The sequence below is a fragment of the Alkalihalobacillus pseudalcaliphilus genome, assembly GCF_028610675.1.
Classification (GTDB): domain Bacteria; phylum Bacillota; class Bacilli; order Bacillales; family Bacillaceae_D; genus Alkalihalobacillus; species Alkalihalobacillus pseudalcaliphilus.
On record NZ_JAQQWS010000004.1, the window covers coordinates 115,343 to 173,013 of the forward strand.

General features: G+C 38.9%; 50 protein-coding genes, 1 riboswitch and 2 other annotated features (2 of these 53 running past the window's edge). Of the genes, 43 read left to right on the plus strand and 7 right to left on the minus strand.

The window, feature by feature from the left end; all coding sequences use genetic code 11:
- The 22 genes from ilvD to ysxE all read left to right on the plus strand — a co-directional run.
- On the plus strand, positions 1-667 hold the final stretch of the coding sequence (gene ilvD / locus PQ479_RS10645) for a dihydroxy-acid dehydratase (protein WP_047990312.1). 1,001 nt of this gene lie to the left of the window's left edge; the window shows 667 of its 1,668 coding nt (coding positions 1,002-1,668); its start codon lies off the left edge, out of view; the stop codon is at positions 665-667.
- Positions 668-672: 5 nt separating this feature from the next.
- Positions 673-935, plus strand: a binding site (T-box leader).
- Between the two features lie 485 nt (positions 936-1,420).
- Positions 1,421-3,145, plus strand: coding sequence for an acetolactate synthase large subunit (gene ilvB / locus PQ479_RS10650; RefSeq protein ID WP_047990313.1), 1,725 nt, complete (start codon positions 1,421-1,423; stop codon positions 3,143-3,145).
- Positions 3,142-3,663, plus strand: a complete 522-nt coding sequence (gene ilvN / locus PQ479_RS10655; protein WP_047990314.1) for an acetolactate synthase small subunit — start codon at positions 3,142-3,144, stop codon at positions 3,661-3,663. Before ilvB ends, ilvN begins: the two co-directional genes overlap by 4 nt.
- A 623-nt stretch (positions 3,664-4,286) precedes the next feature.
- Entirely contained in the window at positions 4,287-5,300 is a 1,014-nt protein-coding gene (gene ilvC / locus PQ479_RS10660) for a ketol-acid reductoisomerase (protein WP_047990315.1), read from the plus strand.
- Positions 5,301-5,408: 108 nt separating this feature from the next.
- Positions 5,409-6,494 (plus strand): 3-isopropylmalate dehydrogenase, encoded by a 1,086-nt coding sequence (leuB, locus tag PQ479_RS10665; protein ID WP_047990316.1) that lies wholly within the window; start codon positions 5,409-5,411, stop codon positions 6,492-6,494.
- 33 nt (positions 6,495-6,527) lie between these two features.
- Positions 6,528-7,949, plus strand: a complete 1,422-nt coding sequence (gene leuC, locus PQ479_RS10670) for a 3-isopropylmalate dehydratase large subunit (protein ID WP_047990317.1) — start codon at positions 6,528-6,530, stop codon at positions 7,947-7,949.
- Between the two features lie 11 nt (positions 7,950-7,960).
- Positions 7,961-8,545: a 3-isopropylmalate dehydratase small subunit gene (leuD, locus tag PQ479_RS10675; RefSeq protein ID WP_047990318.1), complete on the plus strand. Its 585-nt coding sequence runs from the start codon at positions 7,961-7,963 to the stop codon at positions 8,543-8,545.
- A 303-nt stretch (positions 8,546-8,848) separates the two neighbouring features.
- The gene (locus PQ479_RS10680) at positions 8,849-9,892 is read left to right on the plus strand and encodes a tetratricopeptide repeat protein (protein ID WP_047990319.1); all 1,044 of its coding nucleotides are present in this window, start codon (positions 8,849-8,851) and stop codon (positions 9,890-9,892) included.
- Positions 9,893-10,573: 681 nt separating this feature from the next.
- The gene (tig, locus tag PQ479_RS10685; RefSeq protein WP_047990320.1) at positions 10,574-11,878 is read left to right on the plus strand and encodes a trigger factor; all 1,305 of its coding nucleotides are present in this window, start codon (positions 10,574-10,576) and stop codon (positions 11,876-11,878) included.
- A gap of 517 nt (positions 11,879-12,395) precedes the next feature.
- A complete protein-coding gene (clpX, locus tag PQ479_RS10690; protein ID WP_047990321.1) occupies positions 12,396-13,670 on the plus strand; it encodes an ATP-dependent protease ATP-binding subunit ClpX in 1,275 nt (424 codons plus the stop codon).
- A 188-nt stretch (positions 13,671-13,858) separates the two neighbouring features.
- Positions 13,859-15,529 carry an ATP-dependent protease LonB gene (gene lonB, locus PQ479_RS10695; RefSeq protein ID WP_047990322.1) on the plus strand — a complete coding sequence of 557 codons (1,671 nt, stop codon included), beginning with the start codon at positions 13,859-13,861 and terminating at the stop codon, positions 15,527-15,529.
- 106 nt (positions 15,530-15,635) lie between these two features.
- A complete protein-coding gene (lon, locus tag PQ479_RS10700; protein WP_047990323.1) occupies positions 15,636-17,963 on the plus strand; it encodes an endopeptidase La in 2,328 nt (775 codons plus the stop codon).
- Complete coding sequence (gene yihA / locus PQ479_RS10705) at positions 17,960-18,547, plus strand: ribosome biogenesis GTP-binding protein YihA/YsxC (protein WP_047990324.1); 588 nt, start codon at positions 17,960-17,962, stop codon at positions 18,545-18,547. The genes lon and yihA overlap by 4 nt, the downstream gene beginning before the upstream one ends.
- Positions 18,548-19,027: 480 nt before the next feature.
- Positions 19,028-20,410, plus strand: coding sequence for a glutamyl-tRNA reductase (hemA, locus tag PQ479_RS10710; protein WP_047990325.1), 1,383 nt, complete (start codon positions 19,028-19,030; stop codon positions 20,408-20,410).
- A gap of 20 nt (positions 20,411-20,430) precedes the next feature.
- Positions 20,431-21,243, plus strand: coding sequence for a cytochrome C assembly family protein (locus PQ479_RS10715; protein ID WP_047990326.1), 813 nt, complete (start codon positions 20,431-20,433; stop codon positions 21,241-21,243).
- Between the two features lie 26 nt (positions 21,244-21,269).
- Positions 21,270-22,202, plus strand: a complete 933-nt coding sequence (gene hemC / locus PQ479_RS10720) for a hydroxymethylbilane synthase (protein WP_047990327.1) — start codon at positions 21,270-21,272, stop codon at positions 22,200-22,202.
- Positions 22,192-23,001, plus strand: a complete 810-nt coding sequence (locus tag PQ479_RS10725; protein WP_273716976.1) for a uroporphyrinogen-III synthase — start codon at positions 22,192-22,194, stop codon at positions 22,999-23,001. Before hemC ends, PQ479_RS10725 begins: the two co-directional genes overlap by 11 nt.
- The gene (gene hemB / locus PQ479_RS10730) at positions 22,994-23,974 is read left to right on the plus strand and encodes a porphobilinogen synthase (RefSeq protein ID WP_047990329.1); all 981 of its coding nucleotides are present in this window, start codon (positions 22,994-22,996) and stop codon (positions 23,972-23,974) included. The genes PQ479_RS10725 and hemB overlap by 8 nt, the downstream gene beginning before the upstream one ends.
- An 18-nt stretch (positions 23,975-23,992) precedes the next feature.
- On the plus strand, positions 23,993-25,279 hold the full coding sequence (hemL, locus tag PQ479_RS10735) for a glutamate-1-semialdehyde 2,1-aminomutase (RefSeq protein WP_047990330.1): 1,287 nt from the start codon (positions 23,993-23,995) through the stop codon (positions 25,277-25,279).
- A 358-nt stretch (positions 25,280-25,637) separates the two neighbouring features.
- Positions 25,638-26,822, plus strand: coding sequence for a stage VI sporulation protein D (gene spoVID / locus PQ479_RS10740; RefSeq protein WP_047990331.1), 1,185 nt, complete (start codon positions 25,638-25,640; stop codon positions 26,820-26,822).
- A 29-nt stretch (positions 26,823-26,851) separates the two neighbouring features.
- A complete protein-coding gene (locus PQ479_RS10745) occupies positions 26,852-27,766 on the plus strand; it encodes a hypothetical protein (protein WP_047990332.1) in 915 nt (304 codons plus the stop codon).
- Positions 27,763-28,779, plus strand: coding sequence for a spore coat protein YsxE (gene ysxE, locus PQ479_RS10750; RefSeq protein WP_047990333.1), 1,017 nt, complete (start codon positions 27,763-27,765; stop codon positions 28,777-28,779). Before PQ479_RS10745 ends, ysxE begins: the two co-directional genes overlap by 4 nt.
- Before the next feature lie 240 nt (positions 28,780-29,019).
- On the opposite strand, the gene PQ479_RS10755 is transcribed toward ysxE, so the two are convergent.
- On the minus strand, positions 29,020-29,220 hold the full coding sequence (locus tag PQ479_RS10755; RefSeq protein ID WP_047990334.1) for a hypothetical protein: 201 nt from the start codon (positions 29,218-29,220) through the stop codon (positions 29,020-29,022).
- Between the two features lie 179 nt (positions 29,221-29,399).
- Positions 29,400-29,625: a binding site (T-box leader), on the plus strand.
- A 67-nt stretch (positions 29,626-29,692) separates the two neighbouring features.
- On the opposite strand from PQ479_RS10755, the gene PQ479_RS10760 reads away from it, so the two are divergent.
- Entirely contained in the window at positions 29,693-32,335 is a 2,643-nt protein-coding gene (locus PQ479_RS10760; RefSeq protein ID WP_047990506.1) for a valine--tRNA ligase, read from the plus strand.
- A 57-nt stretch (positions 32,336-32,392) separates the two neighbouring features.
- Here the strand turns inward: PQ479_RS10760 and PQ479_RS10765 are convergent, their stop codons facing one another.
- On the minus strand, positions 32,393-33,841 hold the full coding sequence (locus PQ479_RS10765; protein ID WP_047990335.1) for a DUF6612 family protein: 1,449 nt from the start codon (positions 33,839-33,841) through the stop codon (positions 32,393-32,395).
- A gap of 559 nt (positions 33,842-34,400) precedes the next feature.
- Here PQ479_RS10765 and PQ479_RS10770 point away from each other — a divergent pair.
- The 3 genes from PQ479_RS10770 (at position 34,401) to PQ479_RS10780 (ending at position 37,818) form a co-directional block, all read left to right on the plus strand.
- Positions 34,401-34,925: a GNAT family N-acetyltransferase gene (locus PQ479_RS10770; RefSeq protein WP_047990336.1), complete on the plus strand. Its 525-nt coding sequence runs from the start codon at positions 34,401-34,403 to the stop codon at positions 34,923-34,925.
- A 219-nt stretch (positions 34,926-35,144) separates the two neighbouring features.
- Complete coding sequence (locus tag PQ479_RS10775; RefSeq protein ID WP_047990337.1) at positions 35,145-36,464, plus strand: bifunctional folylpolyglutamate synthase/dihydrofolate synthase; 1,320 nt, start codon at positions 35,145-35,147, stop codon at positions 36,462-36,464.
- A gap of 232 nt (positions 36,465-36,696) precedes the next feature.
- Positions 36,697-37,818 carry a DUF418 domain-containing protein gene (locus PQ479_RS10780; RefSeq protein ID WP_273716977.1) on the plus strand — a complete coding sequence of 374 codons (1,122 nt, stop codon included), beginning with the start codon at positions 36,697-36,699 and terminating at the stop codon, positions 37,816-37,818.
- Between the two features lie 99 nt (positions 37,819-37,917).
- Here PQ479_RS10780 and PQ479_RS10785 read toward each other — a convergent pair whose 3' ends face one another.
- Positions 37,918-38,355, minus strand: coding sequence for an SMI1/KNR4 family protein (locus PQ479_RS10785; RefSeq protein WP_047990339.1), 438 nt, complete (start codon positions 38,353-38,355; stop codon positions 37,918-37,920).
- 352 nt (positions 38,356-38,707) lie between these two features.
- On the opposite strand from PQ479_RS10785, the gene PQ479_RS10790 reads away from it, so the two are divergent.
- Together PQ479_RS10790 and PQ479_RS10795 are read left to right on the plus strand one after the other, a co-directional pair.
- Positions 38,708-38,941 carry a hypothetical protein gene (locus PQ479_RS10790; protein ID WP_273716978.1) on the plus strand — a complete coding sequence of 78 codons (234 nt, stop codon included), beginning with the start codon at positions 38,708-38,710 and terminating at the stop codon, positions 38,939-38,941.
- Positions 38,942-38,996: 55 nt separating this feature from the next.
- Positions 38,997-39,863 carry a protein kinase family protein gene (locus PQ479_RS10795; protein WP_047990341.1) on the plus strand — a complete coding sequence of 289 codons (867 nt, stop codon included), beginning with the start codon at positions 38,997-38,999 and terminating at the stop codon, positions 39,861-39,863.
- A 19-nt stretch (positions 39,864-39,882) separates the two neighbouring features.
- On the opposite strand, the gene PQ479_RS10800 is transcribed toward PQ479_RS10795, so the two are convergent.
- The 4 genes from PQ479_RS10800 to PQ479_RS10815 are packed head-to-tail and all read right to left on the minus strand — an operon-like array spanning position 39,883 to position 42,939.
- A complete protein-coding gene (locus tag PQ479_RS10800) occupies positions 39,883-40,725 on the minus strand; it encodes a hypothetical protein (protein WP_047990342.1) in 843 nt (280 codons plus the stop codon).
- Between the two features lie 26 nt (positions 40,726-40,751).
- Positions 40,752-42,047, minus strand: a complete 1,296-nt coding sequence (locus PQ479_RS10805) for a PulJ/GspJ family protein (RefSeq protein ID WP_047990343.1) — start codon at positions 42,045-42,047, stop codon at positions 40,752-40,754.
- Complete coding sequence (locus PQ479_RS10810; protein WP_047990344.1) at positions 42,047-42,514, minus strand: hypothetical protein; 468 nt, start codon at positions 42,512-42,514, stop codon at positions 42,047-42,049. The genes PQ479_RS10805 and PQ479_RS10810 overlap by 1 nt, the downstream gene beginning before the upstream one ends.
- On the minus strand, positions 42,511-42,939 hold the full coding sequence (locus tag PQ479_RS10815) for a type IV pilus modification PilV family protein (RefSeq protein WP_047990345.1): 429 nt from the start codon (positions 42,937-42,939) through the stop codon (positions 42,511-42,513). Before PQ479_RS10815 ends, PQ479_RS10810 begins: the two co-directional genes overlap by 4 nt.
- Positions 42,940-43,136: 197 nt before the next feature.
- On the opposite strand from PQ479_RS10815, the gene PQ479_RS10820 reads away from it, so the two are divergent.
- The 15 genes from PQ479_RS10820 to minC form a co-directional block, all read left to right on the plus strand.
- Positions 43,137-44,804 (plus strand): GspE/PulE family protein, encoded by a 1,668-nt coding sequence (locus PQ479_RS10820; RefSeq protein WP_047990346.1) that lies wholly within the window; start codon positions 43,137-43,139, stop codon positions 44,802-44,804.
- A 22-nt stretch (positions 44,805-44,826) separates the two neighbouring features.
- The gene (locus tag PQ479_RS10825; protein ID WP_047990347.1) at positions 44,827-45,867 is read left to right on the plus strand and encodes a type IV pilus twitching motility protein PilT; all 1,041 of its coding nucleotides are present in this window, start codon (positions 44,827-44,829) and stop codon (positions 45,865-45,867) included.
- A complete protein-coding gene (locus tag PQ479_RS10830) occupies positions 45,868-47,076 on the plus strand; it encodes a type II secretion system F family protein (protein ID WP_047990348.1) in 1,209 nt (402 codons plus the stop codon).
- Between the two features lie 103 nt (positions 47,077-47,179).
- A riboswitch (cyclic di-GMP riboswitch) is annotated at positions 47,180-47,263 on the plus strand.
- A gap of 78 nt (positions 47,264-47,341) precedes the next feature.
- Positions 47,342-47,746, plus strand: a complete 405-nt coding sequence (locus tag PQ479_RS10835; RefSeq protein WP_047990507.1) for a type II secretion system protein — start codon at positions 47,342-47,344, stop codon at positions 47,744-47,746.
- 78 nt (positions 47,747-47,824) lie between these two features.
- Positions 47,825-48,586 carry a prepilin peptidase gene (locus PQ479_RS10840; protein WP_047990349.1) on the plus strand — a complete coding sequence of 254 codons (762 nt, stop codon included), beginning with the start codon at positions 47,825-47,827 and terminating at the stop codon, positions 48,584-48,586.
- A 21-nt stretch (positions 48,587-48,607) separates the two neighbouring features.
- Positions 48,608-49,558 carry a type IV pilus biogenesis protein PilM gene (gene pilM / locus PQ479_RS10845; protein WP_047990350.1) on the plus strand — a complete coding sequence of 317 codons (951 nt, stop codon included), beginning with the start codon at positions 48,608-48,610 and terminating at the stop codon, positions 49,556-49,558.
- Positions 49,555-50,097 (plus strand): PilN domain-containing protein, encoded by a 543-nt coding sequence (locus tag PQ479_RS10850; RefSeq protein ID WP_047990351.1) that lies wholly within the window; start codon positions 49,555-49,557, stop codon positions 50,095-50,097. Before pilM ends, PQ479_RS10850 begins: the two co-directional genes overlap by 4 nt.
- Positions 50,094-50,798, plus strand: coding sequence for a hypothetical protein (locus PQ479_RS10855; RefSeq protein ID WP_047990352.1), 705 nt, complete (start codon positions 50,094-50,096; stop codon positions 50,796-50,798). Before PQ479_RS10850 ends, PQ479_RS10855 begins: the two co-directional genes overlap by 4 nt.
- Positions 50,799-51,229: 431 nt before the next feature.
- The gene (locus PQ479_RS10860; RefSeq protein ID WP_047990353.1) at positions 51,230-52,717 is read left to right on the plus strand and encodes a type 2 periplasmic-binding domain-containing protein; all 1,488 of its coding nucleotides are present in this window, start codon (positions 51,230-51,232) and stop codon (positions 52,715-52,717) included.
- Positions 52,718-52,819: 102 nt separating this feature from the next.
- The gene (locus PQ479_RS10865) at positions 52,820-53,416 is read left to right on the plus strand and encodes a Maf family protein (protein ID WP_047990354.1); all 597 of its coding nucleotides are present in this window, start codon (positions 52,820-52,822) and stop codon (positions 53,414-53,416) included.
- Between the two features lie 4 nt (positions 53,417-53,420).
- Positions 53,421-54,113, plus strand: coding sequence for a RadC family protein (gene radC, locus PQ479_RS10870; RefSeq protein ID WP_083991348.1), 693 nt, complete (start codon positions 53,421-53,423; stop codon positions 54,111-54,113).
- A gap of 154 nt (positions 54,114-54,267) precedes the next feature.
- On the plus strand, positions 54,268-55,308 hold the full coding sequence (locus PQ479_RS10875; RefSeq protein WP_047990355.1) for a rod shape-determining protein: 1,041 nt from the start codon (positions 54,268-54,270) through the stop codon (positions 55,306-55,308).
- Between the two features lie 16 nt (positions 55,309-55,324).
- A complete protein-coding gene (mreC, locus tag PQ479_RS10880) occupies positions 55,325-56,197 on the plus strand; it encodes a rod shape-determining protein MreC (protein ID WP_047990356.1) in 873 nt (290 codons plus the stop codon).
- Complete coding sequence (gene mreD / locus PQ479_RS10885; RefSeq protein WP_047990357.1) at positions 56,197-56,718, plus strand: rod shape-determining protein MreD; 522 nt, start codon at positions 56,197-56,199, stop codon at positions 56,716-56,718. The genes mreC and mreD overlap by 1 nt, the downstream gene beginning before the upstream one ends.
- Before the next feature lie 452 nt (positions 56,719-57,170).
- Positions 57,171-57,671, plus strand: partial view of a septum site-determining protein MinC gene (gene minC / locus PQ479_RS10890; protein ID WP_047990358.1) — the 5' portion only. The gene runs 186 nt beyond the window's last position; only the first 501 of its 687 coding nucleotides appear in the window; it begins with the start codon at positions 57,171-57,173; its stop codon lies off the right edge, out of view.

Sequence of the window (57,671 nt, forward strand, 5' to 3'; positions counted from 1 at the left end):
TGTACATCCTGAGCGAATTACAATTACAGGAAAAAGTTTATATGAAAATGTGAAACACGCAGAAATTACGAACGACGATGTTATTCGACGCAAGGATAATCCATACAGCCCTGTTGGTGGGTTATCAATTTTATATGGTAATCTTGCGCCAGATGGTGCTGTTATTAAAGTAGGTGCCGTTGACCCTTCTATTAAAGTTTTTGAAGGGGAGGCTATCGTTTATAATTCTCAAGAAGAAGCTCAAGAAGGTATTGATAATGGCGAAGTACGAGAAGGGCATGTAGTAGTTATCCGCTATGAAGGTCCTAAAGGTGGTCCTGGAATGCCAGAGATGCTTGCCCCAACTTCTAAAATTGCAGGAAAGGGCCTAAGCACAAAGGTAGCACTCATTACTGACGGACGTTTCTCAGGTGCTTCAAGAGGAATTTCGATTGGCCATATCTCACCTGAAGCAGCAGAAGGTGGACCTATTGCCTTTATCGAAAATGGTGATAGGATTCGAATAGATTTACCTAATCGAACGATTGAATGGCTAGTTACAACTGAAGAACATGCTAATCGTAAAGAGGGTTTTGTTGAACCAGAGCCAAAGGTCAAAAAAGGTTATTTAGCAAGGTATGCTAAATTAGTAACTTCTGCGAATACTGGTGGGGTTATGAAAATATAAATAGGAAACAAACGTTGAAGAGGTAAAGTAATTCTATGTCTGGACTTCTACAGAGAGCCGTGATTGCTGGAAAGCGGTGTTGTCACATAGAATGAAAGTCCCCTCTGAGTGTTGGTCTGAACGTAAACATTTATGTGTCTACTAGGATTGACCGGGTGTTCAAAGCACTCGTTACTAAAATGAGGTGAGCTATTTGCTCATCCCTGAGGTCAAGGAAACTTGATGAAAAAGGGTGGTACCGTGGAAAGTAAATCTTTTCACCCCTTCGTTACGTTGCGATTGCAATGTTCGTTGGAGTGGAAGGATTTTTTTTATCGAAAAAATCATGTACGAAAATCTAACAAAAATCACAACTTCATTCAATTTGGTTTTGAGGATGCTCATTTTTTTCCGTAGCCCCGCTACTTTTTGAAAGATAGCTACGCACGAGCTTTGCAAAAAGATTCAGCGCACCGCACAAACAGCCACAACCAACAAAAAAGAGAGAGTAATAACACATCAGGATAGCTTCTAATATCCAAGTGTTTTTGGACCGTTAGCCAAGCTCGCTTGGCTACTTCACGCTCGCGTGAAGTTTTGAAAATCGAAACCGCCATTCAGATGAATTCATTCATCTGATAAGGCGATTTCGATTTTCAAAAACGGACCAAAAACAAAGACCGAAAGGTCAACATACATGAGCATAAGCACTAACTTTCATATAAAGCAAAAATGATTAACTAAATAGATAGATTAAAAAGAGGAGGAAAATGAATGAAAACACAAGTGAAAAAAGAGGAGCAGCAAGAAAAAGTAGAAACAAATAAGATGTCAGGGTCTAGCATGCTCATTAAAGCTCTTGCACTTGAAGGAGTGGATATCATTTTTGGTTACCCTGGCGGTGCGATTCTACCAACATACGATGAGATTTACAAAACAGGAATCAGACATATTTTAGCAAGGCATGAGCAAGGGGCTGTTCACGCAGCAGAGGGTTATGCAAGAGTTTCTGGTAAGCCGGGTGTCTGTATTGTGACTTCTGGACCTGGTGCAACCAATGTGGTGACAGGAATTGCCGATGCGATGATGGATTCACTACCGTTAGTTGTGATTACTGGGCAAGTAGGTACGTCTGTTATCGGTACAGATGCCTTCCAAGAAGCAGATGTTATCGGAATTACGATGCCTATTACAAAACATAACTTCCAAGTTAGAAGTGTGGAGGAATTACCTGAAATTATCAAAAAAGCCTTTCACATTGCGAAGACAGGTCGTCCAGGACCAGTATTAATCGATTTGCCCAAGGATATTTCATTAACGGAAGGTGAATTCCGTTATGACAAACCGATTGAATTACCGGGTTATCAACCAACGGTTATCCCAAATAAATTACAAATTAAAAAAGTCGTAGAAGCTGTTACTGAAGCAAAAAAACCATTAATTTTAGCGGGTGCTGGCGTTCTTCATGCCCAAGCTGCAAATGATTTATTAACGTATGTAGAGCAACAACAAATTCCAGTTACTAATACACTTTTAGGCTTAGGTTCGTTTCCGGGAGAGCATGATTTATTTCTTGGAATGGCAGGTATGCACGGAACCTATACCGCCAATATATCCATTTATGAAACAGATCTCTTAATTAATATTGGTGCTAGGTTTGATGACCGTTTGACAGGTAACCTTGCCCACTTTGCTCCACATGCCAAAGTGGTTCATATTGATATTGACCCTGCCGAAATAGGTAAAAATGTTCATGTTGATATTCCGGTAGTTGGAGATGCCAAGCAAGCTCTCCAATTATTAATTGATGCGAATGGCGAGAAGAGTAAAAGTGCGATTTGGCGCTCTGATTTAGAACAGCTAAAAGAGGATTACCCACTTTGGTATAAAGAAGATGGCGAAGTGATAAAGCCGCAAAAGTTGATTCAGTTGATTCATGAGGTGACAGAGGGAGAAGCGGTAGTAACAACGGATGTTGGTCAGCATCAAATGTGGTCGGCACAATATTATAAATTTAATCAACCTAATCGTTGGGTAACCTCTGGAGGATTAGGAACGATGGGTTTTGGTTTCCCAGCAGCTATTGGGGCCCAATTTGCGGAACCGAACTTGCCAGTTGTAGCGGTTATTGGCGATGCTGGATTTCAAATGACTGCCCAAGAGCTGTCAATTTTACAGGAACTAAATCTTCCGGTAAAAATTATTATCGTCAACAATGCCGAACTGGGCATGGTTAGACAATGGCAACAACTTTTCCATGGGGAGCGATATTCCAATTCATTATTCCCTATTCAGCCCGATTTTGTGAAGCTGGCAGATGCTTATGATATTAAAGCGATGAAAGTAGAAAAGCTTTCTGAACTGAAAGCGGCATTAAAGGAGATGATGGATTATCCTGGTCCAGTTTTAGCAGATATTCGAGTGGCTCAAAGAGAAAATGTATACCCGATGATTTCACCAGGAAAAGGTATTCATCAAATGGAAGGAGTAAAGCCATGAAACGGACAATTACCGCACTAGTCAATAATAGCTCAGGCGTTCTCAATCGTATTACAGGCTTATTTGCAAGAAGGCATTACAATATTGAAAGTATTACAGTCGGCGTTACAGAAAATCCAACCGTATCGAGAATGACCTTTGTTGTTCAGGTTGATAGCATGGATAATATTGAACAAGTAACCAAACAACTGAATAAGCAAGTCGATGTTTTGAAAGTAAAAGATATTACAGATGAGGCTATTATTGCTAGAGAGCTAGCTTTAATTAAAATCCTCGTTTCACCACAGCAACGAGCTGAAGTGGCTGCTTTAGTTAATCCATTTAGGGCATCAATCCTAGATGTTGGTCGCGAATCAATGACGGTTCAAATTACCGGTGATTATCAGAAAGTTGAGACATTTATAGATTTACTAAGACCATATGGCATTCGAGATTTAGCAAGAACAGGTATAACCGCCTTTAACCGAGGAAGTAAAAAGCTACAAAATGAAGCCAACCGGTTAACACTCATCTATTAAATACAAAAAGTCTCTAATTCTTTACTGGTGGCTTTTCATTCACATTGTTCTTTTTCTTATTCTTTTTAATATTTGTTCTAAGTATGTCTAAACTCCATCACCATCAGGAGTCGCATGACCAAAAAGAGAGCAGTGAGCTGTTAAGGTCGTCTATCGCGCAAGATGGATGACCAGCTAACTTCAAGGCACGAACTATCACCCTTAAGTACACTTTCATATAAAACCCACATGGCGAAGCTGATTCACTTCGCCACCAACAAAGATGAAAGTAGTGTTTGGCTCTTTGACAGTTGGCACTTCATTCAATTAGTTTTTTTTCATTTTCATTTTAAATGAATGGTGTTTGATGGTTTTGTGAACTTGAGAATTATCAGTAACCCAGCGGACGAAAATATGCCCGCGGGAAGTAGTGACAGAGCTGAGATCCGCTGGCTGCGCCGATTAGCTTAGTGCCACCCCGCAGGATGCGTAGCATAATTTTCGGTAGCGACGAGTAACGCTCTATGTTCGCACTAACTTCCATATAAAACAATCGCGGTTAATTTCACAATGACCTTAAATGAACAAGGTCACGTGGATTTTTCTATAAATTCAATAAAAAGATTCCAAAGGAGAGATAAATAATGGCAAAAGTATATTACAATGGGGATATCAACGAATCAGTATTACAAAGTAAAAAAGTAGCGGTAATCGGATACGGTTCACAAGGACATGCACATGCACAAAATATGCGAGAAAGCGGCGTAGATGTCATCGTCGGTTTACGACCAGGGAAGTCTTGGGATAAAGCAGTAGAAGATGGTTTTAAAGTCGTAAGTGTGAGTGAAGCTGCTGAGCAAGCGGAATTAATCATGATTTTACTACCAGATGAATTACAACCAGTTGTCTATAAAAAAGAAATCGAACCGGCCTTAACAGCAGGGAAAGCACTAGCCTTTGCACACGGCTTTAATGTTCATTTTAATCAAATTGTGCCACCTTCTGATGTGGATGTTTTCTTAGCGGCACCAAAAGGCCCTGGTCATTTAGTGCGTAGAGTATTTGAAGAGGGAGCAGGTGTCCCTGGCCTAATCGCTGTTTATCAAGATGCTTCTGGTCAAGCAAAAGAAATGGCATTAGCGTATGCAAAAGTAATTGGTTCTGCGAGAGCAGGTGTATTGGAAACGACATTCCAAGAAGAAACCGAAACCGATTTATTTGGAGAGCAAGCCGTACTTTGTGGAGGAACTTCGGCACTTGTTAAAGCCGGATTTGAAACATTAGTAGAAGCTGGTTACCAGCCAGAAGTCGCTTATTTTGAATGCTTACATGAATTAAAACTAATTGTTGACCTGATGTATGAGGGTGGACTTGAGACGATGCGTTATTCTATTTCTGATACGGCACAGTGGGGCGATTATGTAGCTGGACCACAAATCGTGACAGATGAAACAAAGAAAGCAATGAAAAAGGTTTTGTCTGATATTCAAACAGGCAAATTTGCTAAAGGCTGGATTTTAGAAAACCAAGCAAATCGTCCTGAATTCACAGCCATTACGAAATCAGAAAGTCAGCATCCTATTGAAGTTGTTGGACGTGAGTTACGAGAAATGATGCCTTTTGTTAAAAATAAAACAAAAAGTCCAGTCAATAGCTAAGTAAAAAATGAAGTATAAAGGAGGCGTCTTGGAGTTGATTTATTGGAGCTGTTTTCTCCAAATCTCTTAGGCGCTTTTTTTACTTTTTATTAATGGGAGGGTTTTGATATGAATAAAAGGATTGCGGTTTTAGCAGGGGATGGCATTGGACCGGAAGTAGTACGAGCAGGTTTACGAGTGCTTGATGAAATCGCTCAAAAATATGGGCATCAATTTGAGACGAAGCAAGCGTTAATCGGAGGGTGTGCCATTGATGCAACGGGTTTGCCACTACCTCAAGAAACGGTAGATATTTGTAAACAGAGCGATGCCATACTTTTAGGCGCCGTTGGGGGACCTAAATGGGACACTTTACCAGGAGAAAAGCGACCTGAAAAAGGGTTATTAGACATACGCAAAGAGTTGCAGCTATTTGCGAATTTACGACCGGTTTCCGTTTTTTCAAGTTTATCCGATGCGTCGACATTAAAAAAAGAAATTGTAAAAGATGTTGATTTGATGATCGTTCGCGAGTTAACAGGAGGTATTTATTTTGGTGAACCGAGAGAGCGGAAGGAAGTTGATGGTGAGGAAGTGGCCATTGATACCCTTAAATACACTCGAAGTGAGATAGAACGAATTATTCGTAAAGGATTTGAGCTTGCGAAAGTGAGAAATAAAAAGGTAACTTCAGTTGACAAAGCGAATGTATTAGAATCAAGCCGTCTTTGGAGAGAAGTAGCAGAGGACGTAGCGAAGGATTATCCAGAAATAGAGCTCGAGCATATGCTTGTTGATAATGCAGCCATGCAATTAATTCGCTCACCAAAGTCATTGGATGTCGTGGTAACAGAAAATATGTTTGGAGATATTCTGAGTGATGAAGCTTCTATGTTAACGGGATCTCTTGGAATGCTCCCGTCTGCGAGTCTTTCTGCAATTGGACCGAGTCTTTATGAGCCGATTCATGGTTCGGCACCCGATATAGCAGGTAAAGGTATTGCTAATCCATTGGCAACGATTGCATCAGTAGCCATGATGTTGAAATATGAATTTAGTCTTGAAAAAGAAGCAGAAGCGATAGAAAAGGCCATTGATGCAGTCTTAGATGCAGGTCATCGAACAGTCGATTTAGCACAGGGTGAAGCTGCACGATCGACCGACGAAATGACGGAACTTGTTATTCAGCAAATAAAGGCCGAGGCATTTGTTTAAACACAATAGACAAATGGGGTATGGAGGACAAATATGGTAGGAAAAACAATTATCGAGAAAATATGGGAAAAGCACGAAGTGGTAGCTGAAAAAGGCAAACCTAGCCTTCTGTATATTGATTTGCATATGGTGCATGAAGTAACATCACCACAAGCGTTTGAAGGACTAAGGTTAGCTGGACGAAAAGTAAGAAGACCAGAGTTAACTTTTGCGACAATGGATCACAATGTTCCAACGGTAAATCGATACGATATTTCTGATATCATTGCTCGTACGCAAATGGAGACATTACAAAAAAACTGTGAAGAGTTTGAAATTGAAATTGCTGATTTAGATAGTCCTGATAACGGAATTGTTCACGTTATTGGTCCTGAATTAGGATTGACACAACCTGGAAAAACGATTGTATGTGGGGATAGTCATACGTCTACACATGGAGCATTTGGAGCATTGGCTTTTGGAATAGGTACTAGTGAGGTGGAGCATGTGTTAGCTTCACAAACGCTTTGGCAGTCCAAACCTAAAACATTAGAAGTTCGAATTAATGGGCAGCTCCAAGCTGGTATTACGGCTAAAGATGTTGTATTAGCGATCATTTCAAAATTTGGAGTCGATGTAGGAACGGGTTCCATTATTGAATTTACTGGAGAAGCTATTCGGGGTATGACCATGGAAGAGAGAATGACGATTTGTAACATGTCGATTGAAGCTGGTGCGAAGGCGGGCTTAATTAGTCCCGATCAAGTTACCTTCGATTATTTACGCGACCGAGCTTTTGTGGCAAAGGGAGAAGGCTTTGAAGAAAAAATGAAGCAATGGCAGGAGCTCGCAACAGATAAGGATGCAAAATATGATCGTACAGTTGAGATTGAAGCGGCTGAAATTGAACCGATGGTGACATGGGGGACAAATCCATCACAGGGTGTTGGTATAAGTCAATTAGTTCCAGCTCCAGAGGATGGCAGAGATCAGGTTGAAAAACGATCGATCCAACAAGCTTTAGAGTATATGGACTTAACACCACATACACAGATAAATGAAATTAAGATCCAACATGTTTTTATCGGCTCCTGTACGAACTCGAGATTAAGTGATATTCGAGCTGCTGCCAATGTAGTTAAAGGGCATAAGGTGGCAGACGGTGTGAGGGCGCTTGTCGTTCCAGGCTCACAAAGTATTAAGAAAAGAGCTGAAAAGGAAGGCTTGGATATTTTATTTAAAGAAGCTGGTTTTGAATGGAGAGATTCTGGCTGTAGTATGTGTTTAAGTATGAACCCTGATGTTGTACCAGAAGGGGAGCGATGTGCGTCTACATCGAACCGTAACTTTGAAGGGAGACAAGGGAAAGGGGCAAGGACACACTTAGTAAGCCCAGAGATGGCGGCAGCGGCGGCGATAGCGGGCCACTTTATCGATGTACGTCAATTAAAGAGCAAAAAGCAAACAAATGGATAAGGAGGAGAAGCATGGAACCATTAGTTAAACATCAAGGGAAAATCGCAACGTTAAACCGAGTAAACGTAGATACCGATCAAATTATTCCAAAACAGTTTTTAAAGCGTGTTGAGCGCACGGGGTTCGGGCAATTTTTGTTTTTTGATTGGCGCTTCGAAAATGATGGAACGCCCAATCCAAAATTTGAGTTAAATCAACCACATATGCAAGGTGCTTCAATTCTTGTAGCGGCTCATAACTTTGGTTGCGGGTCTTCTCGTGAACATGCTCCGTGGGCATTACATGATTATGGCTTTAAAGTAATTATCGCACCAAGTTTCGCTGATATTTTTTATAATAATTGTGTGAAAAATGGCATGCTGCCTATTCGTTTAAATGGAGACCAAACGAATGAATTATTAGAACGAGGCGAAAAACATGAATTTGAATTAAACGTAGATTTACAAAATCAAACAATTTCTGGAGCCGATTTCCAAGCTTCATTTGATATCGATCCTTATTGGAAAGAAATGCTTTTAAATGGATGGGATGAGATCGGTTTAACGTTGCGTTATGAGCAACAAATTAATAAGTTTGAGGAATCTCATTTAGCTTAGTTTGATTAGCTATTGCCCTTTGTCTATCTGGTTTGTCTTTAATAGAGATAAAGGGCTTAGCTTCTTAAATCTTGGTCAAGTGGTGGATTGTTTCATTAAATTTGTAATCGTTATCGTAACAGTAAAAATAAAATCATTTGTTTTTAAAGTCGGTACTTGTTAAACTATAAAAATCAAATGACGATTTGATGAACATTTTATAATGAAGCTATTGCGTTGGAGATACGTAGAAGGAAGTGCGTATGTGTAAATCAAACATAGTAGCTTTTTTATTCATCATTGAATCAACAATGGAGCGAGCCGATGGACGAAAATCAAGAGAAGAAAAAAACCAATATTATACCTTATCCTAACCTCGTCAAGCGCTTGATCGAAAAGGCGATGGATGCATTAAAGGATAAAAGGTCAAAGGAAGCATATGAGCTCTTCCAAGAAGCTGCCCAATATGAGCCGGATCATCCACAAGTTCGATTTGGTGAGGTTCTTTGTTTAGTGGAGCTTGGTCGGTTAGAGGAAGCTGTCGAGCAGACAACCTCCCTATTAAAAGAAGGAATTGGGGACTATTACGATAATCTACAAGTGCATATCTCTTTACTTGTGCAATTAGGGAGATACGAAGAGGTAGTAGAGCTACTAGATGTTGTTTTAGCAGAAAATCGCTTACCGAAAGAGCATGCTGAATCATTGTATCAACTTCTTCACTTTAGTAGACAGATGATAAATGATGATGCTTTGACGTTTACAGGCAGAGATGTAACAGATTTAGTCGATGACAAAACCTTGCTGATGCTGAAATCTGAGCATGTGCGCATTCAATGGCAAGCAATACATGTATTAAAGGAAATCGATGACCCGGGTGTCATCAATGCTTTTGTCGAGTATGTTGAAAATGACAGTCACGATTTATTGTTACGATCAATTGTATTAGAATCCTTACATAAGTTAGGTGTCTCAAAGCAAGTCCTTATCAAAAAATTAGGTATGGAAATGCCTATCGTTCCCAAAGACCTGACACCGGTATTTGATCAAGCCTATGCGAATGAAATACTTACATACATAAGTGATTTTCTTGAACAGGATAATCCAAACCTATTGGAAATGACGACACAACTCTGTTGGTCCCATATTTATGCCATTTATCCGTTCAGACCTGAGCCATTTGACCCGAAACTTTGGGCAACGGTTTTTTATATAGCTGTTTCAAATCGAATGGGAATGGAAATAAGTGAAGAATGGGTAGCCGTAATGACCGGATTAGAGCTAGAAGACTTGGACGAATTCGTACACATCGTCGAAGAAGTCGAGCACCTTACTTTTCAAAGTATAGATTCATTTGAAAATAGCTAACATGCATGAAAATTACATGGGTGATGCTCATTTTCAAGGGATTTGACCTTTCGTATTTGTGTTTGGTCCGTTTTTGAAAGCTCTTCTTGGCTAACGGTCCAAAAACACTTGGATTTTAGATACTAATCCTGATGGGTTACTACTCTCTCTTTTTTTGTTGTTGGCTGTTTGTGCGGTGCTACGGCAAAATGTGAGAATTCTTAAAACCGTTAGTGAATGTAAAGACCACCAACAAAGATGAAAGTGGTGTTGGTTCTTTCACTGGTGGAACTTATTCAATTAGCTTTTAATCTTTTTACTTGGTGACTTTTGTTACTTTTCATTCATTTATTTTTGTATGAGAAGTGTACAAACCAAGAAGCCTGCACCAACCTTAGCGGAGGGAATGGGGGCCGACTCCTGCAGGAGGAAAGGGCAGGCTGAGATCCACTTGCGTAAGCAAGTTAGCTTAGCGCCCGCCTGCGGAAAGCGTGCCCCCATTCCCGTAGCGATGTCCGAAGGGTCAAACTATCGCCTATGGTACACTTTCATACAAAAGGGTAATTTCTAGCAATCCATGCTAGTTCTAGTAAATTGATTTGAAAAGAATAGGCTTTATGTTATAATGATGTGGTTGTCAACGTTGAAAAGAATAAGTAAATGTTCGGAAACGAAGATGTATATAGTTGGAGGGAATTTGTAATGACTGCAAAATGGGAAAAGCAAGAAGGAAACCAAGGCGTATTAACTTTTGAAGTAGATGCAAAAGAATTTGCTCAAGCTTTAGATGTAGCCTTCAAAAAAGTCGTTAAGAAAATCAATGAGCCAGGATTCCGTAAAGGAAAAATGCCTCGTCCATTATTTGAAAAAAAATATGGCGTAGAATCTTTATATCAAGATGCATTAGATGTTGTATTACCAACAGCGTATCCTAAAGCAATTGATGAAGCTGGAATTGAACCAGTAGCACAACCTTCTATTGATGTAGAAACGATTGGTAAAGATACGGGCGTTGTTTTCAAAGCGACTGTTATCGTAAAACCAGAAGTAACTTTAGGCGACTACAAAGGCCTTGAAGTAGAAGAACAAGATACGGCTGTAGCTGACGAAGACGTAGAGCAAGAGCTTAAAAAGCTTCAAGAAAGCAAAGCTGATTTAGTTGTTATTGAAGATGGAACAGTTGAAAATGGTGATACAGCTATTCTTGATTTCGAAGGTTTCGTAGATGGCGAAGCATTTGATGGTGGAAAAGCAGAGAACCATTCTTTAGAAATTGGTTCGGGTCAATTCATCCCAGGATTTGAAGAACAATTAGTTGGTCTTAAATCGGGTGAAGAGAAGGATGTTGAAGTAACATTCCCGCAAGAGTACCATTCTGAAGATTTAGCAGGAAAAGCAGCAACATTTAAAGTGAAACTTCACGATATCAAACGTAAAGAATTACCTGAATTAGATGATGAGTTTGCTAAAGATGCTAATGAAAAAGTTGAAACTCTTGATGAGCTTAAAAAGGAATTAAGAGAGAAGCTTGAGCATGATAAAAAGCATCAAGCTGAGCATGTAGTACGTGATACAGTTGTAGAAAAAGCAGCTGAGAATGCTACAATCGATGTTCCAGAAGAAATGGTTAGCACAGAAGTTGACCGTATGGTTCAAGAATTCGAGCAACGCTTACAAGCGCAAGGTCTTAACCTTGAAATGTATGCACAATTCTCAGGACAAGATGAGTCAGCACTACGTGAGCAGTTCCAAGTAGATGCAGGTAAACGTGTACGTGTTAACTTAACATTAGAAGCGATTGCCAATGCTGAGAACATTGAAGTCAGTGATGAAGATGTTCAAAAAGAATACGAAAAAATGGCTGAAATGTACCAACGTGATGTTCAAGAAATTAAAGCAATTCTTACAGCACAAGGTGGAGATGAAGCTATTAAAGGTGACTTGAAAATCCAAAAAGCAGTTGAGTTATTAGTTGGGGAAAGTAAAACTGTAGCTTCAGCTGAGTAATGGTTGAAAATGAGTGATACTGAAGTATGCTCATCATAGTAAAACAAGGTGCGGGCATTGTTCGTACCTTGTTTTTAATCCTACATATTTTGGTGTTTGAATAAATGGATGATGATTTCTCTATTAGAAAATGTATGAGTAAGGCCAGATTTGAACAAGCTGAAAACATACCATTTCATGCCTAAAGTGTATGAAGAAGGCGAGAATTGGAGTTGCATGGGGCCCGTAAACTATATTCAGTTAAACACCGAAGATGATTACAAAAAATAGAGGAATTTCCTCATCGGATCTTGAATGTATTATAAATCCACACATACATATAAATTAAGATAACAGCCAGTGGTGGATGTACATAAGTGTGTTTTGTTTTTCTTTTTATAGTTCTGTGTTACAATAGCTGAAAATCTCGACAAATCTAGAAAATCTAGAAATGCTGTGCAATTTTCAACCGTGTTATACAGCCTAAAAGAAGAAAAAAATGGTTTGAAATGGTACAATATTTCTGAGGGGTGATCGAATGTTTAAATTTAATGATGAAAAGGGACAGTTAAAATGTTCTTTTTGTGGAAAAACACAAGACCAAGTTCGTAAGCTCGTTGCTGGACCTGGTGTGTATATATGTGATGAATGTATTGAATTATGTACAGAGATCGTGGAAGAAGAATTAGGAACAGAGGAAGAAGTTGAGTTTCAAGAAATTCCGAAGCCATCTGAAATCCGTTCTATTCTAGATGATTATGTCATCGGTCAAGATCGTGCCAAAAAATCGTTATCCGTAGCGGTTTATAATCATTATAAACGAATCAATGCACTTAATCGATCTGAAGAGGTTGAGTTGTCTAAGAGTAATATTTGTATGATTGGGCCAACAGGTAGTGGTAAAACATTATTAGCTCAAACATTAGCACGTATCCTGAATGTACCTTTTGCTATCGCTGATGCTACATCATTAACAGAAGCAGGCTATGTAGGTGAAGATGTAGAGAATATTTTATTAAAACTTATCCAAGCTGCGGATTATGATGTTGAAAAAGCAGAAAAAGGTATCATTTACATTGATGAAATTGATAAGGTAGCTCGTAAGTCAGAAAACCCATCGATTACACGTGATGTTTCGGGCGAAGGTGTTCAACAAGCTTTACTAAAAATTCTTGAAGGTACGACAGCAAGTGTTCCTCCTCAAGGTGGAAGAAAGCACCCACACCAAGAATTCATTCAAATTGATACAACGAATGTCTTGTTCATTTGTGGCGGAGCCTTTGATGGGATTGAGCAAATCATTAAGCGTCGCTTAGGTAAAAAGGTCATTGGTTTTGGTTCTGAAACTTTACAAGAAGACTTAAAGCCGGGTGAATACTTAGGTAAAGTGCTTCCAGAAGATTTATTACGTTTTGGATTAATTCCTGAGTTCATTGGACGTTTGCCGATAATCTCAAGCTTAGAGCCATTAGATGTTCATGCTTTAGTTGAGATCTTAACGAAACCAAAAAATGCTCTAGTGAAGCAATACCAAAAATTATTAGAGCTTGATGAAGTAGAATTAGAATTTACAGAGGATGCTTTAAAGGCTATTTCTAATAAAGCGATTGAAAGAAAAACAGGAGCACGTGGATTACGTTCCATTATTGAAGGTATTATGTTAGATGTGATGTTTGATCTACCTTCACGAGATGATGTCGTAACATGTATCATACATGATAAGTGTGTGACCGATAACGTGGCCCCGATCTTAAAAACAAAAGATGGTTCAGAAATTACATTATCAAAAACTGAACCAAAGGAAAGTGCTTAATCATTCCTTTAAATATTCTTTTCAAAACCACGGTAGCTTCTGGCTTCACCGTGGTTTTGCTTTATTATTTCTAGAAGCCCTGTCTTAATTTTCCTGTAGTTACAGCGTTTTCTTCATAAGTTGATCGGTTAGTGACTTCGGTTGCGGTCATACTATAAAAAACGATTAAGGATGTAGGAGGAAGCGACATGAATTGGACAGGGATTGCTTTGTTAATTCAATTGTTTTTTGGTATCGTCATTGGATTGTATTTCTTTAATTTGTTAAAAAGTCAACGTAGTACGAGAGTATCAATAGATAAGGAATCAAAGAAAGAGATGGAGCAATTACGTAAGTTGCGCTCGATTTCACTTAGCGAACCATTAGCAGAGAAGGTTCGTCCGTCGAGTTTTGCCGACATTGTCGGTCAAGAAGAAGGGATTCGAACATTACGAGCGGCACTTTGTGGCCCTAACCCACAGCATGTGCTCATTTATGGACCGCCAGGAGTAGGTAAAACGGCAGCGGCTCGAATTGTCTTAGAGGAAGCTAAACGAAATTGTGAATCTCCATTTCGTCAAAATGCGGTGTTTGTAGAACTTGATGGAGCGACGGCTCGTTTTGATGAAAGAGGCATTGCTGATCCGTTAATCGGTTCGGTTCATGATCCGATTTATCAAGGGGCTGGTTCAATGGGACAAGCTGGAATTCCACAACCGAAGCATGGAGCTGTTACAAAGGCTCATGGTGGTGTTTTATTTATTGATGAGATTGGTGAATTACACTCGATTCAATTAAATAAATTATTAAAAGTATTAGAAGACCGTAAAGTATTTTTAGAAAGTGCTTATTATAACGTGGACAATCAATCGATACCACGCCATATCCATGATATTTTCCAAAATGGTTTGCCTGCGGATTTTCGTTTAGTTGGAGCGACCACAAGAAGACCGGAGGAAATACCTCCGGCAATTCGTTCAAGATGTTTAGAGGTTTATTTTCATGCGTTAAAACCGAGTGAAATCGTTCAAATTGCAGAAAAAGCGGTGCGTAAAATCAATTACACGGCAGAAGCAGGTGTGCTTGAAAAAATCGCCAAATATGCAACGAATGGACGTGAGGTTGTTAATATTGTTCAAATAGCAGGTGGAGTAGCCTTGTCCTGTGGCAGAAAAGAATTAACAATGGACGATATTGAATGGGTCTTACATGCAAGTCAACTAAGCCCAAGACCTGAAAAGCTCATTCATCATGAATCAGCAGTAGGGATCGTAAATGGATTAGCTGTATTTGGTCCAAACATGGGGGCTGTACTTGAGCTAGAGGTTAATGTTATCCCGAATGTGGGTAAAGGACAAATCAATATTACCGGTATCGCGGAGGAAGAACAAACGGGTGACCAAATGCGCTCGATTCGGAGGAAAAGTATGGCAAAAGGTTCTGTGGAAAATGTCGTAACCGTTTTACGTCGTATGGGCATACCAACTTCTGATTACGATATTCATGTGAACTTTCCAGGAGGAGCACCAGTGGATGGACCTTCTGCTGGGATCGCTATTGCAACTGGTATATATTCAGCTATTGAGGGAGTAAAAGTCAAACATACTGTCGCGATGACTGGTGAACTTGGCATACATGGAACAGTTAAGCCAATTGGAGGAGTCGTGGCCAAGGTCGAGGCAGCCAAACTTGCCGGAGCAAAAACGGTTATTATCCCGGAAGAAAATATGCAAGCTTTATTAAAACAAATTGAGGGTGTTGACATTATTGCCGTCAAACATCTGGATCAAGTTTTAGATTTAGCTTTAGAACAAAAAGAAGAGGAAGAAGAGATAATACCAGCTCTAAATCCATTAGAGAGTGCTTCCACGCTTATTTAGATTAGACAAAGGGTAATGGTTAAGATAAAATTGAGAATATTAGAGCCTAGGGGAAAAGCTGAAAACTAGGAGAAATTTGGAACAGGAAGATGGAGGTGTTTAGCGGATGGTCGAAGCCAATAAGAAACGACAAATTCCGCTTCTGCCTTTACGCGGGTTGCTCGTATTTCCAACGATGGTATTACATTTAGATGTAGGAAGAGCAAAATCAGTTCAGGCATTAGAGTATGCAATGGATCATGATGAGGAGATTGTTTTAGCTACACAAAAAGAAATCTCTATCGATGAGCCAAAGGAAGATGACATTTATTTAATTGGTACATTAGTTAAAATAAGTCAGCTTCTTCGTCTGCCAAATGGAACGGTGCGCGTACATGTAGAAGGTTTAAAAAGAGTAAGGATCGAAAGGTTCTTGGATAACGAGGAATTTTTAAATATTGAAGTGGAACAATTAGAGGATGAAGATTTTTACAAATCACCTGAATTACAAGCGATAATGCGTAATATGCTAAAAATGTTTGAGCAATATTCAAAAGTCTCGAAAAAAGTATCACATGAGACATTACAAACGATTAAAGAAATTACAGAGCCAGGACGATTGGCAGATGTTGTTTCAGCCAATTTACCACTTAAGCTTCATGAAAAACAAGAACTATTAGAAATTAGTTCTGTTCGAGATAGACTCCTTCACTTAATCCAAATTTTAAATAATGAGCAAGAAGTACTTGGCTTAGAGAAGAAAATTGGGCAACGTGTCAAGAAGTCGATGGAAAAGACACAAAAGGAATACTATCTGCGCGAACAAATGAAGGCTATTCAAAAAGAACTAGGCGATAAAGAAGGTCGAAGTGGCGAGATTGCGTCTTTAAGAGAACAAATTGAACGATCTGATATGCCTGAACATGTCTTAAATAAAGCATTAAAGGAATTAGACCGTTATGAAAAAATGCCTTCCAATGCAGCAGAGAGCTCGGTGCTGCGTAATTACTTAGACTGGTTAATTCAATTACCGTGGACAAATGAAACAACGGATGATTTAGATGTCAATCGTGCTGAAACGATTTTAGATGAGGACCATTATGGCCTAGAAAAAGTCAAAGAACGTGTCTTAGAATATATCGCTGTTCAACAGTTAACTCGTGAGTTGAAGGGTCCAATACTCTGTTTGGCAGGACCACCAGGGGTCGGGAAAACATCTTTAGCTCGATCTATTGCGAGGTCGTTAAATCGCCAATTTGTTCGAATTTCTTTAGGTGGTGTGAGGGATGAAGCCGAAATCCGCGGCCATCGTCGTACATATGTGGGGGCTATGCCCGGTCGTATTATTCAAGGGATGAAGAAAGCAAAAACGATTAATCCGGTCTTTTTATTAGATGAGATTGATAAAATGGCTAATGATTTCCGTGGCGATCCTTCATCCGCTTTATTAGAGGTATTAGATCCAGAGCAAAATAACAGCTTCAGTGATCATTTTGTTGAAGAGCCTTATGATTTATCCAAAGTCATGTTTGTGACTACGGCGAATAATATTGGGACGATTCCAGGTCCGTTATTAGATCGTATGGAAATTATTAATATTCCGGGTTACACGGAATTAGAAAAACTCCATATTGCAAAGGATTATTTAGCAAAAAAGCAAAGAGCTGATCACGGTCTAACCGGCAATATGTTACGTTTTCAGGATGAGGCTTTAATTAAAGTTATTCGAGAATATACACGCGAAGCAGGAGTTCGTACATTAGAACGACAACTTGCGGCGATTTCACGTAAGGCTGCAAAGGTAATTGTAGCTGGAAATAAAAAACGAGTAACAGTAAATGAAAAGATGATTGAAGAAATGTTAGGTAAGCCACGATACCGCTTTGGTCTTGCTGAAGAAGAGGATCAAATTGGGGCAGCGACAGGACTAGCTTATACGACTGCGGGTGGTGATACCTTATCAATTGAGGTTTCTTTAGCGCCTGGTAAAGGAAAATTAACTCTGACAGGAAAACTTGGCGATGTGATGAAGGAATCCGCACAAGCGGCCTTTAGTTATATTCGTTCTCGTTCAGAAGAATTAGAGATTAATTCGAATTTCCATGAGGAAAATGATATTCATATACACGTACCAGAAGGGGCAACACCTAAGGATGGCCCTTCGGCTGGGATTACAATGGCGACAGCTCTCGTATCTGCCTTAACAGAAAGGCCGGTTAAGCGTGAAGTAGGTATGACAGGGGAAATGACACTACGTGGCCGTGTATTACCGATTGGTGGTTTAAAGGAAAAATCGATGAGTGCTCACCGAGCGGGTCTGAAAACGATTATTATTCCTAAAGATAATGAGAAAGACCTTGAGGACATTCCCGAAAGCGTCCGTAAGGATTTACAGTTTATATTAGTGTCACATTTAGATGACGTATTAAAACATGCATTGGGAGAGAAAAAATGAAAGTAACACAAGTAGAATTAGCGACGGTTGCCGTAAAACCTGAGCAATACCCAACCACATTGCTACCGGAAGTAGCTTTAGCAGGACGCTCAAATGTTGGGAAATCATCTTTTATTAATAAAATGATTAACCGAAAAGCTTTAGCACGTACATCTGGACGACCAGGTAAAACACAGACGTTGAATTTTTATATGGTGAATGAGCTTTTATATTTTGTTGATGTTCCTGGATACGGGTTTGCGAAAGTATCCAAGAAAGAACGTGAAGCATGGGGAAAAATGATTGAGACGTATTTACAATCGCGTGAACCGTTAAAAGCCGTTATTCAATTAATTGATCTTCGTCATAAACCATCTGAAGATGATAAGCTCATGTACAATTGGTTAAAACATTTTGGGATTCCTGTTATTATCGTGGCAACAAAAAGTGACAAGATTCCTAAAGGAAAATGGCAAAAACACCAAAAAGTAATTGAAAAAGAATTAGAGAAGGATCCGAGCGATCCAGTCGTCCTTTTTTCTTCCGAAACTGGGCAAGGCAAAGAAGAGGCATGGAAAAAGGTTCAATATTATGTAAGTCAGTAGAAGGAAGCAGGGAGCATTGGTGTTCCCTGCTATTATTTGTGTTCATTAAGTCGTTTGGAATGTGAGAAGTATTTAATTAGAATTATTATAAAGAATATGTTAGAATGTATGTGGTTATCAAGATACAGTCTAATGAAATCGGATATAAACGTTATAATGTGGTAAAACTAGTTTGTAATCGAGTATAAAGGATGAGTAGTGGGAACGTTTACTCTTTAGTTGTGTTCTTATCGTTACAGGATTCGTGTCGTAGCGGATCCGTCTAACAGGCTTCATCTTTTCTTCACATTTAAAAAAGTTCTTTGCATTTTTACATGTTATAATTATTATAAATAAGACTGTTTGCAATGCTTCTGATAGGGAAAGAAGCTTATATATATCGAGAAATGCTAAATCGTGTTGTTGGATGGTGAGTGTTCACTCCGTTTAAGACGATTCAGACATTTTAGTGCTAAAAAGGATTAGGGGGTGACCGGCAGGATGTATACGTTATTAGTAGGTTTGAATTATAAAACGGCACCTGTCGAAATGCGTGAACGCTTTACTTTTACTGAGGATGAATTACCGCAAGCTTTGAATCAGCTACGAAATATGAAGAGTATTTTGGAATGTGTCATTATTTCTACCTGTAATCGAACGGAAATTTATGTTGTGGCCGATCAACTGCATACAGGCAGACATTTTACGAAAACATTTTTATCAGAATGGTTTCATATGCCTAAAGATGATTTCACGATGTATTTAGACATTCGTGAAGAAGAGCATGCAGTTGAGCATTTATTAAAAGTATCTTCTGGCTTAGATTCAATGATTTTAGGGGAAACCCAAATTCTTGGACAAGTCCGGTCAAGCTTTTTACTGGCACAAGAGCAACAGGTAACAGGGACGATTTTTAACCATTTGTTTAAGCAGGCGATTACATTTGCTAAGCGTGCTCATTCACAAACGGATATTGGAAAACAGGCTGTATCCGTTAGTTATGCGGCGGTTGAGCTTGGTAAAAAGATATTTGGACAATTTGACCATAAGCATGTACTCGTTTTAGGTGCAGGAAAAATGAGTGAGCTGACAGCCAAGCATTTACATGGTAATGGAGCAAAAGAAATTACTGTCATTAATCGGACATATGAGAAAGCAGAAGAACTTGCTGTTAAGTTTGCTGGTCAAGCAAGGGCTTATGCCCAGTTAGAACATTCGTTAACAGAAGTAGATATATTAATTACTTCTACAGGAGCACGAGATTTTGTTATCTCTAAAGCAATGGTAGAAAAAGCAATGAAAAAACGTAATGGTAAACCGTTATTTATGGTCGACATTGCCGTTCCACGTGACCTTGACCCTGAAATTGCGAGTTTTGATAATGTCTTTTTATATGACATTGATGATTTGCAAAATATAGTGGAAGCTAATCTTGCAGAAAGAAAAAGAGAAGCTGAAAAAATTGAGCTCATGATGGAAGAAGAAATTGTCGCGTTTAAATCTTGGCTTAATATGTTAGGAGTCGTACCGATTATTACAGCTCTTCGTTCAAAAGCTTTAACGGTACAAGCAGATACGATGGAAAGTATCGAACGAAAAATGCCTGATTTAACAGAACGCGAACGCAAAGTTTTAAGTAAACATACGAAAAGTATTGTGAATCAGCTTTTACGTGATCCCATTACACGTGTAAAGGAATTAGCTGGTGATGAAAAGGCAGAAGAGGCCCTGCAAATGTTTACGAAAATCTTTGCTTTAGAAGATGAGCTTGAGGTTCAAAAACAGAAAGAAAGAATTAAAAAGGCTGAAGAGGAATGGGAGAATGCCAAAAAATTAGATGTCGTAGCAGCAAATATACAACAAAAGGCTGCTGTACGCTCTTAATAGATAAGGGATGACGACTTGTGAATTGGATTTATCCTCTGACGATTGTCTTATACAGTATTAGTGTCAGTTGTTATTTTGTCGATTTTTTACTAAACAACCGGAGGGTCAATCGAGTGGCTTTCTGGTTGCTTTCGGTTGTGTGGCTTTTACAAACCGGTTATTTTTTAATTCGTGCCTATACACTAGAGTATATTCCGATCATTAGTCAGACTGATGGGCTCTTTTTTTATGCATGGACGCTTGTGACAGTCTCGTTAATGATTAATTGGTTTTTTCGAGTCGATTTCCTTGTGTTCTTTACGAATTTAGTTGGCTTTGCAATGCTAGCTTTTAGTTTATTTGCGACAAATCCGAATCATCCTGTTGAGCTTCAGCATTTGCTAAGCCTTGAGCTGATGGTGATTCATATCAGTTTTATTTTCTTATCCTATGCCGCTTTTACTCTCGCTTTTGCCTTTTCCATTATGTATGTTTTATCGTATCAAATGTTAAAGCGGAAAAATTGGAGTAAGCGACTGCAAAGGTTTGGTTCTTTAACTAGCTTGGATAAAATGGCTTTTCGCTCGACATTAATTGGAGCACCGTTACTGCTCATCGGGATCATTCAAGGCGTTATTTGGGCGACAGTAGAGCTCGATCAATTTATATGGTATGACACTAAGGTGTTAACGTCCTTTCTAACATTAGGGATTTATCTTGTTTATCTGTATAATAGAGTGGTGAAGCATAAGCAAGGTTATGAATTTGCCCTACTTAATATTGCAGGCTTTTTAGTCCTATGTATTAATTATTTTCTATCAAGTCAATATACGAGCTTTCATTTATGGTAGTGTGAGTAGCAGAACGGAGGATTTTTATGAGGAAGATTGTAATCGGTTCAAGAAAAAGTAATTTAGCATTAACACAAACTAATTGGGTCATTGACCAGTTGCAAAAGCTTAACGTCCCTTTTGAATTTGAAGTAAAAAAAATTGTTACAAAAGGTGATCGTATTTTAGATGTGACGTTATCTAAAGTAGGTGGAAAAGGACTATTTGTTAAAGAAATTGAACGTGCCTTAGCAGATGGAGATATTGATATGGCGGTTCATAGTATGAAGGATGTTCCGTCTGAGCTACAACCAGGCTTTACGATTGGAGCTGTACCAGAGCGTGAGGATCCACGTGATGCTTTTATTTCAAATGATCATATCAAATTAGCAGACTTACCGAGTGGCTCTATAATCGGGACTAGTAGCTTACGTCGCTCTGCCCAAATTTTATCATTACGACCTGATTTACAAGTACAATGGATTCGCGGTAACGTTGAAACGAGATTAAAGAAGCTTGAAGAAGAGAATTTCGATGCGATTATTCTTGCAGCGGCAGGATTGAAAAGACTAGGTTACTCTGAAAAACTTGTAACCGAATATATTGATAGTACCGATTGTATTCCAGCTGTCGGACAAGGGGCTCTTGGCATCGAATGTCGTACAGACGATCAAGAGGTCAGAGATCTTCTTGCTCAAATTAATGATGCCGTAACAGAAAGAATTGTCTCAGCAGAGCGTGCTTTTCTCCATAAAATTGAAGGTGGTTGTCAGGTGCCGATCGCTGCTTATGGCACACTTTTAGATGACGGCTCTATTTCATTAACGGCTTTAGTCGGGTCGCCTAATGGAAAAACGATTTTAAAAGAAACACAAGTAGGAGAACATCCAGTTGATTTAGGTGTATCCGTGGCGAATGTGTTATTAGAACAAGGAGCCCGTGCGATTTTAGAACAAGTAAAAAATGAAAATGGCGAATAAGATGCCAAAGGGTGAAGCGTTACAAGGCAAACATGTGGTTGTCACGAGAGCGGCTCATCAAGGCACGGAATTTGAAACGCAACTAAAGGCTGCTGGTGCTTTTGTCACACAGATGCCATTACTCACATTTGAACGCACCGAGTTAACAGAAATGGAAAAGGAAGCTGTTTCTCACTTTCAGACGTTTGACTGGCTCGTTTTTACGAGTAGTAATGGTGTTCGTTTTTTTATGGACGCTTTATCCTCTTTTGGGATAGAATCTGAACCTACATCTTGGCCTCAAATCGCTGTAGTTGGTGAGAAAACAGCGGCTACACTTAGAGAATATCAACTTCAGGAGAAGCTCGTTCCTAAGGAATATGTCGCTGAGCGTTTTTTAGAGGAGCTACAAGAACTGGTAAATAGTGAGGATTCTGTGTTGTTGATTAGAGGTAAGCTCGGGCGTAGGCTCATAGCGGAACAGCTTTCACAACTTGTTCAAAAGCTGACTGAAGTGACTGTCTATGATACGGTGTTTCCAGCTGAAGCGCAGGAACAGTTTAAACATTTGTGTGATCAGCATATTGACCTTTTTACATTTACAAGTTCCTCGACGGTCCACCATTTTGTTCAACTTTTACAGGAATTCAAACTAGACTGGCAGGAATATCCATGGAACTTTGCTTGTATTGGTCCAATCGCAGCCAAGACATGTAGACATTATGGACTACCTGTTGTCATTATGCCTGATACATATACGATTGAGGCTTTATCGAATGCGATTATCGCGTATTATGAGGAGGAGAAAAGTAATGAGTGAGATTCAATTTAACCGTCACCGTAGGCTGAGACAAAGTAAAAGCATGCGGAATATGGTTCGTGAAACGAGTGTTAGTGTGCATGACTTTATTCACCCTATTTTTGTCATTGAGGGGGAACAAATAAAAAATGAGATTGCCTCGATGCCAAATGTGTTTCAATGGTCTCTTGATCTTTTGGATGAAGAAATAGATGAAGTGGTCAAACTTGGTATTCAATCCGTCATTATTTTTGGTGTGCCTGCCCATAAGGATGAAAAAGGAAGTTTGGCTTATGATGATCAAGGTATTGTGCAAAAGGCAATTCGCCAAATTAAAGCAAGACATCCAGAGCTAACCGTTATCGCTGATACATGCTTATGTCAATACACTGACCACGGACATTGTGGAATTGTAAAAGACGGACAGGTTTTAAATGACCCGACCTTGGATTTATTAGCTCAAACAGCGGTTTCCCAAGCAAAGGCAGGAGCAGATGTGATTGCTCCTTCTAATATGATGGATGGATTTGTTGCGGCGATTCGCCATGGTTTAGATGGTGCAGGTTTTGAAGAGGTACCGATTATGTCCTATGCGGTAAAATATGCTTCGGCTTTTTATGGCCCGTTTCGAGATGCGGCTCACAGTACGCCCCAATTTGGTGACAGAAAAACCTATCAAATGGATCCTGCCAATCGTTTAGAAGCCTTGCGCGAGGCCCAATCTGATATGGAAGAAGGAGCCGATTTCTTAATTGTTAAGCCTGCTCTTTCCTATTTAGATGTGATTCGTGAGGTAAAGGATTATTCAGGCATGCCAGTTGTCGCTTATAATGTAAGTGGTGAATATTCCATGATCAAAGCAGCTAGTCAAAACGGTTGGGTTGATGAGAAAGCGATTGTTTTGGAAAAGCTCATGAGTATGAAGCGAGCGGGTGCGGATATTATTCTAACTTACCATGCCAAAGATGCGGCAAAGTGGTTAAAGGAACAATAATTGAAGGAGGAACAACACATGCGATCATTTAATAAATCAGAAGAGGCTTTTCAAAAAGCATTACCATTAATGCCAGGTGGGGTTAATAGCCCTGTTCGTGCATTTAAGTCTGTTGATATGAACCCTGTATATATGGAGAGTGGGAAAGGCTCGAAAATATATGATATTGATGGAAATGAATATATCGACTATGTGCTTTCATGGGGGCCTTTAATTTTAGGGCATGCCGATGAACAAGTCGTGGAGAAGTTAAAAGCAGCAACAGAAAAAGGAACAAGCTTTGGTGCTCCTAATGAGATGGAAACAAAGCTAGCAGAGCTAGTTATTGACCGTGTTCCTTCTGTGGAAGTTGTCCGTATGGTTAATTCAGGAACGGAAGCGACCATGAGTGCTCTTCGTTTAGCTCGCGGATATACAGGTAAAAATAAAATCCTAAAGTTCGTAGGCTGCTACCATGGACATGGCGATTCTTTATTAATTAAAGCAGGATCTGGTGTGGCAACATTAGGTTTGCCTGATAGCCCTGGTGTTCCAGAGTCAGTTGCTCAAAATACATTAACCGTTAACTATAATGATTTAGAGAGTGTTCAATATGCATTTGATACGTTTGGTGATGATATTGCGGCTGTCATTGTAGAACCTGTTGCAGGTAATATGGGGGTTGTTCCTCCAATTGCAGGTTTTCTAGAAGGTTTACGAGAGATTACAAAAAAGCATGGTTCTCTATTAATTTTTGATGAGGTTATGACCGGCTTCCGTGTTGGCTATCATTGTGCACAAGGCACTTTAGGAGTAACACCTGATTTAACATGTTTAGGAAAAGTTATTGGTGGCGGACTTCCAGTTGGTGCCTTCGGTGGTAAGCGTGAAATTATGGAACAAATTGCTCCAAGCGGTCCAATTTATCAAGCGGGCACACTTTCTGGTAATCCACTCGCGATGACAGCGGGTTACGAGACGTTGTCACAATTGAGACCAGCTGATTATGATCGTTTTGAACAATTAGCGGAGCGTTTAGAAAATGGCTTAGTTGCTGCCGCAAAAAAGCATCGTATCCCACATACGGTTAATCGAATCGGTTCGATGGTTGGCTTTTTCTTTACAGATGAGCATGTCATCAATTTTGATGTTGCAAAAACATCTAATGTTGAGTACTTTGCTCAATATTTCAGGGAAATGCTACAGCAAGGTGTATCATTACCACCATCGCAATTCGAAGGAATGTTTTTATCAACGAAACATACGGAAGATGATATTGACCGAACGATTGCAGCAGCAGAAGTTGCTTTTTCAAAAATAAACTAGAGTAAAGGTACTCTCCATACCCCTTTCTTAGACGTATTGTCTAGTAGGGGTATTTTTTATTGGGAATGTATGGGCATGTAAGTAGATCATGGGTATTGGAGTTGCTGGAATTAGGTCAACTGAATGAAGTGATGCGGATACGTGTCTATGTTTGCATCTGTTAGCTGGAACAAACCTGGAGTCTTCATGGCTAGTCACGCTATCATTTAACTAAGTATCTCCAATGGATTGGGGTTCTTTTTCCTTGCTCCTTATCATATTCTTTAATGACTTGTCATAGAGTTTAATTGTGTACGTAACATCATTCGAACAGAGCTATGAGTAAGTTAGATAGTAGAATTAAGGGAGGTAATCAGAAATGACACAGGAACACCCTTCAAAATTATCTTTTTCTATTGAAGAGTCAGTTTGGCTGAATAAAGGTCAAGAAGTGAAAGAAGTTCTTTCTATGTCTTTAGAGCCAGAAATTACAATCGAAGAAAATAACCAAAATGTGTGTATTAAAGGTGGGCTACGATTATTAGGGGAGTATATTGCGGTCAGTCGTGAAGAAGCAGAGCTTCAACCTGATCAACCTTTAGAGGATCAAATCACATATCGGTCTGTGGAAGAGTTTCATATAACGGATGAGGGTAAAGGTGAGATCAAACACTTTTTCCCGATTGATGTGACGATTCCAACGAGTCGTATTCATAACTTAGCAGATGTATATGTAAAAGTAGAATCGTTTGATTACGATTTACCAGAGAAAAGCTGCATACAGCTCACAGCCGATGTGACGATCAGCGGGATGTCAACGCAGCAAGAGGTAGATAGAGAAGATGAGGACTATGTAGAAGACGTTGACTATGAAGAAGAAGGGGCGGAGCTTGAGGAAGGTACCTTCAGTTTTGAAGCGAAAAAAGCGGATGAATTAGAAGTGACACATCGTGAGTCACCACCGACGTATGAAGAATCTGCTGGTGAAATCGAAGAGCAAGAGATTGAAGAAGAACTTAGCATGGAGACCGAACGAGAAGAGGAACCAGAAGTGGCATCACGTCCGATTCCGGCTCCTAAGCTTGAAGTTGCAGCCAAAAATGAAAAGCAGCCATTAGAATATTTGTATAAGAAAAAAGACAAACAAGAAGGGCCAAAAGCCGCGTTAGAGAACGAAGAGACTGTACCTGATTCCAAAGAGGAGCCAGCGCTTGCTATGATGCGTTCTAGTGCGACTGCTTTTGAGGAAGAAGTGGAAGAGGAACGAGAAGAGGTTATAGAACATGTAGGTGTACAGGAAGAAGATGATGAACCTGTTGAGAGTGAAGAAGTAGAGAGACCACGTAAAGAAGAAAATGCACTCTATTTAACAAAAATGCTCACAAAGGGTGAGGAAAAGTTCTCGAGGTGGAAAATGTGCATTATTCAAGAGAATGAATCTTTAGATGCAATTGCAGAGCGTTATGATATACCTGCAAGCACATTAATTCGTTTTAACCGACTAAAAGAAGACCAAGTGGAGGAAGGCCAAATCCTATATATTCCTGTGACTAATCAATCGTAATGAGCGTCACTAGTAAGAGGGATAAATCAGTGGAATTAGTGGATTGTCTAAAAGAGCATTACCAATGGCAGGATGCACAATTTATCAATCAAGCTATTCTTAAAACCGACCAAGGTAGAAAAAGGATTCAATATTGGCAGGATCAAGATATTTTAGAATGGCAGATAGAATGGCGTGACCAATGCAGTGTCACGCCACATGTACTCATTGATCGGATGATTCGCACAAAGGAAGAAGAGGCGTTTATTGAGTGGAAAACAGGTTGGGTCACCGTTCATGATGACCTAGAGGATTATTTTACGGAGAAAGGAAAGGAGGAGCAATGGGGGACATTATTAGGTGCAATGATTGAGCACGGTCAACAGACTAAGTCAACCGTTTCTCCGAGAGTAATCGCTAAGCAAAAATATGAAGATCTAGAATTATTACTTCCAATCTTAAAAAGTGAGCAACGTGAATTATTAACAAGCTGTTTAAAGGAAGTTCGCTTTCGTCTAAACAAAGCCGATCAATTAAAACGTTTAGTTGAAGGAATACAACCACCACTCATGGACCAAGTCTATTCTGTTCGTCAAGCGAAGAAGGTATATCAAGTTCTTTTTTGGAATGGCACGATAGAAGCCCCGATTCGTTCCTATCAAGGGATCAGGCATTTACTCAACTATTGGTTACATGAACATGGCGAACAGTCATTAGGCCAAGTATTAGATAAAATGAGATCGCATGAGGCGTTTAATGAGCATCAAACGATGCTTTTGTTAGCGGAGTGCTTACTGCCCTATGAACTAAATCGTATCACAGAGGAAATTCATAGAACGGATGTTACTGATCATGATATTGAACAAGCTATTCATTTCTCTTTAGTAGAATGGGAACGCTCGAAAAAACTTGTCAGCTTTTTAAGTCGCTGGTTTGATCAGCAAAAGAAGGTGATTCCGTCTTGAAACATGAGCAAGAAAACTTGTATGCTTCAATCCTTTTTTATTATGATATTTACCCACAGTCGATTGAGGATCTGGGAAAAGTAAAACGTGTTCAAACCGGACGAGGACATTATGCTTTGAAAGAGACATCCATGACATCGCTCCAAGCAGATGAATTTGTGCAGGCGATGCGCATGCTGACTAAGCATAATTATCGTCAGGTCGTGCCGATTATGCCAACAAAATATGGGGAATACACCATTTCGACCGATGATAAAACATATTATTTGATGCCGTGGGTCGAGCCCGTAGAATATTTGGGACGGGAAACGTTAGAGGAAAAAATCATCGCACAAATGGCAGTTGTTCATCGTTTAACGGTTCAAACACAGAAATTTTCTAAAGAGGCGATCGAACAATCTTATCAACGCCTGCTCGATCATTGGGAATTGAGAAGATTAGAATTAAACCGATTCGCTGATGTAGTCGAAGTGAAAACGTATATGTCACCATTTGAGCTTTCTTTTATCACACATGCCCATATGCTTGATACGATGTCGGAACGTGCTAAATATCATTTAGAGAAATGGTATGAGGCGTGTTTAGAAAAAGAAAAATATCGTACGGTTTTGTGTCACGGCCGCTTATCTCGCTCACATTCAATTGTAAATATGGAAAACGAGCCAATTTTAATAAATTTTGAGAAGGCAAGTCTAGATACACCTGCACGTGATATCGCTGGGTTTTGCAGGTACAGTTTTCCGAGGGCGATGTGGTCAGAGGATGAGGTATTGAAATGGTTTTTTCGTTATGAGCGTCATCTGCCTCTACTTGATGAAGAAAAGCATCTAATCTGTGCCTATCTTAACTTCCCTGAACCCGTAGTATTTGCCGTTGAGGCTTATGTGAACAAACGCCGTTCTAAAAGTGAAATTGAGCATGTACAAAGATTAGAGAAACGATTACTTTCAATGAGGAAGGTGCAAAGGCTAACGCAGAAGCTCATTGTCGAACAGGAGCAAGAACAGCAATAGGAGAAGGATGATGGTTATGATGAAATAAGGGGAGTTGCTTCACTAGGTTCAACTAGGATGGAGCGACTCTTTTTTATGGAAAGAAAATCAAGCTTGTGTGAAGCAGGCCAAAAACGGCGGGTGTTTGGTGTAATCTTGATGGACAAGTATGCTGAACCCGCTGTAATAACTCAAGAGTTGGCCCCCCGTTCATGGAACTCGTATTTGTTTTTACAAGATAGTTTGTTCATGCATTATCAATTACCAAAGCTTAAACCAGATAGACGCATACATAACCACCATGATAGTTAATAGTAAGACATCAAAAACACTAGGTAATAAGAGGGTCCGAATAAATTGGAAGCAAATAAGTGGTAATAAAAATTGACCACAAAGATCGCGAAATTTTCCGAGCCAGTTATGTCTTTTCGGCTTCGTGTAATAACGCATTCGATTCGCCATGTTTTTCGCTCCTTTCACAAAACTTGATAGTATAGGCTATGCAAAATTGTTAGGGATGGAAACTGATTCTTTACATGGTTTTAGCTATTATGAATGAAAATCAAAAAAATGGGCGAAGCTGTTATTGACAAGGGCTATGAAGTTTGATTACAATTACGTATACATAACGTTTATAGAAGTAAAATGCTTTGAGTAGGAAGAGTACGTACAGAGCCTTTAAGAGAGAAGAATCCTTGGCTGAAAGATTCTTTAAGGGGTATGTAGGGAAGGTCGCCTAGGAGCTATTTAGCTGAAGTTTGAGTAAGCTAAGTCGGGATAACCCGTTATCTAATTGAGTGTACATGATTGAATGTTGGATCATGTAAACAAAGGTGGTACCGCGAATAAACTCTCTTCGTCCTTTGGATGGGGGGAGTTTTTGATATGCTCAATTAATGGAAAAAATGTTAAAATGAAGAATGGAGTGAAGGACATGGATCATCAAACAAATGAAATGCCAACTAAATATGACCCGAAGGAAACCGAGAAGAAATGGTATTCCAAATGGGTTGAAGGTAAATATTTTGAAGCGACAGGGGATGAATCGAAAAAGCCTTATTCGATTGTTATTCCACCACCAAACGTAACAGGAAAGCTACATCTTGGGCATGCTTGGGATTTAACTCTTCAGGATATTATCGCGAGAACAAAAAGAATGCAAGGCTATGACATGCTCTGGTTACCAGGAATGGACCATGCTGGGATTGCAACGCAGGCTAAGGTTGAGGCAAAGCTAAAAGAAGAAGGTACGAATCGTTATGAGCTTGGTCGTGAGAAGTTCCTTGAAAAGTCTTGGGAGTGGAAGGAAGAATATGCAGGATTTATCCGTGACCAATGGTCAAAAGTCGGAATTTCTGTTGATTATTCTCGTGAACGTTTCACCCTAGACGAGGGTCTCTCAAAAGCGGTTCGTGAAGTATTTGTTGCCTTATATGAAAAAGGTCTCATTTATCGTGGCGAATACATCATTAACTGGGACCCGGATACGAAAACAGCATTATCGGATATTGAGGTTATTTATAAGGATGTTCAAGGTGCCTTTTACCATATGAATTATCCGTTAACAGATGGAAGTGGTTCGATTGCGGTTGCAACAACGCGTCCTGAGACGATGCTTGGTGACACAGCGGTTGCGGTACACCCAGAGGATGAGCGTTATCAGCATTTAATTGGAAAAACAGTTACATTACCGATTATGAATCGTGAAATACCGATTGTAGCCGATGATTATGTCGATATGGAATTTGGTTCTGGAGCTGTAAAGATAACGCCTGCTCATGATCCTAATGACTTTGAAATTGGCAATCGCCATCATTTAGAGCGCATTCTTGTGATGAATGAAGATGGAACGATGAATGAAAATGCAGGCAAATATCAAGGTTTAGATCGTTTTGCTTGCCGTAAACAAATTGTTAAAGACCTTCAAGAAGCTAGCATTCTTTTTGAAATTGAGGAGCATATGCATTCCGTTGGCCATTCAGAGCGGAGTGGAGCAGTGGTAGAGCCATACTTGTCCACGCAATGGTTTGTGAAGATGCAACCACTTGCTGATGAAGCGATTCAATTACAGCAAACAGAAGGTAAGGTTAACTTCGTGCCAGAACGTTTTGAAGGAACGTATTTACGTTGGATGGAAAATATTCGCGATTGGTGTATTTCTCGTCAGCTTTGGTGGGGACACCGTATTCCAGCTTGGTACCATAAAGAAACAGGTGAGCTTTACGTAGGACGTGAAGAGCCGACAGATATAGAGAACTGGAATCAAGATGAAGATGTTTTAGATACGTGGTTTAGTTCAGCACTATGGCCGTTTTCGACAATGGGTTGGCCAGATGAGGAAGCAGCTGACTTCAAGCGTTATTACCCAACGAGTGCTTTAGTAACAGGTTATGATATTATCTTCTTCTGGGTATCAAGAATGATTTTCCAAGGAATCGAATTTACAGAAGAGCGACCATTTAAGGATGTCCTTATTCACGGTCTGATTCGTGACTCTGAAGGACGCAAAATGAGTAAGTCACTTGGCAATGGTGTTGATCCTATTGAAGTGATTGATAAGTATGGTGCTGATGCCCTACGTTATTTCTTAGCAACTGGTAGCTCACCAGGCAATGATCTTCGTTTTTACTGGGAAAAGGTAGAATCAACTTGGAATTTTGGTAATAAAATTTGGAACGCCTCTCGTTTTGCCTTAATGAATATGGAAGGCTTACGTTATGATGAAATTGATGTAAGTGGCGAAAAATCGATTGCGGATAGGTGGATTTTAACCCGATTACAAGAAACGATAACGGACGTAACGAGACTTACAGAAGCGTATGAGTTTGGTGAAGTTGGTCGGATTTTATATAACTTCATTTGGGATGATTTCTGTGATTGGTATATTGAAATGGCGAAGCTTCCATTATACGGGGAGGATGAAGCGGCAAAGAAAACAACTCGTTCTGTTTTAGCTTATGTCCTTGATCAGACGATGCGTTTATTACACCCGCTTATGCCGTTTATTACCGAGGAAATATGGCAGCACTTACCGCATGAAGGGGAATCAATTACGGTAGCAGCATGGCCAATTCGTCAAGAAGAGTTGATTTTCCCAGAAGCCAATAAGGATATGCAGCTTCTAAAAGAAATCATTCGTTCGATTCGTAATACGCGTTCGGAATTAAATGTGCCAATGAGTAAACAAATTGAAATGATGATTCAAGCGAAAGACGACACGGTTCTTGAGCAATTAAAACGTGGTCAAACGTATTTGGAAAAGTTCTGTAACCCAAGTAAGCTAGAATTAGGAATTGGTTTAACGGCTCCTGAGAAATCAATGTCTAATGTATTAACGGGCGTGGAAGTTTATTTACCACTTGCTGGTCTTCTTGATATTGATGCTGAAGTTAAACGTCTTGAAAAAGAAGTAGAGAAGTTAAACAAAGAAGTAGAACGCGTAGAGAAAAAGCTCTCGAATCAAGGTTTTCTCGCAAAAGCACCAGATCAAGTGATTGAAGAGGAAAAAGCGAAACAAGCCGATTATACAGAAAAACGTGATGCAGTGAAAGCTCGTATTGCAGAGTTACAAGCATAAGAGATGAACACAAAAAGAACTGAGCAAATAGCCTCAGTTCTTTTTGCATAATGATAGTTAATTACTTTCCGCTTCAGTTTGAACCTCTTCTGGAAGTGTAATTTCCCCGACATTATTAATTTGGTTAAATTGAACATCGATATCAAAGAGAGCATCCATATCATCTTCAGATGCGACAATATCCAAGGCAAATGAGGTCATATAATAACTTTCTTTATCTACTAAAATATGCAATGAAATATCTAACTGATTCATGTCAATTTCTGGCAGGCTTAAGTCAAAAGGTGCCTGAAATGCATAATATAATGCAGAGTCGTTGCCACTATATAAGATTACATACTGATCACCGGATTCTGACTCCTCTATTTCCAAAAGAGGTGCAACCTCAAACAGCCCATTTGCTATATTAGTATAGTTAGTATCTGAATCTGTTATTTCGGAATTATCTGGCATCATAACCCAGCCAGTTTGGTCCTCATTTAAATAAAAATATCCATCCAGTTGATAATATTCAAGGTGTTGATTTTCACCGTTTTGCTCAATGGAAAGTTCAATATGCGAAGCACTTAAATCTTCATAGAGTGGACCGCTTAATGATAGAATAGCATCCATTACTTCATCACCAAGCCGTGCGAACAGGTTTAATGATACATCAATTTCATAATTTTCAATCTGTTGATAGGTTTGGTAAAATTCTTGAAAAAAATCAGCATTCTCGTTCTCATTCTCACTTTGAATTTCACTTTCAGCTATGTCTTGCTCTTCTTCATTATTGTTTGATGTGGCTTCTAAAATTTCATTAGGAAGTTCTATTTCGCTAATCTGATTAATGTTAGTAAATAGACTTCTAATATCAAAGTTCATGTTACCTTGCTCATGTTCAACATCTATTATTAAACTAAAGTCCTCCATCAGATATGTTTCCTGATCAATTACGATTGAAAGAGTCATTGTTAGGTCAGTTTCTTTATCAACACCTGTGAGTGATAAATCATAAGGATTTTGGAACGCATCAAAAACGGAAGCGTCTGTACCTTCGTATGTTAATTCATACGTATCGTCATGCTCGGTAACAGACAGAAGGTCAGCAATCTCGAGAATACCATTAGCGACATTGGAATAACTCGTATCTGTTTCAGTGGGACCTAAGTTATTCTCCAGCCTCCAACCTGTGTTATTATCGTTAATGTAAGCAAATTCATCCTTAAAATAGGCTTCTTGTTCATGTTCAATGCCATTTTCAGTAATGGAAAAGTATAAGTGAGCATTGGTTAAGTCTTCGTAAAGGATGCCTTCCATTGTAATCAAGGCATTAGATGTTTCCCCATTGGACTCAATGGTTAATTCTAACATCGTGTCGATTTCGTAGTTTTCGACAGTTGAAATCGTTTCTTCAAAGTTGGGTATAAAATCTTCTGTTGATACACTTGCTGTTTCTAAGTCTCCTCCGCAAGCAACAAGGGTGAGCATTAAAAACACTGTCATACAAAATAGTTTAAAATTCAATAAAATGCACCTCCAAATGACATGGTATACGTTGTTACATGAAAAATGAACAAAAGTTTTCATGAAAAAGTAGAAAATAAATCTATTTTCATAGTGGTTATTTGTCCATATTAAATAATTTATTGGAAATATGACACCATATTCCTGGTTATTACATACCACTTCTGATTTACTGTTAAACCATTTTATTGAATTTAATGGTTATTTTTGTATGGGAGTTAGTGCTGATGATCATAAGCGGAGTTATTTACTGCTACAGAAAATCATGCTGCGAGATAATCACGTGGCGCCCAACTAACTAGCTTTGCTAGTGGATTTCGGATCTGCCACTACGTCTCAAGGGAGCTTTTCTCGAAAGTCTCCGCATGACTCGACCGCTGGGTATGTCTAACTCTTCGTACAAAGATTATTCGTACAACATTCACTAAGACGAAAATGAAGTAAGAATCAAATTGAATAAAAAGCCACCATGGTAGATTGGTTATTTTCATTTTCCTAAAGGTTTTATATGTGCTTATGTCGAAATAAGTATGCTTACTTAAAGAGGGGGAGAGCATCCATGGAAAAATTACAGCTAATCAAACCATCCATTAGATATCAGGAATCCTATCTTGATTTTTATCAAGAGTGGAAAGAGACAGGTGAGCCGATGGTACCTTTTGTTATTAGTAAAGACCCAACTCACTTTGGTGAAATGATAGATGAGTTAGAAAAAGCAGAGAGTGGAGAAAATATTTATGAGGGCTGGGTGCGGAATTCAACTTTTTGGCTTGTGAATCCTAATGGAAAAGTCATTGGAGCCGTGAATATTCGTCATCAATTAACGGAAAAATTATTTAATGAGGGCGGTCATATTGGCTATGGTATTCGGCCAACGGAAAGAAAAAAAGGATACGCACATATCATGCTGCAGTTAGCCTTAGTGGAAGCAGGTAAACTAGGTATTGATAAAGCCTTAGTTGTTTGCGATGAAACAAATGTAGCATCTGAAAGAACGATTATTCTAAATGGTGGCGTAGCAGATAGTGATTTTATGAAGGAGAAAGACCATATTATTAAACGATATTGGATTACAATCGAGTAATCATTGACATATCGCTGATACAGCTCAGTAAGATTGACCAATAAAAAAGAGTTCACAAGGAGTGGAATTATCATTTTTCCATGGCTCGTGAACTCTTTTCATTTCAGTTTGAAGGTAGCTTAGCTTGCTTCTGCTTCCTGGAGTGGCTGATATGGTGATTGCTTAGAAACACATAAACTCTGTATAATGAGAAGCAGAGAGAATGGAAAGAGGTTGAGTATGTTGGATAGTGGTGAAAAAGTAATTGAGTGGATACACAGTTTACTTCCATTTGGGATTAAACCAGGCTTAAAAAGGATGGAATGGATGTTAGAAAGGTTAGAGCATCCAGAAAATCAATCAACTTTTATACATATAGCGGGGACAAATGGTAAAGGGTCAACAGTTAGTTATTTACGTCATGTTTTAAATGAATCTGGCTATTCGGTGGGTACATTTACATCACCGTATATTGAGCGTTTTGAAGAACGAATTTCGTTGAATGGTCAGCCTATTCCTGAATACGCTCTCGTTAAGATCGCCAATAAAATTCGCCCATTAGTTGAAGAGTTAGCGCAAACAGAATTAGGATCTCCAACTGAATTCGAGGTGATTACAACGATCGCGTTTGAGTATTTTGCTGAAGTGTCAAATCTAGACTTTGTTTTACTAGAAGTAGGACTTGGTGGCAGATGGGATTCAACAAATGTCATAACACCGATTATGTCAGTGATTACATCGATTGGCCATGATCATATGCATATACTAGGGGATACAATCGAAGAGATTACTTCTGAAAAAGCAGGGATTATTAAAAAGAATATTCCGGTCGTATCAGGGGTTCTAATAGCGGAAGCGCAACAAGTTTTACGAAACGTAGCACGAGAAAATAACGCCGCTTTTTACCAACTACAGGAGCATTTTTGCTATGAAAAAGTCAAGGTAAATGAAGAACAGCAAATTTTTCATTACAAAGGTTTAAGTGAACGGAGCGAAGTGACAATTAGGATGAAGGGTGAACATCAGCTTCAAAATGTGAGTGTAGCCATTCAAGTGATCGAGCTATTAGTGGCACAACGCTTGGTGCAGGTTGATGAGCATCAGCTTCGGAGTGGTCTTGTCCAAACAAGTTGGGTTGGGCGGTTTGAAATTTTAAGTAAGGAACCTCTTATAGTTATTGATGGTGCTCATAATGAGGAGGGGCTACTTGCTTTAGCGGAAACATTAAATAGCCAATATCCAACAAGAAACTATTCGTTTGTCATTTCAGCCACGAAGGAAAAAGATATGGGTGTGCTTTTAAAGCCTTTTGAGAAGATGAACAGTCCTTTTATATTTACAGAGTTTGAGTTTTTTAAAGCAGCCAAAGCAGAAAAATTATATCAAGCGGCACCAGTAAACGTAAAGAGATGCCAACCAAATTGGCATAAGGCTGTATTAGAGGCACTCTCTCAAGTGAAAGAGAATGATATGATAGTCATAACAGGATCGCTTTATTTTATATCTGAAATTCGTCAAGCTTATTATGCAGGAGCTTGGGACTCGGTTATTAGTGAATAGGAAGTCAAAGACAGCAAAGCGTATTGATGGAATGTGCTTGCTGTTTTTTTATTACTTGAAAAAATGACTTAGTCCGTCTTGAGGCTGTGTTAAACTTTGTTATAAGTATGTATAATAAGTTTATTCTGAAAGTTAAATAGGATGGTGATAAGTCGTAAACGTTCAGCAGAATGTCCATAGAATTAATGAATTAGATATCATTAGGGGTATTGCTTTATTTGGAATTTTATTGGTGAACTTGCCTTTATTTATGACACCAAAATTAATCGCAGAATTACATTTCTTTCGTTTTCCTTTAACCGAAGTCGATCAATGGCTACGTATCGTTTTAGATATTTTCATAGAAACGAAATTCTTCTCGATTTTTTCAATACTATTTGGAGTTGGATTTTATATTTTTATAGAAAGAGCTAAAGAGAAAGGACTGAACCATTATACTCTTTATATAAGAAGATTGCTTTTCCTGGCATTAATAGGTTTTTTACATATCGTATTTTTATGGTATGGAGATATTTTATTAACGTATGCAGTGGGAGGCTTTTTGCTGCTTTTGTTTTCAAGGCTAGGTAAAAAAAGTTTACAGGTCATCATTTCGATTTTAACGCTTCTACTTGTTTTACTTTTAAGTATTCCATTTTTTTCTTCGCCTGAGCATATTCTAAAAGAAATGGAAACGATAAACTCGAATCAAGAAATTGTTCAGACAGCTATTTATACTTATCAGGAAGCTGATTATTTAGAGTTAGTTGAATTCAGAATCGAAAATGAGTTAATACCTATCATGCAAAATCTACCTTTTTCAGCACTTCCAGCTTTATATATGTTCTTATTAGGCTTCTATATAGCTAAAAAGAATATCTTCACATCCTTTAAGCAAAATAAAAAATTAATAAAAAAAGCTTGGCTCATATCGTTATGTATTAGTTTAATGCTTTCAGCTTTTATTATATTGTTGCATGTAGATGCATTTAATTTTGGAATGACAGTTAATCATGTTTATTTACAAAATGTCATTACGTTAAGTGGGTTGAGTGGCTCTATTTTTTATATGAGCACATTCATGATAATCTTAAAAAACAAGAAGTTTTATCGTATGTTTTCTCCTTTTAAATATGTGGGTAGAATGGCTCTTACTAATTATATCTGTCAGACGATATTGGCTCTGTTCATTATTCAATCCTTTCAAATATATGGGGATATTCATTTAAGATTAGGTATGATAATAAGCATCTTCATATTTATAGCACAAGTAGTTGTTTCATTTTACTGGTTACGATTGTTCCGTTACGGACCCTTAGAATGGATATGGAGAAATGTCACATATGGAAAATTTCAGCCAATGAAGAAAAACTGATATTGAATGTATAATGTGTCTGCTAAAAAGGACTAGAATTTTTTTCTCTAGTCCTTTTTGTTCGTAGAATACTAGTACAACTCTTATAATTTTGTCAGTTCAAACCGATATATCCCCATTTGTCCATCTTTTTAAAAAGACCTTCAAATTGGGGGCAATCCAACTTCGGCTGTCGTCTTCGTGATTCCAAACGTAAATTTCCTCTCTTTCAATAACGTTATTTCCTGAGATGGCAAAAGCAAATAAATCGCCATTGCCAGCATCAGAGAAAAAGAGTAGATGATCAAATGGCATAAAGAGTTCTCTATACGTCAAGTTTGTTCGAAAAAATTGATTCTCGTCACGTAGCTTTTCAATCGGCCAAATCAAGTGAAATCCAAATGGTTCTTCGACGCCATTAGATTCTTGATAAAATTGAATTAATGCTTCAGGTAATGAAATATTAAATTCATTTTGAACAGCTTCAATTCGACTCCGATTAGCGGGAGGGTGAAAGATATGTTCGGGTGCAATTGATTGAATATAGTTTTTCCACATATAAAATCAGTCCTTACGATATGATTATGAGAAAAATTCGACAGAATGAGCTCATTTCCTTTTATAAATTGAATTTTTTGATAGATAAGAAGGGTAAAAATGGTATCCTATTAGTTGGAGGTGATGGCGATGGGAACATGGACATGGATGGCTATCTTCATCGCGGTAACGGGTGTCATACTAGCTGTGATTTTCGCGACTCAAAGTAAAAACGAACATAAGCATAAAGAGGAAGAACGCCTGAAGTAGCCATTGGATAGATGGTCGGAAAGAAAGAGTAAAAGTGAGAACATAAAAAAACGAATGGTTGCTGTGATTTTATGAAGAGTTTTATTGAGAGGAATGTTATGTGTTGAAAAAAATGAACGTGAAAGTGGTACGTAATGCTATTATAACTTTAATTTTTTTATTCTATTATCTATTAGGTTATGTATTGAATATTGAAATGCTTAAGCCAATCACAACGCAAGAAAATGGTTTTACAATTAATTTCCTTGGTTTCATTTTGTTATTTGTGACAACGGGATTTGCATTTTATTTATTTAATATATTGAAAGTGAATAAAAAGACGGCGACTTCAGATTAATGAATGTGTTGGATGAGATGTGGAGCGTCTTTTTTATCTGCTAAGGAGGGGTTTTGTGGTTCATCACCAGATAGTCGATATCACTTTTGAGTTAAAAGAGGAACATGATTTCTCTTGGCTTTCTACTTATGGAGAGGTTTTTGCTGTATTTGACCAACAGGATTCTGGGAATATTTCGTTTGGAATTCAAAAAGGTGAGAGAAAGCTATTTATCAAATATGCTGGGGCAAAAACGATTCATTTTAAGGGAAATCCTGAAGAGGCAGTGGCAAGGTTAAAGGATTGTGTACCGGTTTATGAGGATTTAGCTCATCCAATAGTAGTGAATATGGTGGAGTCGTTTTCTGTAGGCGAGGGCTTTGCCGTCGTATTTGAATGGGTAGAGGGTGAAGGTCTTCATCCGCATTGGTCATTTCCACCACCGCATAAATTTACCGATCCATGCTCACCATTTTACCAGTTTCGAATGCTTTCAGTGGAAAAAAGAGTGAGCGTGATGACTAAAATTATCGAATTTCATACATATGTCGAATCAAAAAGCTATGTGGCGGTTGATTTCTATGATGGTAGTTTACTCTATGATTTTGCAAGAGATGAAGTGAGGATTTGTGATATCGACTATTATCAAAAGAGACCATTTACGAACCAGATGGGAAGACTGTACGGTTCCTCGCGTTTTATGTCACCAGAGGAATTTATGTTACATGCTCCGATTGATGAGGTTACCAATGTCTTCAATATGGGAGCTACGGCTTTTGTTTTATTAGGACGAGGACGAGATTTCTCCAATAAAAAATGGGAAGCAGGCTCTGCGTTATATGAAGTAGCTAAAAAAGCGGTAGCCATGGAGAGGGGGCTTCGTTATCAAAGTGTTGCTTTGCTTTTTGAGGCGTGGAGAAGAGCGGAAGAGCTGCCAAAGTAGGCAGCTCTTCTTAGATGTGTTATTGGTTTAGAAACCATTGCTCCACATGTGAAAAGTAGTCTTGCTCACGCCAATAGATGATCGCTTCCTGCTCACCATTAGTGAATACGAGATCTTCGAAAAAGAATAAAGCAATCACATAGCCGAAACGTGCATACCCAAAACGAGTGCCCCCATTAATAGAAAACCATTCTTTGAACATTTCGAGTGGAGTAAGCCTTTGATAATCCTCGTAAAAGGCATGGATAAGCGCCTTCTTATGGTCAAGAGCAAACTGATACCAATGCTCATCCTCTTGATTTACTGCTAGATACATATAGTCAGCATGGTGAGGCTCGATTTTTTTGGATAAATACGTAGCAACTCCTTCTTGATTAAGCGTTGTAAACGGATGGAACCAATCCTTCTGATACCAGTCAATCCCAGATAAATCAGTAAGCTTCATATGGGTGTGATGACCAAATTCATGAGCAATCAAAATCCGAAGCTCATCCTGAGTAGTTGGTAGACGCTCAAGACAAAAGGTAATATCAGGGATGATTTGTTTATGAGTGTAAGCATTAGAACCAAAGCCACCAACGATCAGGTTAATGTTAATAGGGAAATCGAATTCATATTCCTTTTGGTAGCTAGTCGCCACCTCCTCTATGAGTGGTGGCAATATACGTGAAAGCTTGTCAATGTCAGTAAAATGCTCCTCATAACGCTCAATTGCCTGTAAAAAACGCTCATCCGTGTTCGCACAATGACCTGTGAAATACTCCTTGAAGATGTCTGGATATTCTTCGTGATACTGGCGGATGAAGGTCAAGGACGGTTGGTAGTTATTTTGGAAGTATGGAATGGTGTTGGTGATGATCATAGAAATCCCCTCCGATTAAGTGAGTTTTATTGTGCCCATTCTTTCCCATTAACGATAATTCTTGATGTGCCAGTTAAAGTAACCTTATTTGCTTTAAATTCTTGGTTTATAATAGCTCTGCTACTACCCGTTAACTTAATTGTATCTGTAGACAGGATTTTTGTGTTTAGAAAAGCTCCACCATTAATCTCTATCTTATTTTCTATATCGACTAGATTTGCAATTTCGCTACTATTAACCCCGCTACTCCCATTGATTAACAAATTTTGACCTGATAAGTTATGAGTGTTAAGTTTAGCATTACCGGTAATTGAAATTCCATTATTTAATGATGTGTTACCTATGATGTTTACAATGCTCCCATTTGTAAGTGTTAAATAGTCCCCAGTAATATTTTCAGCAGATAAACTGACATTGCCTTTAACATGAATTTCATAATTAATCTTAATATCATTCTTAATATCTAATATTGGATCACTAGATAGAAATAAGTTATCAGCAATAATTTCATTTGTTTTAAAACGGTTAGTCCCACCTGTAGAATCAAAGTCACCCAATAAATAAATACCTCCGTTGTTGATTTCAACATTGCGACTAGTTCTTGTAATAAGAGATCCTGTAGTAATAAGGGAACCTTTGGAAATTCTAAGATTATGAGATACATTGAAGTTCTCCGTATCTATCTTGTATGTGCCATCTGAAAAATGGAATTGCTCGTGCCACTTAGTTGAAAGTGTAGAGTTCTCCTTATCACAATCCATCTGATTTTTGAATTTAGCAAAGTCACTCTCCTCTGGGTAGGTAAAAGGCTGTCCCTTTCGGCAAATAATTAAGAAATCATGTTTAGGAATACTAGGCTCGTTGGTTTCTTCCTCCCCCCTAGCCATCACAACGACCATCTTTCTCTGGCTCATCTGTATCGGCTTTTCTTCACCTTGTAATTTCAAGTCTACTATACTACCATTCGTTTCTAATAACTCTGCGTTATGGAGTAACTCTCTCTTCCCATCTAATTCTCTATTTTCTATTAAAGTCCCATCTGTAATTTCGTAGGTGATTATATCTCCTTCTGCGGTTGTGAGTTCGATTTTGTTGTTGCCTTTTTCTTTTAGTTCCTTGGCATTTTCTATATGGCGTTTCATTTCTGCCACGGTAGCTTGTAGGATTGTGCGGTCTATGGATGCTTGTTGGAATGTTTGCTGGGCTTGATTTTGTTGAATGGCGACGTAAGTAATGCCGCCAAACACGAGTGAAATCAATGTGAGAGCAGCAAGTAATTCAATTAACGTCACGCCTCGCTGATTGTTGATTAATCGTTTCATTACAGACCTCCGTCGCTAGGCATGGATTCCCAGTTAATTAGTGTTAATTCTTTGATTTGATTTCCTTCAGGTACGATTAAAAAGGTAGCCGTCGTTTGCATTGTGTTTTTGCCAGAATCATTTCTATCTGTTGCTTGACTGGTTAACTTCAAGTGATCGCCTGTTATCGTACAAGCATAGGTTAAATCAAACCCATTTAACACTTGAGTTAAGTCATCTGGTAGCTGACATGTATGCGCACTTAGATTTAGAATGATGGTCGATTCCTTTTGTTGTAATAAGCTGACCATTTCTTCAATCCCACCTTCACTTGCTGCGGTGGCAATGATTTGTTCCGTTCGAATTGAATTCCCTTTATACTCACTCGTTAGAAACTGCATCACTACAAGCAATCCGAGCATGGCAACCACTGTAAAAATTAACGCGAGCGGTAATGCCAAGCCCTGTTGGCTTTTCAGAATGGTCATCCCTCGCTCTCCTCCTCTCCAATATATAACTGCGAAGTGAGCACGACCGGCTTTAATGGACTTGATGACTGAAGAGGTGCAACAGTAATTGTTACTTCTATTAATGTAGGAGACTTTTCTTTTTTATCAACGTGAATGGAGAAGTGTGGAAGTTGCTCTCCTAACGTTCCTAATTGATACTGTTTATTGTCACTTAAAGCTAAATCACGCTCGGCTCGAATTGCTTCTAGTTGACTTTGGGCTAGTAATGTTGCCTCTACTTTCTCTGCATTGAAGTCATTCGTTTTAAGACTGTTTCCTAAAATAAATAAAAAAGAAAATCCGAAAATGATAATCAGAGTAAAGGAAACGAGAACCTCTATTAACGTAAAACCAAAGGAGTAGGTGGTATGGCTAGGTACATTTTTTCGTAGGAAATCTTTCAAAGCGTTCATCTCCTAATCATAAAAACTTTTTAGAGTTAATACTTTCCAATAAATTGACTTTATTATACAATAAATAAAAAGAACTAGATATAAAGTATTGGTAATTAGATAAAATTTTACTTTTAATAGGATGATTTTGATGGTGTTGATCGTGGTGGTTAGTTATTTAGATTTAGTTTTTGGTGGAGGAGAAGTAGATGGCTCTTAAGCAACGTAAAAGATTAGGAGATTTATTAGTAGATGCAAAGCTTATTTCCGAAAAGCAGCTCCAAAAAGCATTAGTAGCTAAAAAGACGAATGAGAAGCTCGGACATTATTTAGTTGAGCAGCAATTAATTACAGAAGAGCAGCTTGCTGATACCTTAGAAATCCAACTCGGTATACAGCGTGTGCAGCTCAATCGGTACCCGATTGAAGCTCATCTGATTCGGTTTGTCCCGAAAGATTTTGCGACAAAAAATGAACTAATGCCGTTAAAACAAGAGGCGAATAAGCTCGTTGTAGCAATGGCCGACCCGATGGACTTTTTTGCAATTGAAGATTTACGGATGATGACTTCCTTTCAAATTGAGCCGGTCCTAGCTTTGCGTGACGAAATCACCCGTGCGATTGAGCGGACCTATCAGTTAGATAGTTCGGTCGTGAAAGAAATCTCGATGCAGGCTGAGTCAGCACCTAAAGAGGTTGATGACGGTATGAATGAAGAGATGGCACCGATGATTCAGCTCGTGAATCAAGTGCTCTTTTCTGCCTTAAAACAAAGGGCGAGTGATATTCATATTGAACCGTTTGAAAATCGCGTCTTTATTCGTTATCGAATTGATGGACTTTTAAAAACAGTACGGACTTTTCCAAAAGGGATACATTCAGCCTTAATTGCTCGTGTGAAAATTATGGCACAGTTGAATATAACCGAACACCGACTCCCACAAGATGGACGAACGAAGTTTTCGTTAGAAGGTGATGTACTAGATTTGCGGATTTCAACGTTACCGACCATTTTTGGGGAAAAGATTGTTATTCGTCTTTTGAATGCAAAGCAACTTGTCTTAGATTTAGAGAAGCTTGATTTTAATGCTTATAACTTACAAAATTTTCGGAAGTTAATTGAGCAGCCTTCAGGACTTATTTTGTTGACGGGACCAACAGGGTCAGGGAAAACTTCCACCTTGTATACCGCTTTAATGCATCTTAATAAAGAAGAAAGTAATATTGTCACGATTGAAGACCCAGTGGAGTACCAGCTTGAAGGTGTTAACCAAGTTCAAGTTCATAACCAATCTGGCTTGAGCTTTGCGACGGGTTTACGTTCGATTTTGAGACAAGATCCAAACATTGTCATGATCGGTGAAATTCGTGATAAAGAAACGGCAGAAATTGCGGTGCGTGCATCTTTAACGGGTCATCTCGTATTTAGTACGCTTCATACTAATGATGCGATTGCCTCAATCCCAAGATTAATTGATATGGGCATTGAACCATACTTAGTAATTTCGGCTTTATCTGGTGTTGTCACACAACGTCTTGTTCGGAAAATATGTAAGGAATGCAAGGAAGCTTATGAGCCGACAAAAATGGAAATGGAGCTTTTTGAAAAGTACAACATGAACGTCGAAAAGCTATATAAAGGTAATGGCTGTCCGGCTTGTGATGAGCGGGGATATCAAGGACGCATGTCGATTCACGAACTTTTTCGCTTAGACCAGCCTTTAAAAGAGATGCTGATGAATCAAACTTCCTTACATTTGGTTAGAACGAAGGCGTCTCAAAATGGAATGATCCAATTAGTAGAGGATGGATTAGAAAAAGCGGCTCTTAGTTTAACGACTGTGGAAGAAGTGCTTAAGGTTGCGTTTGACCATTAAGAAGTAAGAAGGAGGTGTGAGGATGAAAAGAAAGGTAGATAAGTTGTTAACAGAAGCTTTTCAAAGCGGAGCATCTGATATTCATATAACGGTTGGGATTCCCGTGATGTTTCGTGTAAATGGAGAGTTACAAAAAGCAAATGAAGTGATCATAAAGCCGGATGATACGAAGGAGATCGCCAAGGTACTTGTGCCGCCTAATTTATGGGATGTACTAAAAAAAACAAGAGATTTAGATTTTTCTTACGGTATTCCAAATGTATCGCGTTATCGAGTCAATGCTTACTATCAACGAGGTTGTATTTGCCTAGCAATTCGGGTCATCCCAACCTCGATTCCTAGCTTAGAGGAATTAAATATGCCCGAGGTTCTAAAGGGATTAGCTCAAAAACCTCACGGGCTTGTGTTAGTAACGGGACCAACAGGAAGTGGGAAATCAACAACATTAGCGGCAATGATTGACTATGTGAATCGTCATTTTAATCGTCATATTATTACGCTGGAAGACCCGATTGAATATTTACATAAACATCAGAAATGTGTCATAAATCAGCGGGAGGTTGGCTCAGATACGAATAATTTTGCCAATGGTTTGAAGAGCTGCTTACGCCAAGATCCCGATGTGATTTTGGTTGGAGAGCTACGTGATAACGAAACGATCGCCACAGCGTTAACGGCCGCAGAAACGGGACATTTAGTTTTAGGTACCTTGCATACAACCGATGCGGCATCAACGATTGACCGAATTATTGATGTTTTCCCCCATACACAGCAAGCCCAAATTCGGATCCAGCTTGCTTCTGTGTTGAGTGGTGTTATTACACAAAGGCTTTTTAAGCAAAAAAACTTTCCGGGTAGAATCGCAGCCACCGAGGTTTTAATTAACAACGGAGCGATCAGGAATCTAATCCGTAATGAAAAGATATATCAGATTCATAGTGTCATGCAAACGAATCGTGCACTGGGTATGCACACGTTAGAGATGTCTATCAACCAATTAATTCAACAAAACCAAGTGAACAAAGAAGATGTCCTCTCTTATTTAACGGAAGGTGCTGTCTAAATGGGGATGTTTGCGTACCAAGGTCAAAGGCTGAGTGGTGAGAAGGTGATCGGGAAGCTTGAAGCTACATCTGTGCAAGAAGTGAGAGTTCAACTGAAAGAACAGGGGATTGTCGCTTTTCAAGTAGAACCAATCAACGCGTTATTAAATAAAGAGCTTGATCTTGGCTTTCAGAAAGTAAAAACACAGGATTTTGTTTTATTCCTGCGTCAATATTCAACCTTATTAAAAGCTGGAATTCCTATTGTTCAGGCAACAACGATTTCAGCTGAACAGACAACAAGTAAACCATTAAGAGTAGCGTTAAAAGAAGTCGCTGAGCAGGTTAATAGTGGTATTGCTTTATCGGGGGCAGCGAAAGGACATCCGGCTATTTTCCCTGAGCTTTTTACGAATATGGTGTATGCAGGTGAAATGGGCGGTAATTTGGATGAAATTTTAGAAAGGCTTGCTGATGACTATGAAAAACAACATCGAACGAAACAAAAAATAACCGCAGCGATGACATATCCGCTCGTTGTTAGTGTATTTGCTTTCGGTGTCGTTGTCTTTTTATTAATGGTTGTTGTGCCGATGTTTGCGAATATGTTTGCCAATATGGATCAAGACTTACCAATCATAACGGTAATTGTTATGGAGGCAGGTCAATTAATCGGCCGTTTTTGGTGGTTACTATTAGGAATGTTTGTGATTTTATTTGCGATGTTTGCGATCGTCAAAAATGACCCGAAAGTTCGCTTTTATAGTGATCGTTTCCTTTTAAAAATCCCTGTTATCGGAAAGCTCGTACAAAAAGCGTTATTAGCTCGGATGACTCGAATTTTAAGCTCTCTGTTCTCCAGCTCTGTGCCTGTCCTTCAGGCATTAGAAATTGTGGAACGAATCGTCAAAAATGAAGTCGTAAATCAAGTGCTAAAAGATTCACGGCTGTATCTAGAAAAAGGGGAATCGTTAACGGCACCAATGAAGGGGCATTGGGTTTTCCCGCCGCTTGTCACGCAATTAATGACGGTAGGGGAGAAAACAGGGACTTTAGATGTGATGTTAGGTAAAATTGCTGATTATTATGAGGCAGAAGTTGAGACAGGCACCGATCAGTTAAAAGCTTTTATAGAACCAGTGATGATTGTTGCCCTTGCCGTTATTGTCGGGACAATCGTAATGGCGATTATGGTGCCGATGTTTTCACTTTTTCAAAACTTTAATTAAAAAGAACTAGACAAAAAGACTTATTTCGATTATGATTTTTGTAGTGATAATTTTCAATATATTGTAATTTTTGTTTATCGTATGAAAAGAATTCCTGCTTATCTATAAAATTGGACGTGAAGACGGATTATCTGTATGTGGGCACTTGGGTAATCAAGAGCGAGTAGTGCAACCGGCCAAGTTTGTAAATAAATATTGTCCTTACTTAAAAGGACAAGAAAAACTTTGCTTAACCAATTCAAAGGAGGAGAAACAAATGAGAATTATGTTAAAAAGATTAAAAAATGAACGAGGCCTCACGCTTATCGAATTACTAGCAGTCGTAGTTATCTTAGGAATTATCGCCGCGATTGCGATTCCGAGTATAGGCGGAATTATGGAAAACAGTAAAAAGGACGCCGCGGTAGCGAATGCCCAGCAGATATTGAGTGCAGCAACGCTTTATAAGGCTGGTGGTGGTGAGTTTAGTGGAGATTATAAAGATAGATTAGTAGAGTTTATTGATGGTGAAGAAATTATTGATCCATGGACGAATGAACCAACAACAAATGATTGGTCAGTAAAAGATGATGGTGTACTTTCTATAAGTATTAAATTTGATAATTGTGATTTAACTGGAAATTATACTTCAAATGAACTATCCAAGGATGGAAGATCTTTATGTAAATAATTGATAAAAGGATTGCCCCACACCGGGACAATCCTTTTCCACCATTATACGTGATGAGTAGGTGAAAGGAGGAATGGGATGGAGGTTTTGCTTTATCTGTATATTGGGCTAATTGGTCTTTGTTTAGGCTCTTTTTTTAATGTGGTTGGGTTACGACTTCCAAAAGGGAATTTGTGGACACGGTCGCGTTCTTATTGTCCAAGCTGTGAGCGGACGCTTAAAGCTCGAGACTTGTATCCTGTTTTCTCCTACATATTTTTAAGAGGAGCTTGTCGAACTTGTCGTGCTCCAATATCTCCACTTTATCCAAGTGTTGAACTGATGACAGCGACTTTGTTTGTGTTCGCGTATTGGCAATTTGGTTTGACTGGTGAATGGGTGGTCAGTCTTATTCTCATCTCCTTATTGATGATTGTGGTCGTGACAGACCTTCGATATATGCTCATTCCTGATAAGCTACTGCTCTTTTTCGCCCCATTTTTACTCGTTTTTCGCTTGTTTATTGCTCCTTTTGAGTTTTGGTGGCAGCCGTTACTTGGGTCAGCAGTTGGATTTTCATTGCTTCTATTGATCGCCATCATCAGTAAAGGAGGTATGGGGGGCGGCGATATTAAACTATTTGCAGTATTAGGGCTGACGCTTGGATGGGAAAAGGTGCTTCTCACGTTTATGTTTGCTTGTTTGATCGGAGCTCTCATGGGAGGAATTTTATTGCTGCTCAAAAAAGTGAAGCGTAAGCAGCCAATTCCATTTGGTCCATTTATTGTCGCCGGAGCTTTAATTAGTTATTTTTACGGAATGGATTTGATTCATTGGTATCGAGCCATCAGTGGCTTTTAATAGAAAAATGGAGTGAGCAAAATGAAAGTAAGTTCATTATGGAATCAAAAGAGGCACGCCCTTATTTTAAAAGATGAGGTTATTCGGTTTGTTACAAGTAAGAAGCCGGATTTAAGAACGATTACATACAAGGAAGAGCTAACGGTTCCGGTAGGTTATATTGAAAATGGGGTTATTCGTAAAGAAGAGGAGCTTATTGAATTTATTACACCATATATAGAGAAGTGGGGATTAAAAAAAACAAAGATTCAATTATGCTTACCTGATAGCCAGCTTGTGATTCGTAGGCATTTTGTGCCGAGAAGTACATCAAACACAGAAGTAAAAGCTAAGCTTTATTTTGAGCTCGGAGAAAGTCTCATCCTTCCATGGGATGATCCGTTGCTAGATATTGCTTTTATCAATAAGGGTGAGAAAGAGGATGAGGTTCTCATTTTTGCTTGTCAACAAACGATTATTCAGCAGCTACAGCAGTTTTTTGAAAAATTAAGTGTGGAAATAAATGCAATTGATGTGAGCCCACTAATGAATTACCGCTTACTTCACTCCATGGCTCCACAGACAAATGGCCAAGAAGTGATTATCGCTCAAGTCGATAAGAGCTCGATCTGTTTTACGATTTTTGAAGAAGAAAAACCACTCTTTTTCCGTCATCTTTACCAGGAAGGCGAAGAAATGCTCATACAAGAGGTGGCCGCAGCAACAGAAGCAAAAGAAAGTAGTTTGGTTAGCTTTGACCTATTATCACAAGAGCTAGAGCGAATCATTCATTTTTATCGCTACAATGTTAGAGCTGGAAAAGGACAATACGAACGGCTTTTGTTATGTGGTGACCATCCAGCATTACCTGGAATAGAAGCATTTTTAGCGGAGCAATTTGAATTTCCGGTGTCCAGATATCAAGTAGATAGTCATTCCGACCGGTTTTATGATGCTTATGGGTTGCTCTTGAAAAAAGAGGTGCAAGTATGATTGAAATTAATCTATTGCCTGAAAAATATAAAAGAGATATGACGATCGTATTTATCTTATTTTTACTGGCGGTTTATGTGTTATTTATTTTCTGGTTTACTTCGTTTCAACAGAAATTAGTAGAAGCGAAAGTAACGGATTTTGAAATACAGATTCAGCAAACAAAGATAGAGGTTGAGATGCTCTCCGCTGAACTTAGCTCAAGTCATGTGTCGGCTGAGGAAAAATGGGCGACTGCAGTTGGGAGGTTAGAACAGGAAATTCCATATATTCCATCAGCATTGCAAGAGATCGTTAAGCAGCTTCCAAGAGATGTCACATTGACGAATTTAACATGGAATACGGCAGACTCGGTTATCCTGACTATTGAGGTGGCAACAATGGAAGAGGCAGCGAGTTTTTTACATCATTTGCTTGAAGTATCGTTTGTTGAGAGCGCGTGGTTAACACAGATGGATGAGCAGGAAGAGGTTCTTTCGGCCCAGCTTTTTATTGAATTACAGTCTTCTAGTCTAGAAAAAATAGGTGAGGGCTCATGAGGTTATTTTGGTCTAAAAAAAGGATCATGTTAGCATTACTAGGATTAGCATTACTTATGTTTGTGCATCTATATGTATATTTTTCAATGGTAAGACCTTCATCAGCCAATATGAACGTCTTAGAAAAACAGCTTCAGACTGAACAAGAGGTCTTACAGCTTTTACAAGAAAAGCAAGATGTCTCAGTAGAGCATTCAAGTTCAGAGCAATTTGCTGGGTTAGCTGAGAAGATACCTACCTCTGCTTGGCAAGATTATTTATTTGCTGAATTAGAAACAATATTACTAGGCAATGAGGCCATCATTCATTCGGTTTCAGCGGAGGATGATACGAGCTTTGTCTTTTCCGAACAAGTAACAGAGGATTTAATAGTAGATGAAAATGAAGGCGAAGTGCAAGGTACTGACAGTGAAATGGGACAGAGTATGGATGTGGAAGGGTTAAAAACTTTTCGTTTATTCTTTCATTTTACGGTTTCGAGTTATGAAGATTTTATTGAGAGTGTACGGCAAATTCAAGAAATGAACCGAATCATTCAAATAGAGCAGGTGCAAGTTCAAGAGTTAGTTGAAGGTGGTCTTCAAATTAATTTGGGCTTAAATGCGTTTTATTTACCGGAGTTATTTGAGGAGTTCCCTGAGTTTGTACAATCTGATTATCCGTTTCTTCCAGCAGCTGAAAAATCAAATCCATTTCAATAAAAACGATGGGATGCCATCGTTTTTTGTTTTGGTTTGAAAGTAAACTTAGGGAGAGGAGTTTTTTGCCTTGAAGTTAGCTGGGCATTCATCTTGTGATTAATGACTTAATGGGACGCTGCTCGTCCTGCTCCACATGGTGACGCAGTTGTAAACGGGCCAGCAGGTTACTAGTAGTAATAACCCGGTTTAAAGAGAACAATAGTATGTCTCTCAATTATCATATTTGGCCATAGCCGAACCCGTTCTTCAATAATGAGCAAAAAACAAATACAGGGCAACATATCGGAAGCAACCACTTGATTCTGAAACTATTAGAACTCACTTTTCTCGAAAATAAGAAGATTATTAAAAAAATTCTTAAATCTAGTTCTATCAAATGAATAAGTTTAATAGAATAGAGTAAGAAGATGAAGTGAAAGGGGTTCTGTTCCATGGGTAGCGGACAGGAAAAGCGGACGATATCAATTAAACTGAATCAAATTAATTCGAAACCAACAGCTTCGGTCGAGAAAGATAGTCAAAATCGTATGGAAGATAGACAAGAAGTTCAACCGGTCCATGTTGATAAACGAAAAGGAAAAAGCTCACAACCAAAGAATGTATCAAAAAATTCGAATGAACGAGCGAAAAAGGAAAGTCACAATCCAATAAAGGTATCAAAGAGTGAAGGATCCGGATCTACAAAATCTACAAAAAAAGTCGAGCCACTTCATCCCTTTTCAAACGATAAACAAACGAAAAGAATGCAGCCCGATTCACATAAACAAAGTGCCAAAATAGGTAATCAAGAAAACAACAGCCCAATGAATCAAACAACAGTTAAAAATAATGTACACCCATTTCCCCATATTTTTCCTGACCCACCTAAGACAAAGCCATCTACTGAAGCAGGAGTGGGGAAGTCCGATTACTCAATTGAAATCAACGACCCTTGGCAACAAATAAATGATACTTCTGAAGAGTCAACAGACACTAGTGAAAAAGAAATCATTCCTGAAATCCCGATTCCAAAGAAGGTGATTTCCTTTGAAGAAGTGCAAGAAGAAAGGAAACGTTTATCTCAGCCGTTTTGGGATGATGGTAATCGACAACAAAGTCCGAGTTTGCCTTATAAGAGAAAGAAGAAAAAGAAAGGGCAATTTTCATTTCGAGATTTTCCAACGATTACAGTGATGGCGATACTTTCGGCGATTATTATTGGATTGAGTTTCGGGTTTGTCATTAAAACGATTTTTACAGGTGATGAAGCGGGTGTAGTTCAAGGTGATTCGGTACCAGCAAATTCACAGCCAACGGGGGTTGAAGCAGGAGCAGCGAATAATCAAATGCAGTGGCCTCAATTAACAACTGAAATTGTCCAAGCTGGTGCCTACTCTAGCGTGGAGAAGGGTGGAGAAGTTCAATCAGAAATGACATCAGCGGGTCATCCGACGAGCTTAATCCCGAGTAATGATAAGTTCTTTTTATTTATTGGCTTAGGCCCAGATCGTGCGACTGCTCAAAGTGTCGGTGAATATTATAAAGAAGCCGGTGTCGAAACTTATGTAAAAACGTATCAAGTAACAGGGACGACCGTACCACCTACTGCCGAGACGAAAGCATGGTTTGAGGAAGCAATTCCACTTTATCAACAGCTGACTTCTTTATCTGTTGCGGCTCTTTCATTTGAAGAAGCGCTACCAGCAAGTCAATTACAAGGAACAGAGCAAGCTTTGAATCAATTATATGAACAAAGGGATGCCGCCTTTTCAGAGTTACCTGAAGAAGCGAGGACATCAGCCCTACATGTAGCAGATGGATTAAAGGGTGCCTTGGCAGCGTTAAATACATTTAATGAATCGAAGGAGCCAGAGGCAGCTAAAGCAGCACAGCAGGCTTTGTTAACAACGCTGGAACACTATACAAATTTAATTCGATGAAGAATGAAAATTCAGTTAATAATTATTGTTCATAACATGTCAATTTGGTATTATGAAGATAACCTTGTACAATAGAGAAAAACTATTGGTGAGGTGCCCTTCATGATACCTTTCATTTTGGCCTCAAGTTCCCCGAGGCGTCAGGATTTATTACAACAAGTAGATTTCTCATTCGAAGTAATTAGTAAAGATACAACTGAAGAAGTAACCGAAAACCTACAACCAAGTGAACTCGTCATTCATTTAGCGGAGCGCAAAGCTAAGGCTGTTTTTGCTGAGCATCAGCACCGTGTTGTATTAGGTGCGGATACGATTGTGGCCTTAGATAATACAATTCTTGGCAAACCAAAAAGTCGAGCCGATGCCTTTAAAATGCTGCGTATGTTATCAGGGCAAAGTCATTTTGTATATACAGGTGTGGCGATTTTGTCAGCTGAACGTACAGCTATTTTTTATGAAAAAACAGAGGTACAGATGTATGCATTAAGTGAAGCCGATATAGAGACCTATTTGGAAAGCGGTGAGTCGATCGGTAAGGCTGGGGCTTATGCGATTCAAGGTTATGGTGCTTATTTGGTCAAAGGAATTCATGGTGATTATCAAAATGTTGTAGGTTTACCTGTAGCTGCTGTTACACGATCCTTAGAATCATTCGCTATTTATCCACAGTGGAAAAAAATAAATCATTGGAAGGAGTAAGCACTTGAAAGAACAGCCTCTTCTCATTCGAGATGTCCCCGTTTCAGAACGCCCCCGAGAACGTATGTTAAAAGATGGAATACATGTCCTATCAAACCAAGAGCTATTAGCAATATTATTAAGGACTGGAACAAAAAACGAATCCGTCTTACAAGTTGCTCAACATGTATTACAAGCATTTGATGGAATTACGATGTTAAAAGATGCAACGATAGAAGAGATGTGCAAATTAAAAGGGATCGGTGTCGCTAAAGCGATAGAACTTAGTGCAGCAATAGAGCTTGGAAGGCGTATCCATAATTATATGCCGGAAGAACGTTATGTCATCCGTTCACCTGAAGATGTATCTAATTATGTGATGGAGGATTTACGCTTTCTCAAGCAAGAACATTTTATTGCCTTATATTTAAATACAAAAAATCAAGTTCTTCATCGGCAAACTCTTTTTATTGGAAGTCTTAATGCCTCGATTGTCCATCCACGCGAGGTATTTAAAGAAGCTTTAAAACGATCGGCCGCTTCCTTAATCTGCTTGCATAATCATCCTTCTGGAGATCCGACGCCAAGTAAAGAAGATATTGAGGTGACAAGGCGTTTGCAGCAAGCGGGTCAAGTATTAGGTATTGAGATGCTTGATCATGTCATAATTGGAGATAGAAAATACATGAGCTTAAAAGAACAAGGGTATGTTAAATAAGGGAGTTTTATTACTAAGATTTTGTTAAAATCATGTTACAACTGATGCAAATCATGTAAAATTACAAATGGGGAACTTAAGGCTATTTTTTTAAACAATTATTAGATATAATAAAGGGTATGATTTCGGATCATCTGAAGGGAGATACATATAGATGTTTGGTGGTTTTTCAAAAGATATTGGTATTGATTTAGGAACGGCGAATACGCTCGTTTATGTTAAAGGAAAAGGAATTGTTGTGCGTGAGCCTTCGGTTGTCGCACTTCGTACAGATACAGGCTCAATTGAAGCAGTTGGAAATGATGCGAAAAATATGATCGGGCGTACGCCGGGAAATATTGTGGCTGTCCGTCCAATGAAAGATGGGGTCATAGCTGATTTTGATACAACGGCTACGATGTTAAAATATTTTATTCGTCAGGCTGCGAAAAATCGCTCCTTCTTTACACGTCGTCCTAATGTGATGGTTTGTGTACCGTCAGGGATTACAGCTGTTGAAAAAAGAGCAGTTGAGGATGCGACCAAACAAGCTGGTGCAAAAGAAGCTTACACATTAGAAGAACCTTTTGCTGCTGCAATCGGTGCAGATTTACCTGTTTGGGAGCCAACTGGAAGTATGGTTGTTGATATTGGTGGCGGAACAACAGAAGTTGCGATCATCTCACTAGGAGGAATTGTAACGAGTCAATCGATTCGTGTAGCTGGTGATGAAATGGATGAAGCGATCATTCAATATGTGAAACGAAAATATAACTTAATGATTGGTGAAAGAACTTCTGAAACATTAAAGTTGGAAATCGGCTCCGCTGGTGCTCCTGAAGGTGTCGATGACATGGACATTCGTGGTCGAGATTTATTAACAGGACTTCCGAAGACCATTTCAGTTACGGCTGATGAAATCGCAGGTGCTTTAGCGGATACTGTTACAACGATTATTGAAGCGGTTAAGAATACGTTAGAGCAATCGCCTCCAGAGCTTGCTGCCGATATTATGGATCGAGGAATTGTCTTAACTGGCGGTGGAGCCTATTTACGTAATCTAGACCAAGTATTAAGTGATGAGACCAATATGCCGGTCATTGTCGCTGAGAATCCATTAGACTGTGTAGCCATTGGTACAGGTCGAGCGTTAGAAAATTTACACCTCTTCCGTTCCAAGGCTGGAATTACATCACGATCTGATAGAAAATCATAAGTAGGTGTCTTAGGTTATGCCATCTTTTTTTTCAAACAAAAAATTAATCGTTCTCTTAGTAAGTATTATCATTCTGGTGGCTTTAATAGGATTTTCATTAGGTGACAGAGAACGAATCACCGGACCTGAAAAGGTTATGCGTGATACTGTTGGATGGGTCCAATCGATTTTCTCAAAACCCGCTCATGCTGTAGCGGGTTTCTTTGAAAATGTCGGGGACATTAAAAACACCTATGATGAAAATAAAGTATTAAAAGCTAGGTTAGAAGAATACGCTAAAATTACGGTTGAACGTAACCTTTTAGAAAATGAAAACAAAACGTTACGGGAAATGCTCGAATTAGAAGAATCTTTACATGATTATTTATTAAGACCAGCAGTAGTCATACATCGTTATCCTGATAGATGGCAGGAGCATATTGGTTTAAATCGCGGTGAACAGCATGGTGTTGAGCGTAACATGGCGGTCATAGATTCAAAAGGTGGCTTAATTGGAAAGGTTCAAAGTGTTAGTGAATTTAGTTCTTATATACAGTTATTAACGGATCAAGACCGTACAAATCGTGTTTCTGCTCAAATTCAATCTGAGGAACCTCAAATTGGTTTTGTCGAGGATTATGATGAAGAACAAGGATTTTTGATTATGCGTAAAATTGATATTGATGCGGAGATAGAACTCGAAACGATGGTGGCGACATCAGGGTTAGGAGATGTCTACCCTGCCGGTCTTGAAATTGGACAAGTTGTCCATGTTGAACCAGATGAATATGGATTAAGTCAAAATGTCTATATTCAACCGACGGCAGACTTTTCTGCTCTTGACTATGTCTACATCGTAGAGCGTACATCCGTTACTCTCGATCCTTCCTTACTTGAGGGGGAGGAGTAATGAGCCGATATTACTTAAGTATCCTTCTCTTTTTTGTTTTTATTTTTGAAGGAACTATTTTTCAATATGTAACTTATTCAGCAGAAGGGCTTTACATCGTAGTTGGCCGTTTTGTTTTAGTTACACTTGTTTTGTTAGGGATTTATTTAGGGCGCTCATCGAGTATGTTTTATGCGTTGATTTTTGGATTGCTGTATGATGTCATTTATACAAATATGCTTGGTGTTTATTTATTTGGATTTGGTTTAACTTGTTACTTATTTTCACTAGCTTATAAACGTATTCAAGACAGTGTAGTCATACCATTAATGTTGGTTGCAAGTGCAGTCCTATTTTTTGAGTTTTATCAATTTGGACTGTTTAAATTATTGGATGTCACGCAAATGTCACTTGGTGAGTTTTTAGAGGTTAGATTATGGGCAACAGTTGTCGCTAACCTTTGCTTTGCGATCTTGTTATATTATCCACTAAAAAAATTAATCGCCTATATCGTAGCACAATCCAAACTGCGCGAAAGGTAATCAAACAAGCACCGCAGTAAAAGGGTAACTTCAATAGTTGATGGGTAGCATTTAATTTAAATTACTCTTCTTTCTTTATTTGGTAGGTCTTTATTCATTTTCATATAGGACCCCATGGCGAAGCCCCAGTCACTTCGCTACCAATAAAGATGAAAGTAGTGGCGACTTTTTAAACATTTGGCCCGTTTACAACTCGATCACGATTAGGGGTCGGCTGAACAAAAAGGGTGCACTGTCCTGCTAAGGTCATTTATCGTAAGATGGATGACGAGCTAACTTCAAGGAACAACCCATCGCCCTAAGGTTACTTTCATATAAAATATAAGTATTATTTGCTAAATAGCAGGTTTTTTGTAAGTGAGTGTTGAATTAAGGTAAGTAATGTAGACAAACATGGCTATTCGCAGAAGTGATGGCAGGTGGAAGGGACGTGTGGGTCTGAGGTGAACGTTATGACGCAAAAAAAACAGCATGTCACAATCAAAGGAACAAAAGACGGACTCATGTTCCTGCTTGATGACCATTGTGGATTTTATCAATTAATTGAGGAATTAGCCGAAAAGCTTTCATCCAAGCACTATCAAAATGAGGATGGACATGAAGTTAAAGTCAAGGTTCATGTAGGCTATCGATATGTAACAGACGAACAAATGCATGAGTTACGCAAAGTGATTACAAAAGATTCTCATTTTGCCATAGAAGAGATTAAATCAAATGTACTATCGATCGAAGAAGCAGACGAAATGAAAAAGCAGTCAGAAATCATGACGTTAACGAGAGTCATTCGATCCGGTCAAGTTCTTAAAGTAACGGGAGATATTTTATTACTTGGTGATGTGAATCCTGGCGGAATGCTTATGGCCACGGGCAACATTTACATAATGGGTGCGCTTAAGGGCATAGCACATGCAGGGTTTGAGGGTAATACAAAAGCAGTCATTAGTGCTGCACAT

Excerpts from the sequence above, each read along its gene's own strand:
- ilvB (WP_047990313.1), top strand. The coding sequence starts at position 1,421 with ATGAAAACACAAGTGAAAAAAGAGGAGCAGCAAGAAAAAGTAGAAACA.
- ilvN (WP_047990314.1), top strand. The coding sequence starts at position 3,142 with ATGAAACGGACAATTACCGCACTAGTCAATAATAGCTCAGGCGTTCTC.
- ilvC (WP_047990315.1), top strand. The coding sequence starts at position 4,287 with ATGGCAAAAGTATATTACAATGGGGATATCAACGAATCAGTATTACAA.
- leuB (WP_047990316.1), top strand. The coding sequence starts at position 5,409 with ATGAATAAAAGGATTGCGGTTTTAGCAGGGGATGGCATTGGACCGGAA.
- leuC (WP_047990317.1), top strand. The coding sequence starts at position 6,528 with ATGGTAGGAAAAACAATTATCGAGAAAATATGGGAAAAGCACGAAGTG.
- leuD (WP_047990318.1), top strand. The coding sequence starts at position 7,961 with ATGGAACCATTAGTTAAACATCAAGGGAAAATCGCAACGTTAAACCGA.
- PQ479_RS10680 (WP_047990319.1), top strand. The coding sequence starts at position 8,849 with ATGGACGAAAATCAAGAGAAGAAAAAAACCAATATTATACCTTATCCT.
- tig (WP_047990320.1), top strand. The coding sequence starts at position 10,574 with ATGACTGCAAAATGGGAAAAGCAAGAAGGAAACCAAGGCGTATTAACT.
- clpX (WP_047990321.1), top strand. The coding sequence starts at position 12,396 with ATGTTTAAATTTAATGATGAAAAGGGACAGTTAAAATGTTCTTTTTGT.
- lonB (WP_047990322.1), top strand. The coding sequence starts at position 13,859 with ATGAATTGGACAGGGATTGCTTTGTTAATTCAATTGTTTTTTGGTATC.
- lon (WP_047990323.1), top strand. The coding sequence starts at position 15,636 with ATGGTCGAAGCCAATAAGAAACGACAAATTCCGCTTCTGCCTTTACGC.
- yihA (WP_047990324.1), top strand. The coding sequence starts at position 17,960 with ATGAAAGTAACACAAGTAGAATTAGCGACGGTTGCCGTAAAACCTGAG.
- hemA (WP_047990325.1), top strand. The coding sequence starts at position 19,028 with ATGTATACGTTATTAGTAGGTTTGAATTATAAAACGGCACCTGTCGAA.
- hemC (WP_047990327.1), top strand. The coding sequence starts at position 21,270 with ATGAGGAAGATTGTAATCGGTTCAAGAAAAAGTAATTTAGCATTAACA.
- PQ479_RS10725 (WP_273716976.1), top strand. The coding sequence starts at position 22,192 with ATGGCGAATAAGATGCCAAAGGGTGAAGCGTTACAAGGCAAACATGTG.
- hemB (WP_047990329.1), top strand. The coding sequence starts at position 22,994 with ATGAGTGAGATTCAATTTAACCGTCACCGTAGGCTGAGACAAAGTAAA.
- hemL (WP_047990330.1), top strand. The coding sequence starts at position 23,993 with ATGCGATCATTTAATAAATCAGAAGAGGCTTTTCAAAAAGCATTACCA.
- spoVID (WP_047990331.1), top strand. The coding sequence starts at position 25,638 with ATGACACAGGAACACCCTTCAAAATTATCTTTTTCTATTGAAGAGTCA.
- PQ479_RS10755 (WP_047990334.1), bottom strand. The coding sequence starts at position 29,220 with ATGGCGAATCGAATGCGTTATTACACGAAGCCGAAAAGACATAACTGG.
- PQ479_RS10760 (WP_047990506.1), top strand. The coding sequence starts at position 29,693 with ATGGATCATCAAACAAATGAAATGCCAACTAAATATGACCCGAAGGAA.
- PQ479_RS10770 (WP_047990336.1), top strand. The coding sequence starts at position 34,401 with ATGGAAAAATTACAGCTAATCAAACCATCCATTAGATATCAGGAATCC.
- PQ479_RS10775 (WP_047990337.1), top strand. The coding sequence starts at position 35,145 with ATGTTGGATAGTGGTGAAAAAGTAATTGAGTGGATACACAGTTTACTT.
- PQ479_RS10785 (WP_047990339.1), bottom strand. The coding sequence starts at position 38,355 with ATGTGGAAAAACTATATTCAATCAATTGCACCCGAACATATCTTTCAC.
- PQ479_RS10800 (WP_047990342.1), bottom strand. The coding sequence starts at position 40,725 with ATGATCATCACCAACACCATTCCATACTTCCAAAATAACTACCAACCG.
- PQ479_RS10805 (WP_047990343.1), bottom strand. The coding sequence starts at position 42,047 with ATGAAACGATTAATCAACAATCAGCGAGGCGTGACGTTAATTGAATTA.
- PQ479_RS10810 (WP_047990344.1), bottom strand. The coding sequence starts at position 42,514 with ATGACCATTCTGAAAAGCCAACAGGGCTTGGCATTACCGCTCGCGTTA.
- PQ479_RS10820 (WP_047990346.1), top strand. The coding sequence starts at position 43,137 with ATGGCTCTTAAGCAACGTAAAAGATTAGGAGATTTATTAGTAGATGCA.
- PQ479_RS10825 (WP_047990347.1), top strand. The coding sequence starts at position 44,827 with ATGAAAAGAAAGGTAGATAAGTTGTTAACAGAAGCTTTTCAAAGCGGA.
- PQ479_RS10830 (WP_047990348.1), top strand. The coding sequence starts at position 45,868 with ATGGGGATGTTTGCGTACCAAGGTCAAAGGCTGAGTGGTGAGAAGGTG.
- PQ479_RS10835 (WP_047990507.1), top strand. The coding sequence starts at position 47,342 with ATGTTAAAAAGATTAAAAAATGAACGAGGCCTCACGCTTATCGAATTA.
- PQ479_RS10840 (WP_047990349.1), top strand. The coding sequence starts at position 47,825 with ATGGAGGTTTTGCTTTATCTGTATATTGGGCTAATTGGTCTTTGTTTA.
- pilM (WP_047990350.1), top strand. The coding sequence starts at position 48,608 with ATGAAAGTAAGTTCATTATGGAATCAAAAGAGGCACGCCCTTATTTTA.
- PQ479_RS10850 (WP_047990351.1), top strand. The coding sequence starts at position 49,555 with ATGATTGAAATTAATCTATTGCCTGAAAAATATAAAAGAGATATGACG.
- PQ479_RS10855 (WP_047990352.1), top strand. The coding sequence starts at position 50,094 with ATGAGGTTATTTTGGTCTAAAAAAAGGATCATGTTAGCATTACTAGGA.
- PQ479_RS10860 (WP_047990353.1), top strand. The coding sequence starts at position 51,230 with ATGGGTAGCGGACAGGAAAAGCGGACGATATCAATTAAACTGAATCAA.
- PQ479_RS10865 (WP_047990354.1), top strand. The coding sequence starts at position 52,820 with ATGATACCTTTCATTTTGGCCTCAAGTTCCCCGAGGCGTCAGGATTTA.
- PQ479_RS10875 (WP_047990355.1), top strand. The coding sequence starts at position 54,268 with ATGTTTGGTGGTTTTTCAAAAGATATTGGTATTGATTTAGGAACGGCG.
- mreC (WP_047990356.1), top strand. The coding sequence starts at position 55,325 with ATGCCATCTTTTTTTTCAAACAAAAAATTAATCGTTCTCTTAGTAAGT.
- mreD (WP_047990357.1), top strand. The coding sequence starts at position 56,197 with ATGAGCCGATATTACTTAAGTATCCTTCTCTTTTTTGTTTTTATTTTT.